At 37.0% G+C, this 57,671-nt stretch carries 46 protein-coding genes; 30 read left to right on the plus strand and 16 right to left on the minus strand.

Annotated elements, in window-relative coordinates:
* Window positions 1-5 precede the first annotated feature (5 nt).
* From GLP24_RS12465 to GLP24_RS12475, 3 genes are all read left to right on the plus strand, one after another.
* A complete protein-coding gene (locus GLP24_RS12465) occupies window positions 6-704 on the plus strand; it encodes a DUF2786 domain-containing protein (protein WP_101768737.1) in 699 nt (232 codons plus the stop codon).
* A 296-nt stretch (window positions 705-1,000) separates the two neighbouring features.
* On the plus strand, window positions 1,001-2,305 hold the full coding sequence (locus tag GLP24_RS12470; RefSeq protein ID WP_101768738.1) for an inosine/guanosine kinase: 1,305 nt from the start codon (window positions 1,001-1,003) through the stop codon (window positions 2,303-2,305).
* Window positions 2,306-2,732: 427 nt separating this feature from the next.
* Window positions 2,733-4,184 carry an amino acid permease gene (locus tag GLP24_RS12475; RefSeq protein WP_101768739.1) on the plus strand — a complete coding sequence of 484 codons (1,452 nt, stop codon included), beginning with the start codon at window positions 2,733-2,735 and terminating at the stop codon, window positions 4,182-4,184.
* An 89-nt stretch (window positions 4,185-4,273) separates the two neighbouring features.
* On the opposite strand, the gene hrpA is transcribed toward GLP24_RS12475, so the two are convergent.
* Together hrpA and GLP24_RS12485 are read right to left on the minus strand one after the other, a co-directional pair.
* Entirely contained in the window at window positions 4,274-8,155 is a 3,882-nt protein-coding gene (gene hrpA / locus GLP24_RS12480) for an ATP-dependent RNA helicase HrpA (RefSeq protein ID WP_407951508.1), read from the minus strand.
* Window positions 8,156-8,412: 257 nt separating this feature from the next.
* Window positions 8,413-9,804, minus strand: coding sequence for an MATE family efflux transporter (locus GLP24_RS12485; protein WP_152652699.1), 1,392 nt, complete (start codon window positions 9,802-9,804; stop codon window positions 8,413-8,415).
* 126 nt (window positions 9,805-9,930) lie between these two features.
* Between GLP24_RS12485 and GLP24_RS12490 the strand changes: the two genes are divergently transcribed.
* From GLP24_RS12490 to GLP24_RS12500, 3 genes are all read left to right on the plus strand, one after another.
* Window positions 9,931-10,791: a helix-turn-helix transcriptional regulator gene (locus GLP24_RS12490; protein WP_232616095.1), complete on the plus strand. Its 861-nt coding sequence runs from the start codon at window positions 9,931-9,933 to the stop codon at window positions 10,789-10,791.
* Window positions 10,792-10,914: 123 nt separating this feature from the next.
* Entirely contained in the window at window positions 10,915-11,889 is a 975-nt protein-coding gene (locus tag GLP24_RS12495) for a zinc transporter ZntB (RefSeq protein WP_232616096.1), read from the plus strand.
* A gap of 104 nt (window positions 11,890-11,993) precedes the next feature.
* The gene (locus GLP24_RS12500; protein WP_101768744.1) at window positions 11,994-12,449 is read left to right on the plus strand and encodes a tellurite resistance TerB family protein; all 456 of its coding nucleotides are present in this window, start codon (window positions 11,994-11,996) and stop codon (window positions 12,447-12,449) included.
* Between the two features lie 113 nt (window positions 12,450-12,562).
* Here GLP24_RS12500 and GLP24_RS12505 read toward each other — a convergent pair whose 3' ends face one another.
* Complete coding sequence (locus GLP24_RS12505) at window positions 12,563-14,962, minus strand: helicase-related protein (RefSeq protein WP_232616097.1); 2,400 nt, start codon at window positions 14,960-14,962, stop codon at window positions 12,563-12,565.
* 198 nt (window positions 14,963-15,160) lie between these two features.
* Here GLP24_RS12505 and GLP24_RS12510 point away from each other — a divergent pair, with 198 nt between their 5' ends.
* The 4 genes from GLP24_RS12510 to GLP24_RS12525 all read left to right on the plus strand — a co-directional run bounded on the left by GLP24_RS12510 (window position 15,161) and on the right by GLP24_RS12525 (window position 20,888).
* Entirely contained in the window at window positions 15,161-16,057 is an 897-nt protein-coding gene (locus tag GLP24_RS12510) for a 1,4-dihydroxy-2-naphthoyl-CoA synthase (RefSeq protein ID WP_152652704.1), read from the plus strand.
* Window positions 16,058-16,346: 289 nt separating this feature from the next.
* Entirely contained in the window at window positions 16,347-18,035 is a 1,689-nt protein-coding gene (locus GLP24_RS12515; RefSeq protein WP_101768747.1) for an NAD-dependent malic enzyme, read from the plus strand.
* A 199-nt stretch (window positions 18,036-18,234) separates the two neighbouring features.
* Window positions 18,235-19,014 carry a SanA/YdcF family protein gene (locus GLP24_RS12520; protein WP_232616098.1) on the plus strand — a complete coding sequence of 260 codons (780 nt, stop codon included), beginning with the start codon at window positions 18,235-18,237 and terminating at the stop codon, window positions 19,012-19,014.
* Window positions 19,015-19,517: 503 nt separating this feature from the next.
* Window positions 19,518-20,888, plus strand: a complete 1,371-nt coding sequence (locus tag GLP24_RS12525; RefSeq protein ID WP_232616099.1) for an SLC13 family permease — start codon at window positions 19,518-19,520, stop codon at window positions 20,886-20,888.
* A gap of 75 nt (window positions 20,889-20,963) precedes the next feature.
* Here the strand turns inward: GLP24_RS12525 and GLP24_RS12530 are convergent, their stop codons facing one another.
* Window positions 20,964-21,362, minus strand: coding sequence for a hypothetical protein (locus tag GLP24_RS12530; protein WP_101768750.1), 399 nt, complete (start codon window positions 21,360-21,362; stop codon window positions 20,964-20,966).
* 889 nt (window positions 21,363-22,251) lie between these two features.
* Between GLP24_RS12530 and GLP24_RS12535 the strand changes: the two genes are divergently transcribed.
* Window positions 22,252-23,205, plus strand: coding sequence for a TerC family protein (locus GLP24_RS12535; RefSeq protein WP_101768751.1), 954 nt, complete (start codon window positions 22,252-22,254; stop codon window positions 23,203-23,205).
* 98 nt (window positions 23,206-23,303) lie between these two features.
* Here the strand turns inward: GLP24_RS12535 and GLP24_RS12540 are convergent, their stop codons facing one another.
* Together GLP24_RS12540 and GLP24_RS12545 are read right to left on the minus strand one after the other, a co-directional pair.
* On the minus strand, window positions 23,304-24,035 hold the full coding sequence (locus GLP24_RS12540; RefSeq protein ID WP_232616100.1) for an HAD family hydrolase: 732 nt from the start codon (window positions 24,033-24,035) through the stop codon (window positions 23,304-23,306).
* Between the two features lie 146 nt (window positions 24,036-24,181).
* Window positions 24,182-25,960: a L,D-transpeptidase family protein gene (locus tag GLP24_RS12545; protein WP_152652707.1), complete on the minus strand. Its 1,779-nt coding sequence runs from the start codon at window positions 25,958-25,960 to the stop codon at window positions 24,182-24,184.
* A gap of 547 nt (window positions 25,961-26,507) precedes the next feature.
* Here GLP24_RS12545 and GLP24_RS12550 point away from each other — a divergent pair.
* On the plus strand, window positions 26,508-28,040 hold the full coding sequence (locus tag GLP24_RS12550) for a YjjI family glycine radical enzyme (RefSeq protein WP_232616101.1): 1,533 nt from the start codon (window positions 26,508-26,510) through the stop codon (window positions 28,038-28,040).
* 16 nt (window positions 28,041-28,056) lie between these two features.
* A complete protein-coding gene (locus GLP24_RS12555; RefSeq protein WP_232601129.1) occupies window positions 28,057-28,929 on the plus strand; it encodes a YjjW family glycine radical enzyme activase in 873 nt (290 codons plus the stop codon).
* Here GLP24_RS12555 and GLP24_RS12560 read toward each other — a convergent pair.
* Window positions 28,920-29,855, minus strand: a complete 936-nt coding sequence (locus GLP24_RS12560; protein WP_101768756.1) for a LysR family transcriptional regulator — start codon at window positions 29,853-29,855, stop codon at window positions 28,920-28,922. The two genes, GLP24_RS12555 and GLP24_RS12560, sit on opposite strands and share 10 nt — an antisense overlap.
* A 90-nt stretch (window positions 29,856-29,945) precedes the next feature.
* Window positions 29,946-30,599, minus strand: a complete 654-nt coding sequence (gene folE / locus GLP24_RS12565) for a GTP cyclohydrolase I FolE (protein WP_045038241.1) — start codon at window positions 30,597-30,599, stop codon at window positions 29,946-29,948.
* Between the two features lie 310 nt (window positions 30,600-30,909).
* On the opposite strand from folE, the gene moeA reads away from it, so the two are divergent.
* The 3 genes from moeA (at window position 30,910) to GLP24_RS12580 (ending at window position 33,288) form a co-directional block, all read left to right on the plus strand.
* On the plus strand, window positions 30,910-32,145 hold the full coding sequence (moeA, locus tag GLP24_RS12570; protein ID WP_232613231.1) for a molybdopterin molybdotransferase MoeA: 1,236 nt from the start codon (window positions 30,910-30,912) through the stop codon (window positions 32,143-32,145).
* 120 nt (window positions 32,146-32,265) lie between these two features.
* Window positions 32,266-33,033 (plus strand): molybdopterin-synthase adenylyltransferase MoeB, encoded by a 768-nt coding sequence (moeB, locus tag GLP24_RS12575; protein WP_232583851.1) that lies wholly within the window; start codon window positions 32,266-32,268, stop codon window positions 33,031-33,033.
* Window positions 33,034-33,054: 21 nt separating this feature from the next.
* On the plus strand, window positions 33,055-33,288 hold the full coding sequence (locus tag GLP24_RS12580; RefSeq protein WP_045038238.1) for a glutaredoxin family protein: 234 nt from the start codon (window positions 33,055-33,057) through the stop codon (window positions 33,286-33,288).
* A gap of 100 nt (window positions 33,289-33,388) precedes the next feature.
* Here the strand turns inward: GLP24_RS12580 and GLP24_RS12585 are convergent, their stop codons facing one another.
* Window positions 33,389-34,231 carry a CvfB family protein gene (locus tag GLP24_RS12585; RefSeq protein WP_101768760.1) on the minus strand — a complete coding sequence of 281 codons (843 nt, stop codon included), beginning with the start codon at window positions 34,229-34,231 and terminating at the stop codon, window positions 33,389-33,391.
* A 326-nt stretch (window positions 34,232-34,557) separates the two neighbouring features.
* Between GLP24_RS12585 and GLP24_RS12590 the strand changes: the two genes are divergently transcribed.
* The gene (locus tag GLP24_RS12590; RefSeq protein ID WP_232598428.1) at window positions 34,558-35,955 is read left to right on the plus strand and encodes a hypothetical protein; all 1,398 of its coding nucleotides are present in this window, start codon (window positions 34,558-34,560) and stop codon (window positions 35,953-35,955) included.
* A gap of 60 nt (window positions 35,956-36,015) precedes the next feature.
* Here GLP24_RS12590 and cfa read toward each other — a convergent pair whose 3' ends face one another.
* On the minus strand, window positions 36,016-37,158 hold the full coding sequence (gene cfa, locus GLP24_RS12595) for a cyclopropane fatty acyl phospholipid synthase (RefSeq protein WP_152652711.1): 1,143 nt from the start codon (window positions 37,156-37,158) through the stop codon (window positions 36,016-36,018).
* Window positions 37,159-37,539: 381 nt separating this feature from the next.
* On the opposite strand from cfa, the gene GLP24_RS12600 reads away from it, so the two are divergent.
* A complete protein-coding gene (locus GLP24_RS12600) occupies window positions 37,540-39,006 on the plus strand; it encodes a protein adenylyltransferase SelO (protein ID WP_232616102.1) in 1,467 nt (488 codons plus the stop codon).
* Window positions 39,007-39,100: 94 nt separating this feature from the next.
* Here the strand turns inward: GLP24_RS12600 and metC are convergent, their stop codons facing one another.
* Window positions 39,101-40,288 carry a cystathionine beta-lyase gene (gene metC, locus GLP24_RS12605; protein ID WP_232616103.1) on the minus strand — a complete coding sequence of 396 codons (1,188 nt, stop codon included), beginning with the start codon at window positions 40,286-40,288 and terminating at the stop codon, window positions 39,101-39,103.
* 165 nt (window positions 40,289-40,453) lie between these two features.
* On the opposite strand from metC, the gene GLP24_RS12610 reads away from it, so the two are divergent.
* The 9 genes from GLP24_RS12610 (at window position 40,454) to GLP24_RS12645 (ending at window position 47,387) form a co-directional block, all read left to right on the plus strand.
* Window positions 40,454-40,939 carry a hypothetical protein gene (locus GLP24_RS12610; RefSeq protein WP_232616104.1) on the plus strand — a complete coding sequence of 162 codons (486 nt, stop codon included), beginning with the start codon at window positions 40,454-40,456 and terminating at the stop codon, window positions 40,937-40,939.
* A gap of 132 nt (window positions 40,940-41,071) precedes the next feature.
* On the plus strand, window positions 41,072-41,320 hold the full coding sequence (locus tag GLP24_RS12615; protein ID WP_101768792.1) for a hypothetical protein: 249 nt from the start codon (window positions 41,072-41,074) through the stop codon (window positions 41,318-41,320).
* A gap of 458 nt (window positions 41,321-41,778) precedes the next feature.
* Window positions 41,779-42,078 (plus strand): helix-turn-helix transcriptional regulator, encoded by a 300-nt coding sequence (locus tag GLP24_RS12620; RefSeq protein WP_101768766.1) that lies wholly within the window; start codon window positions 41,779-41,781, stop codon window positions 42,076-42,078.
* Window positions 42,075-42,251, plus strand: coding sequence for a hypothetical protein (locus tag GLP24_RS12625; RefSeq protein WP_167388546.1), 177 nt, complete (start codon window positions 42,075-42,077; stop codon window positions 42,249-42,251). Before GLP24_RS12620 ends, GLP24_RS12625 begins: the two co-directional genes overlap by 4 nt.
* Before the next feature lie 5 nt (window positions 42,252-42,256).
* Window positions 42,257-42,568 (plus strand): helix-turn-helix transcriptional regulator, encoded by a 312-nt coding sequence (locus GLP24_RS19960; RefSeq protein WP_407951506.1) that lies wholly within the window; start codon window positions 42,257-42,259, stop codon window positions 42,566-42,568.
* A 9-nt stretch (window positions 42,569-42,577) separates the two neighbouring features.
* Window positions 42,578-43,366, plus strand: a complete 789-nt coding sequence (locus tag GLP24_RS12630) for an EAL domain-containing protein (RefSeq protein ID WP_101768768.1) — start codon at window positions 42,578-42,580, stop codon at window positions 43,364-43,366.
* A gap of 264 nt (window positions 43,367-43,630) precedes the next feature.
* Window positions 43,631-45,247: a phosphoethanolamine transferase gene (locus tag GLP24_RS12635; protein ID WP_232613237.1), complete on the plus strand. Its 1,617-nt coding sequence runs from the start codon at window positions 43,631-43,633 to the stop codon at window positions 45,245-45,247.
* A 76-nt stretch (window positions 45,248-45,323) separates the two neighbouring features.
* Entirely contained in the window at window positions 45,324-46,001 is a 678-nt protein-coding gene (locus GLP24_RS12640) for a response regulator transcription factor (protein ID WP_101768769.1), read from the plus strand.
* Window positions 46,002-46,010: 9 nt separating this feature from the next.
* The gene (locus GLP24_RS12645) at window positions 46,011-47,387 is read left to right on the plus strand and encodes a sensor histidine kinase (protein WP_232616105.1); all 1,377 of its coding nucleotides are present in this window, start codon (window positions 46,011-46,013) and stop codon (window positions 47,385-47,387) included.
* 52 nt (window positions 47,388-47,439) lie between these two features.
* Here GLP24_RS12645 and GLP24_RS12650 read toward each other — a convergent pair whose 3' ends face one another.
* The 3 genes from GLP24_RS12650 to GLP24_RS12660 form a co-directional block, all read right to left on the minus strand.
* Window positions 47,440-49,527, minus strand: a complete 2,088-nt coding sequence (locus GLP24_RS12650; RefSeq protein ID WP_232616106.1) for a molybdopterin-containing oxidoreductase family protein — start codon at window positions 49,525-49,527, stop codon at window positions 47,440-47,442.
* A complete protein-coding gene (locus GLP24_RS12655) occupies window positions 49,527-50,927 on the minus strand; it encodes a Na+/H+ antiporter NhaC family protein (protein ID WP_232603364.1) in 1,401 nt (466 codons plus the stop codon). The genes GLP24_RS12650 and GLP24_RS12655 overlap by 1 nt, the downstream gene beginning before the upstream one ends.
* 243 nt (window positions 50,928-51,170) lie before the next feature.
* Window positions 51,171-52,121 carry a LysR family transcriptional regulator gene (locus tag GLP24_RS12660; protein ID WP_227990223.1) on the minus strand — a complete coding sequence of 317 codons (951 nt, stop codon included), beginning with the start codon at window positions 52,119-52,121 and terminating at the stop codon, window positions 51,171-51,173.
* Window positions 52,122-52,219: 98 nt separating this feature from the next.
* Between GLP24_RS12660 and GLP24_RS12665 the strand changes: the two genes are divergently transcribed.
* A complete protein-coding gene (locus GLP24_RS12665) occupies window positions 52,220-53,431 on the plus strand; it encodes an MFS transporter (RefSeq protein ID WP_232575660.1) in 1,212 nt (403 codons plus the stop codon).
* A 317-nt stretch (window positions 53,432-53,748) separates the two neighbouring features.
* The gene (locus tag GLP24_RS12670; protein WP_167388547.1) at window positions 53,749-55,389 is read left to right on the plus strand and encodes a SulP family inorganic anion transporter; all 1,641 of its coding nucleotides are present in this window, start codon (window positions 53,749-53,751) and stop codon (window positions 55,387-55,389) included.
* A gap of 191 nt (window positions 55,390-55,580) precedes the next feature.
* Here GLP24_RS12670 and GLP24_RS12675 read toward each other — a convergent pair whose 3' ends face one another.
* The gene (locus tag GLP24_RS12675) at window positions 55,581-56,024 is read right to left on the minus strand and encodes a hypothetical protein (RefSeq protein WP_101768776.1); all 444 of its coding nucleotides are present in this window, start codon (window positions 56,022-56,024) and stop codon (window positions 55,581-55,583) included.
* Between the two features lie 325 nt (window positions 56,025-56,349).
* Here GLP24_RS12675 and GLP24_RS12680 point away from each other — a divergent pair, with 325 nt between their 5' ends.
* Complete coding sequence (locus GLP24_RS12680) at window positions 56,350-57,294, plus strand: DMT family transporter (RefSeq protein WP_232616107.1); 945 nt, start codon at window positions 56,350-56,352, stop codon at window positions 57,292-57,294.
* Between the two features lie 84 nt (window positions 57,295-57,378).
* Here the strand turns inward: GLP24_RS12680 and GLP24_RS12685 are convergent, their stop codons facing one another.
* A complete protein-coding gene (locus GLP24_RS12685; protein WP_101768778.1) occupies window positions 57,379-57,612 on the minus strand; it encodes a hypothetical protein in 234 nt (77 codons plus the stop codon).
* Between the last annotated feature and the right edge of the window lie 59 nt (window positions 57,613-57,671).

Below are 57,671 nucleotides of genomic sequence, written 5' to 3' on the forward strand. Positions count from 1 at the left end.
GTTTAATGTCAGAACAGAAGCGAAAGGCCCTCAAGAAAATTGCAAAATGTCTTGAGTTGGGTAATTCAGCAAATGTGAACGAAGCAGCCCAAGCCATTCGTATGGCTCACCGCCTCATGCTCAAATATGGTCTAGAAAAAGATGATATTGAATTCATTAAGATGGGCAAAACCAAGTCAAAAACATTATTACCAACGGATATTAGCTCTCAAATTCTAAAAATCATTCGTGGTATTAATCGTCGTTTTGGGGTTGAGTGTGTTCTTACTAATTACAAGGGATTAAAACAAGCTGAGTTTATTGGTGCTGCTGAACGGGCAATTTTTGCTGCCTTTGCCTTTGATATTGTTTACCGTGAAATGAACCAGCAAACAGGTCAATTCCGTAATAGCTTTGCAGGTACAGGCACGAGCACACCAGAAGTGACTCGTCGAGTATCATCATTTCTCGCAGGCTGGCTTGAAGGCGCATTAGAAAAACTACCCGTATTGAATACTGATGATGACCATGACCAGCGCATGGCAAACTACATTGATAAGCAGTTTGAAAATTTAGATCGTGAAACCTTTAAAAAACAACTTCAAGAAGCAATGAAATCACTCACTGATGATTATGAAAAAGGCATGAAAAAAGGCCGTTCTATCTCAGTAAATCGTCCTGTTGGTGGTACAAGTGCTCAACAAGAACTCAAACGCTTAAACTAGATTTATCGTTTCTAAACAAAAAAGTCGCTTTTGCGGCTTTTTTTATAATTATCTCTTTCCGTAACCAGTAATAGCAATAAAGACCGTGTTATTTATTTATAGTTAAACATGCCAATTGAACAATAAAAGCACCATCAAACTTACTTTATTAGCATCTAACCGTAGCTTTTTGAACAAGTCGTTTAAAAAAACGGCAAAATAATCAATTTCAATGTAAGAACATCAAAGAAGTGGGATTTATCTCTCATTTTTATGATAGAATGAATCAAAATCCCTTATTTCTATAGCCTTTAGACATGAAATTTCCTGGTCAACGTAAGTCAAAGCATTACTTCCCTGTCAATGCTCGCGATCCATTGGTTGTTCAAATTCAACAAGAAAACCCATTAGCTAAATCACATCTTGTTGGCGTAGGTCAAACGATTGTTGATATTGAAGCCCGTGTCGATGATGACTTCTTAGCCAGACATGCTCTAAGTAAAGGCCACTCTTTAGTTCTTGATGAAGATAAAGCAGAATTGTTATACCAAGAACTAAAAGAACGTAAACTAATCAGCCATGAATACCCTGGCGATACCATTGGTAATACGTTACATAACTACTCTGTTCTTGCTGATGATAAATCAATCTTATTGGGTGTGATGAGTAAAGATCTTAAAATTGGATCTTACGCTTACCGCTACCTTTGCAATACTTCTAGCCGTATTGATCTTGATTACCTTCAACCTGTCTGTGGCCCTATTGGTCGTTGCTACACATTGATTACCAAAGATGGTGAACGTACGTTTGCTATCAATGAAGGTCAAATGAACCAACTCAGCCCTGATAGCATTCCTGAATGTGCATTTAAGCAAGCTTCTGCATTAGTTCTTTCTTCTTATTTGGTTCGCGGTAAACCAACCGACCCAATGAAAGACGCAGCACTTAAAGCGATTGAGTTTGCGAAAAAGAATGATGTGCCAGTGGTACTGACGCTTGGTACTAAATACGTGATTGAAGATAAACGTGAATGGTGGATTGAATTCATTAAAGAACACGTTACTTGTATCGCAATGAACGAAGAAGAAGCAGAAGCGCTTACAGGCGAAAAAGACCCATTAATGGCTGCTGATAAAGCACTAGAATGGGTTGATATGGTATTGTGTACCGCAGGACCTGTTGGTCTTTACATGGCAGGTTACACTGATGACGAACTAAAACGTGAATCGACATTGCCATTATTACCAGGCCGTATTCCTGAATTTAATAAATATGAATTCAGTCGTCCGATGGCAAAAGCTGATTGTATTAATCCGGTTCGTGTTTACTCTCACATCTCACCTTACCTTGGTGGTCCGATGGAGATAAAAAATACTAATGGCGCGGGTGATGCAGCACTATCTGCCCTGCTACATGATATGTCAGCTAACCGTTTCCATAAAATTAATGTACCCAACTCAGCTAAACATACTGCCAATTTTTTATCGTATTCTTCGTTCTCACAAATTTGCCAATATTCAAACCGTGTAAGTTATGAAGTGCTTACTCAGCATGCTCCTCGCCTTTCTCATGGTTTACCTGAACATGAAGATTGCCTTGAAGAAGCATACTGGGAACGTTAATCACGACTAGATTACTATTTTTCAAAAAAGAGCGATTTATCGCTCTTTTTTATTATCTCCATTTTACCTCGCATAATGCCTCGCCAATTATTCATCACCGCTATTCTAATAACTTGAAATAAAACAATAAATATAAAAAACACACCTAATAATCATCATTTTAGTGCGTTTTCTTGCATGATTTATAATCCAATACAACTATTAACTAAGATCACATTGTCGACACCCAATGGACAACAAACTGTGACCAAGTTAAAGGAAAACGTTTTCATTACTATATTTTAGTAAAAGTTTTACTAAAATCCATTCCCATGTTAACTGACTCAATAGCTTTAGTACTTTGAGTTGGTCATTTATTTCTCACATCTTTTGATAACACGTTTATTTCTAGTTTACGTTATCATCGATCTGATTCATGGAGGATATTATGTCTGAATCTATGCGCGGTACGATTGGAAAGTTTGCTCTATTGTCGATGACATTTGCAGCCGTCTTCAATGTCCGTAATATCGTTAACAACAACATTGAATTAGGGTTAAGCTCAGCACCTATTTTTCTTTTTGCTACATTGGTTTATTTCATTCCTTTTGTTTTCATTATTGCTGAATTTGTCTCTGCGAATAAGAACTCTGAATCAGGTATGTATGATTGGATCAAAAAACCACTGGGTACAAAAGCCGCTTATATGGGCTCGTTCTTATACTGGTTTGTGAATCTATTCTGGTTTATCTCATTATTACCTAACGTTATTGCTTATGCTTCGTATGCGATGCTCGGTTATGAATATGCGTTCTCGCCAATGGTAACGTCAATGATTTCAATTGTATTATTTGCAGCGGCTACGCACATCTCCACCAAAGGGGCGTCGTGGTTAGGTAAAATTTCAGAAATCGTTGCTTATGGTGTTTTCGCTCTCTTTGCTGTTTATGTTATTGGTGCCTTAATGGCATTAAATGGTGACACGCCACCAGCAGAACCGATCACATTAGAAGCAATGACGCCAACCATTAACTGGGCAACTTTAGGTATTATGTGTTGGATTTTCCAAGCTGCTGGTGGCGCAGAAACAGCCGCCGCTTATTTGAACGATGTTAAAGGTGGCCAAAAATCGTTTATTAAAGTAATCATTACCGCAGGTGTGATCATTGGTAGCATGTATGCGATTGGTTCGTTATTGGTCAACGTATTTGTTGCTCGTGGTGATCTCTCTTACTCTGGCGGCATGGTTGAGATCTTTACGGGTATGGCTCACTATTTTAACCTTTCAGCACCGTTAGTCGGACGTTTTGTTGGCGTAATACTGTTTATTGCAATGTTTGGTGCAATGATGATGTGGACAGCGGCACCAGTTAAAATTCACTTCTCTGAAATTCCTAAAGGTGTTTACGGTGAGAAAACAACGCAATTAAATAAATACGGTGTACCTGTACGCGCAGCATGGTGGCAGTTTGGATTTGTATTAATAATGCTGATTGCTAACGGTTTTGGCTCTGAATCTGTACAAGAAATGATGAGTACCGCAATCAACTTAACTGCGGGTACGGCAATGCTACCGCCAATCTTTATCATGGTGGCTTACTTTGTGTTCCGTCTTAAGCATGATGATACCCCGCGTGATTTCCGCATGGGCTCTCGACTGTTTGGTATGGGCATGGTGTCAGTATTAATTGTTATCTTTATGGTCAGCATGACAGCGTCTGCTTTCCCTCCCGGTGTTGATCTTGTTAAGGCATTCTTTATCAATGTATTTATGACCGCCGTATTTGCAGGATTAGCTTACTTGTGGATCTCTCGCTTTGAGAAAAAAACGGCTAAAACATCAACATCAACATCAACATCAACATCAACAAAGAATAAAACAGCAATTCAAACTCACTAATGAGTAATATTCATCTAAACAAAAGGCCGATGCGGTTATCGCATCGGCCTTTTTATTTATACGTTTTGTATTACAACTTACTTAAGTGATTAACACTCATTAATTGCATTACGAACCCGCTTATCAGAAATAGGATAAGGCGTACCTAACTGTTGAGCAAAGAAACTCACACGCAGTTCTTCAAGCATCCAACGTATCTCTTTGACTTTATCAGGTACTGGCTGCCCTTTTGGGATCTTATTCAATAACTCTTTATAATTATTAGTTACTGACTCAACTTTTAGAATATGAACCCGATCTTTATTAGGATCAATCGGCAGTTTTTCCATACGACGTTCAATGGCACGCATATAACGTAAAATATCAGGTAAACGCTTCCAACCACATTCAGTTGCAAAGCCTTTAAATATTAAACTTTCAATTTGTACTTTAATATCCGACATAGCAAACGCCATACGTAAATCAATACGGCCTTTTAAACGCTTAGAAATATTAAATGCCGTTGTTAGAATTTCTTCTACCTGCTTAGCAATCTCAACCACCGTATCGCCAAGTTCTGCACGAACATATTCTTTTAATGCTTCAAAAGATTCAGGCTGCCAAGCTAAACCGCCCTTTTGTTCGATTAGCTTATCAATACCACACGCAATGCAATCATCAATTAAATCAAGCACACGACCGTACGGATTAAAGTACAAACCTAACTTCGATTTATTTGGTAGATTTGAATGCAAGTATTTAATCGGTGACGGTACGTTTAATAAGATCAAACGACGTTGTCCCGCTTGCATGGCATTATGTTGTTCTTCTTCAGTTTCAAACAGTTTGATACCAACAGAATCTTTGTTATCGGTTAATGCAGGGAATGCTTTAACTTCAAACCCGCCACGCTTTTGTTGATAACGTTCAGGCAACGCACCAAAGGTCCATGATTTCAAACCTTCTTGCTCAATATCATCATCAGCCACTTGCGATAAGGTTTCTTGTACCTTTTCTTTCAAGTTTTCTTTTAAGCCATAGATATCTTTACTTTCACGTAACTTACGGTTGCGATGATCAACGGCACGATAGGTAATCTTAAGGTGATCGGGGATCTGCTCTAATTTCCAATCTTCACGCACCAGAGTAACACCACTCATTCGTTTTAGCTCTTTCTCAAGTGCATCGAGTAGTGGCATTTCCATTGGCTTAACACGCGCAAGGAAAGCATCTGCATAGTTAGGTGCTGGCACAAAGTTACGGCGTAACGGTTTCGGTAATGCTTTAATTAACGCAACCACAAGCTCATGTCGTAAACCCGGAATTTGCCAATCAAAACCATCAGGTTTCACTTGGTTTAAAATCGCTAGTGGTACATGCACCGTCACACCATCGTTATCTTCACCCGGCTCGAACTGATAACTTAATTTAAGCTTCAAGTTTCCTTGGTGCCAAAAGTTAGGATAATCAAGATCGGTAACATGGCTTGCATCACCACGGAACAACATTTCACGTTCAAAGTTAAGCAGCTCTGGATTTTCTTTAGAGGCTTTCTTCCACCAGCCATCAAAATGACGACCTGACGTTACGCTTAAATCAATCCGCTGATCATAGAAATTAAACAGTTCGTCATCATCAATCAAGATGTCACGGCAACGTGATTTATGCTCAAGTTCTTCAACTTCACGCAATAACTTACGGTTTTGCTGATAGAACTTATGCTTAGTATCCCAATCACCGTCAACTAATGCTGAACGAATGAATATTTCACGAGATAACGCAGGATCAATATTACCGTAGTTAACTTTGCGTTGACTAACCACTGGAATACCATACAAGGTGATTTTTTCAAACGCATGAACAGCCGCTGATTTTTTCTCCCAGTGAGGTTCACTGTAACTACGCTTAATTAAATGCTCAGCTAAAGGTTCAACCCATTCAGGCTCAATCTTTGCCGCAACGCGTCCCCATAAGCGTGAGGTTTCAACCAGTTCGGCAACCATCACCCATTTAGGCTGTTTCTTGAAAATGCCCGATCCTGGGAAGATATTAAAGCGTGCATTACGCGCACCTTGATATTCATTCTTCTCTTGATCTTTCATACCGATATGCGATAGCAAACCACTTAACAGTGCGATATGAATACCGTCATAACTGGCTTCATTACCATTGATCTTTAAATCAAGCTCTTTAACAACTTGGTTAACTTGGTAATAAATATCTTGCCACTCACGAATACGTAAGTAGTTTAAGTATTCTTTCTTACACAAGCGGCGGAAATGGTTATTGGATAATTCTTTCTGTTGTTCTTGAATGTAATCCCATAGGTTTACAAACGTGACAAAATCAGAGTCTTTATCGTAAAAACGACGGTGTTTTTCATCTGATTGTTGCTTTTTATCGGATGGACGTTCGCGCGGATCTTGAATGGATAGCGCACAAGCAATGATCATCACTTCACGTAATGATCCTGTTTTAGGTGCTTCTAATACCATTCGCGCTAAACGAGGATCAATCGGCAAACGTGCTAACTGACGTCCAAGATTTGATAAACGCTTACGAGGATCGGTTGCCTTAGGATTAATAGCGCCTAATTCTTCCAACAAACGAATACCATCTTGGATATTACGGTTATCAGGAGCTTCTAAAAATGGGAAGGCTTGAATATCACCTAAACCAATCGCCGTCATTTGCAAAATAACTGACGCTAAGTTAGTACGTAGAATTTCTGGATCAGTAAATTCTGGGCGTGATAAGAAATCATCCTCAGAATATAAACGAATACAGATACCTTCTTGTACACGACCACAACGACCCATCCGCTGATTTGCACTGGCTTGTGAAATCGCTTCAATAGGCAGACGTTGTACTTTAGTTCGGTAACTATAACGACTAATACGTGCAGTACCGGGGTCAATAACATATTTGATCCCAGGAACAGTTAACGAGGTTTCAGCAACGTTGGTTGATAAAACAATCCGACGACCAGCATGTGACTGGAATACTCGATTTTGTTCGTTAGCAGATAAACGCGCGTACAACGGCAAGACTTCGGTATGACGTATATTACGTTTTTCTAATGCATCGGCGGTATCACGAATTTCACGCTCACCGTTCATGAAGATCAGAATATCGCCCATGCCTTCATCGCACAGTTCATCAACCGCGTCAAAAATCGCATCAAGTTGGTCACGATCAGTGTCATCGCCATCTTCAATAACAGGACGGTAACGCACTTCTACTGGGAAGGTACGACCTGAAACTTCAATGATCGGAGCATTATTAAAGTGCTTTGAAAAACGCTCAGGGTCGATTGTTGCCGATGTAATAATAACTTTTAAATCTGGGCGCTTAGGCAATAATTCGCGTAAGTAACCCATGATAAAGTCAATATTAAGACTACGTTCGTGCGCTTCATCGATAATGATGGTGTCATATTGACTTAAAAAACGGTCATGCTGAATTTCAGCCAGCAAGATACCGTCAGTCATTAACTTAACGTGGCTACGATCAGAAACCTGATCATTAAATCGGACTTTATAGCCGACATGCGAACCAAGCTCACACTCCATTTCCTCGGCAATACGTGTTGCAACAGTACGAGCAGCAAGACGACGAGGCTGAGTATGACCAATCATACCGTGTGTACCACGGCCCAGTTCTAAACAGATTTTCGGTAACTGAGTCGTTTTACCCGAGCCTGTTTCACCGGCAACAATAACCACTTGATTATGTTTAATGGCTTCTGCAATGTCGTCTTTCTTCTGACTAACAGGTAACTGAGCAGGATAAATGATTTTAGGACGATGATTACGGCGTAATTCCACCATTTGCATCGATTTAGCAATATCTAACGCAATTTCATCAAATACCGCGTGCTTGGCTTTTTCATTTTTAATTCGTGCCGCACCTTGCACACGTTTGTGCAATCGAAAACGATCGCGCATCATGCAATCTTTAATCGCGGCTTTTAACGTTTTTTCATTATTCAAAACGTCTGGTTGAGTTTGGTTAGACTGACTCAATGTTATTCCTGACTTTTCAATGACTAAGTAAAACCCAACCTGCAAGCTTAAGCATGTGTTGAGTATAGAAATACTACAAAATTTTTGTTAATTCTATCACAAAATCAGGCCATTGCAGCGCGCTAAAAAGACAATTACCAACAACGTCCTAATCTGCCATAAAAAAAGCCCATTTATGAGTACACACAAATGGGCTATATCTTGCTTATAAACAGCAATAACAACTAGGCCGATATTAATACTGGGTCGGTATCATTAATCAAATTAGCTAACCACTTCCGTCCGCGAATACGATAAGCCGTTAAACCCACCTTAACCACTTCTTCAGCCAAAATAGCTATTAACACCCAATGCAAAGGCCAACCAAGAAATATCCCAGTGAAGATAGCCAATGGAATTCCTATGCCCCATTGTCCAAACAAATCAATGAAAATACTGAATTTAATATCACCACCACTGCGTAATACACCGCCAATACCCACCATGTTAAACACTTTCAAAAATAGCCCAAGAGCAAGCACCATGGTTACATTTAACGACATGGCTAAGTTTGGTGTATCTGCCCGTTGTAGCCATAGACTTACCGTGTCACTTGCTAGCCAAATCGTAATACCCAACACAAAGGCCATCGACACACTTAGCCCAATAAAGAGCCATGATTGATGCCAAGCTCGTTGGTAATTTTCAGCGCCTAATTCATGCCCTAAAATAGTTGAAGCGGCCACAGAAAAACCAATAAAGGCGGAAATAAGTACCCCTTCAATCGGTGATAACAAACTAATGATTGCAAGCTCTGTCACACCTAACTGGGCAAAAATAAAACTGTAAACTAAAACCCCCATAGCCCAACCTGCATCATGAATGATCATCGGTAATGCGATGGTTAAATAACGTTTACGTGCTTGTGGTGTTTTAGCTGTATCAATATCAATCGCTAGAGGTAAGATTTCACGATGACGATAATACGTTGCTACCAAAAGAATTACCGTTTGAATACCACGAGAGATTGTTGTTCCCAATGCTGCGCCAGCAACGCCCATTTCAGGAAAGCCATATAAGCCAAAAATCAATAATGCATTTAAAGTCGCATTTAATAATACCGCCACCAAACCAACATAGGTGGGCATTTTTGCTTCACCAACAGCACGCAAAGCCGCCTCTAATGGCACAACAATCGCAGTAAAAATGATGCTCCAACCACAAACGTACAAATAGTCTTTGGCATGCATAACAAAATCAGCCTGATCACTAATAACACTTACAATTTGTTGTGGAAATAAACGATAGATAATCGCAAAAGGTAACGTAAAAACAATCGCACACACCCAAGATTGCAATAAGGTGCGACGCACACCGTCCATTCTGCCAGCACCAAAATATTGAGCGGCTAATACTCCAACCGCACCACTGACACCGACCACCAGCAATAAGTTAAAGAAGAAAATACGGTTACCAATACCCACAGCCGCGACTGGTGATTCACCCAGTTTTGACACCATTAGCACATCAACTAAACCCAGTAATGCAAATAGCATTGACTGCATAGAAACAGGTAATGCTAACCGCCATGTTTTTTGCCAAAAATTTCTATCTGCTGATGTGCGCCATGTTGTCATAATTAAATACTCAATTAACGGTTACCTTGTGACAATGATCATACCTAAAATTGTTAATTTACGGTTATTCTAAGCCATCAAAAACGTTTGCCAAACTATCAACTTTAATGAAATAAGGACTTTTTAATGGCATGGTTTGAACATTTAAATATTTCACCACAATGCCAATCAGTCATTATTGACCAAGTGCAATCATTAGCCCTCGAACAAAAGCACATCATTCAATGCGGCATTAATTATGGCAAAGAAGCGTTTACTCTTTACCGCCGTAATCCTGATATGCACATGTTGCTATTTACCCTCAAAGGCCGCGGTATACTTAGCACTCCAGCCAAAAAATGGGATTTACAACCTGACTATGTGATTTATGTACCACCTGGGTATGAGAACGGCTTTGATATCAATCCCAACGAGAATCCTGATCTTATTTGGGATATGGCGTGGGTAATGCTTGAACAACAAAGTTATTGGGATCAACGTTTCCCTCATGAGATAACTTATTATCCAACCCAATCAGGCCCATTATTATTTCAAACTATCGGTTGTCTTCACCAAGCACTCTGTTTGAGCTATCCCCTTGCGGATCAACTATCCAGTAATATCACTGAACAACTGTGCTTATTGGTTACTCATCGCACTTCGCCTCATTCACCATTAGCATTACAACGTTTAGAACGTGTATTTCAACACGCAAAACAACAATTACATCATCCATGGAAAGTAAAGGATCTCGCGGCTTTATATCCATGCTCTGAGCCACATTTACACCGTTTATGTCAGCAATATTATAGTCAAGCACCCATGGCGCGTTTAACACATTTACGTATGGAACATGCCGCAGGTTTATTAACCACCACCTCATGGCCAATTCAACATATCAGTGATTTTTGTGGTTATCCAAACCCAACCAATTTTAGTACCCGTTTTAAAAGCTGGAGTTCTTTTAGCCCGCGTCAGTTCAGATCACGGTTTCAGAGTGAATCTTAAGCGTCAACTGCTCAATTAATAACCATCAAATATTTTATTTTCTATCGGTAGCTTATATCGGTTAAGCTTATAGGTATAAAATAAATAAGACTTAAGTACTTAGTGCTATTAAAGGGATCCACCATGCCAAATTGTTTTGCTTACTGTTATCGACTTAATGGCGATCATTCCAAACCCGCATTGACCCTTGATAAAATTAATAACTGGCAATCCACGGATGGTCTCCTTTGGTTACATCTCAACTATACCCAGCTACAAGCACAGCAATGGATCCAGCAAAGTCAGCTGCCTGACATCGAAAAAGATTCCCTGACCAATGATCGAGAACGACCACGATTAAATCAAACCAAAGATGGCTTTTTCTTGGCATTACGCGGCATCGATATTGATAAAAACACCCAAAACAAACCGTCAGATAGCATGGTTTCTATTCGTGGCTATTTTACTAAAAACCTAATTGTTACCACCTCTAATCAGCCAGTTGTCGCTATCTCGCGTATCGCAGATCATATTAATGGGGGGTTTGGACCCACAACTATTGGTAACTTTATTTTAAGCTTATGTGATCATTTGGTAAGTCATAAAATGACGGTTATTGATACTCTTGATGAGCAATTAACAGAGCTTGAAGAGCAAGTGATGACCGATAGCGATATGAAATTACGCAATAATATCGCTGTATTACGTCGTGAAACGGTAAAGTTACGCCATTCAATGACACCACAACGCGATGCATTAGCCAAATTAATTACTATCGATACTCCACTGCTATCTTTAGCTGAACGTCAAAAAATCCATGAAGTTGATGAAAAAATCAGTCATGCGCTTGATGATCTTAATGCTATTCGCGAACGCGCTAATGTGACCCAAGAAGAGTTAATGAGCCTACAATCAGAAACTTTAAATCAGCGGCTCTATTTTCTTTCTTTGATCACAACAATTTTCTTACCACTTGGCTTTCTTACTGGTTTATTTGGCGTCAATCTTGATGGTATTCCTGGAGCTGAGGATCATTTGTCATTTTCAATCTTCTGTGGATTATTAGCCGGAGTGTTGATACTACAACTGGCACTATTTTATCGTCGCAAGTGGATATAACAGATAAAACTGCAAACGTATTTTTAGTGACTTTTATTTATATCGTATATCGATATAAACTTAGACATTAGTTATACGTAATTATCATCAAAATAAGGGCCACAATGTTTTCAACATTACGAACTTTGTTTAGACAAGTTATGAATGAAAGTGCAAGTGCGGGCGCAGTAGATACGCCAGCACTTAACTTAGCGATGGCTTCATTATTATGTGAAGTGGCAAATGCCGACCATGATCGTGATCCACGAGAAGAACAAGCTAAAGTGCAACTGTTAATTAAACTGCTTGATACCACAGAAGAACAGGCAACAATCTTACTTAGCCAAGCACAAGAGCAAAGCCAGAATTCAGTGTCTTTATATGAGTTCACCAATAAGTTACGTGAGTTATCACAACCACAACGTTATCAATTAATTGAAGCAATGTGGCAAGTAGCCTATGCCGATGGTGTAATTGATCCTCAAGAGGAAGCAGTGATCAGACAAGTGTCTGACTTGATCTATTTAGATCACTCTGAATATATTCGCGCTAAACTCAATGCAGGTAAACTAACGTCATAATCCAATCAATGATTAGCATGAATTACTCTCTAATCTGATCATTAACAAAACAAGACCACGGTAGATATTCGCTATCGTGGTCTTGTTGTTTAAACAGATAAATTAAATAACCATTAATGAATATCGATTGTTCGACTGGCTTTTTTGTATTTAATTCGCCACCCTTGCCAACGCGGTAACTCCCACCGCTTAGGATCTTGTTTACGATTACCTTGAAGATAATGCGCAATCACCGTTTTACGGCTGATCTGATATTCAATTCGCATCTCAAAATCATTTAAATTCACACTGTGTGGATATTGACTATCAAATTCTTCCCGTTCCCATTCAGGAATGCCATCAAACACAAAATCATCAGCACTGAACAAAGCAATATCATCAATCGTTTCAATCCCAAGATCTTCAATTTGTTGTAATAGCCACATTGCCGCATCAACAATTTCAGGCTTTCGCTGACAAATATCCGCTTGATAACGTCCTAATCCAAGGTACAAATTCCATTGTTGAATATCGGTGACAATTCGAGTTGCCAACCCCGTTAATACTTCATTCGCTAAAATCAAATCAACAATCGCAGTACCTGCCGCACCACCGCTAACATCTTGCCATTGTGTATCGATTACTCGCCCTGCATATACTCGTTTAATCGCGGTTTGAAAATGACCCTTACTGGTTTCAAGGGTTTGCCCTTGCTGGTTTTCACCAAGATCAAGCGCAACCATTTGTGACAACGTCACAGGTGCAACACACGTTGCTAACACGAGGTTTTGCTTAATGCCCTTACCGGGTAACGCAAACTGATCAAACACGATCGCAGCTTCTGTTGCTTGATCATGTTCAATACCAAATAAAGTATCACGGCTTAAGGTCACTTCATTAAAACCATTACCCAAAGCTTGTCGTCGCCGCTCTCGACGCACATAAACAAGTTCAGGCACAGCGGTAATAACAGCATCTATCCACGGTTGACGACGAAAAGCACTAGCAGCCTCAAGTTGAGGTAATTGCAGCACCTCTCGCATTTTTGCTGCCAATAGTCGTGCTTCTGCGCGCATATTGTCATCAACGGTTAGCCATTCGGGTACAACATCTGCCCTTACAATTTTAATTAACGCTGTCGCATCGCAATATTGTTGCCCTAACCATAAAAATAACGCCTGTTGATCTTGTTCTGATTTAGGAGGCTGCCACAGTTTTTGCGGAATCGATAATGCAGCAGCTAAGTCAACCATTGCTTCTTGATGACGGCGCTCAGGCATTGCGGTAATCAAATGGGCAAATAAACTGTCAATCGGTAGTTGATATAAACGTCGACCATAATCGGTCACCACTTCATCATCCGTTACCGCTTTCATCGTTTGTAAAGTTTGAAACGCACTCGTTAACGTTTTTTCTGGCAAAGGATCAATAAATGCTAATTGTGAAAATTTAGCTTCGCAGCACAACGCGGCTAAATAGGGTTCAACTAACTCTTCACGTTGTAATTCTGCGGGCGTTAATCGCTCAAGTGGTGCCGCTTTACCGTATAAACGTAAACAAACACCGTCTTTCACACGACCCGCTCGGCCTTTACGTTGCTCAGCACTGGCTTTTGAAATTGCATGTAGTGATAACACCGTACGACCATTACGCTGGTGGGTACGGCGCTCTAACCCTGAATCAACAATGAGCGTAACACCCGGAATCGTCAGTGATGTTTCAGCAACATTGGTCGCTAAAATAATACGTTGCTTATTGCTTGCGGTTAATGCCCGTTGACGTTCATCATCGGTAACAGAAGCATGTAGCGGGATCACATCCATTTCATCGGCGGCAATGGCAGCAGCAAAATAACGACTCAATGCTTGCGTAGCCGCCGTTATTTCTTTTCTACCGGGTAAAAATACTAAGATATCTTGATGATCGGCATAATGCTGACTGATCAATTTAACAATCCGTTGATCTAAATGATCATCACTGGGCATGGTTTGGCTATCATTCGCTTGATGATAAACATCTACCTTAAAATTACGCCCAGTAGCATGCAAATGCGTCGCCGCTAAATATTCCACTAACCGTTCGCTATCCATAGTGGCAGATGTTGCCACCAAACGATGACTTTGCCGCTGCTTTAATAATGCTAACAGTAAATCAGTATCCCAACGCCGTTCATGAAATTCATCAATGATCACAGTATCAAATAAGGCTAACTGATCATCACTTAACCAGCGTAATGCAACTCCCGGTGTCGCAAAAACGACTTGTGTATCAGCATTAAAATGTTGTTCAAAACGAATCGCATAACCCACTGAAATTTGCTGTGGATTCGCGATTTTTGTGGTGAGATAGTCAGCTAATGAAGTACAAGCAACTCGTCGCGGTTCCACGACTAAGACTCGACCTAACTCAGCAGCCCACAACGGTAAGCGGGTTGACTTTCCTGAGCCAGTCTCAGCCTCTACCACAATGTGTTGCTGAGATAATGCGGCTAAAAAATCGGATTTAAGGTTATCGATAGGCAATGAAGCGTACATAATTCAATCTATTACTGATTCTGACGTTGTCATTGTGACAATATTCAACGATGTTGTCATTGGCTAGCCGTCATAGTTGTTGATTCCATAAACAATCAACACTAAATTTCAGTAAATATGTCAGTTTACCGCTACAATAATTGACTTTTTGCTGTAACTCCCTAGCCTTACAGCATCAACTTATGGAGGCTGTGCCGTATGACTAGCAAAACCATTTTTAACCCTGAATTATGGGAAACCGTTCCAGGCTTTAACTTTGAAGATATCACTTACCATCGTGCTAAAGCGCATGGAACAGTACGTATTGCCATTGATCGTCCTGATTGCTTAAATGCCTTTCGCCCTAAAACTGTCGATGAACTTTACACTGCGCTTGATCACGCTCGTCAATGGTCAGATGTAGGCTGTGTATTAATTACAGGTAACGGTCCATCTCATAAAGGACAGTGGTCTTTCTCATCAGGTGGCGATCAACGTGTCCGTGGTAAAGATGGCTATAAATACGAAGGCGCTGATGCTGGTACGGCTGATGTTGCGCGTATGGGTCGATTGCATATCCTTGAAGTACAACGCCTTATTCGTTTTATGCCAAAAGTCGTGATTGCGGTTGTTCCTGGTTGGGCTGTTGGCGGCGGTCATAGCTTACACGTTGTTTGTGACTTAACCCTTGCTTCTAAAGAGCATGCGGTATTTAAACAAACAGACCCTGATGTAGCATCATTTGACTCAGGTTATGGCTCTGCATACCTTGCAAAAATGATCGGTCAAAAACGTGCACGTGAAATATTCTTCTGTGGCTTTAACTACAGCGCTCAAGAAGCCTATGACATGGGTATGGTTAACAAAGCAGTTGATCACTTTGAGCTTGAAGAAGAAGCACTACGTTGGGCGAAAGAAATTAACAGTAAATCGCCAACTGCAATGCGTATGCTTAAATACGGCTTTAACCTGCCAGACGATGGTCTTGTCGGTCAGCAATTATTTGCCGGTGAAGCAACCCGCTTAGCTTACGCGTCGGAAGAAGCGCAAGAAGGTCGTGATGCCTTCCTTGAAAAACGCGATAAAGATTTCAGTAAGTTCCCTTGGCATTATTGATACGTGTAGCAAAAAATAGTCACAAGATGAGCCTGCTGTGTTAGCAATAATGACACTTATCTCATCTTGAAAATAAAAGCTCTTATTCAAGGGCTTTTATTTTAAAAACGATTGGTTATCATAAAACACCGTCATATTTTTACTTATTAACAAAATAAACATCAGAAACATGATCCCTTTCTCGAAATAAATCACTCTACCCTTTGAATTCTTAGCGATGAAGTTCTAGCATTAACAGCAGAGTAATTCTTAGTCCATTTTCTGGCTTAATCGCAACAGAGTTTATCGTATGAATAACAATAAAAGACCTCTATATATTCCTTATGCTGGCCCAATACTTCTTGAAACGCCACTATTAAACAAAGGTAGCGCATTCTCTATTGAAGAGCGTATGTTCTTCAACTTAGAAGGTCTTCTTCCTGAAGCTATTGAATCAATCGAAGAACAAACAGAACGTGCTTATAAGCAATATCAGAAATTTGATAATGATATGGATAAGCACATTTACTTACGTAATATCCAAGACACTAATGAAACACTTTTCCATCGCCTTGTAGAAAATCACATCACAGAAATGATGCCGATCATTTATACACCGACGGTTGGTTCTGCCTGTGAAGATTTTTCAAATATCTATCGTCGCGGTCGTGGATTATTCATTTCATACCCAAACCGTGATCGTATTGAAGACATGCTTAACAATGCCTCACGCCAAAATGTAAAAGTCATTGTGGTTACCGATGGTGAACGTATTCTAGGCCTAGGCGATCAAGGTATCGGCGGCATGGGTATTCCTATTGGTAAACTATCGCTTTACACCGCTTGTGGTGGTATTAGCCCGGCTTACACCTTACCGGTTGTACTTGATGTAGGTACTAATAACCCACAACGACTGTCTGATCCAATGTACATGGGTTGGCGTCATACTCGAATTACGGGCGCTGAATATGACAACTTTGTTGATGATTTCATTCAAGCCGTTAAACATCGTTGGCCTGAAGCATTAATTCAATTTGAAGATTTTGCTCAAAAAAATGCGATGCCATTACTTGAGCGTTATAAAGATAAAGTATGTTGTTTTAATGATGATATTCAAGGCACTGCGGCGGTCACTGTTGGTTCATTATTAGCAGCATGTAAAGCCGCTGGCACTAAGTTCTCTGATCAACGTATTGCTTTCTTAGGTGCAGGTTCTGCTGGCTGTGGTATTGCAGAAGCTATTATCGCGCAAATGACAGCTGATGGTATTACAGATGCTCAAGCACGTAGCCAAGTCTATATGGTGGATCGTTGGGGTTTGTTAGTTGAAAACATGCCAAACCTACTTAACTTCCAGCAAGCACTGATCCAAAAGAACACCAATATTAAAGATTGGGAACTATCGGATAACAACATTTCATTATTAGATGTTATGCGAAATGCAAAACCAACCGTACTGATTGGTGTTTCTGGTGTACCAGGACTATTCAGTGAAGAAGTGATCCGTGAAATGTATGCTCACTGCCCACGTCCTATTATCTTCCCGCTATCAAACCCAACCAGTCGAGTTGAAGCAACACCATTTGACTTAATTCATTGGACAGAAGGTAACGCATTAGTCGCAACAGGTTCACCCTTTGCTCCTGTTGTTTATGAAGGTAAAACCTACCCAATTGTTCAATGTAATAATATTTACATTTTCCCTGGTATTGGTTTAGGCGTGCTAGCCGTTAATGCTCGTCGAGTTACTAATGAAATGTTAATGGAAAGTAGCCGTGCTTTAGCTGAGTACTCACCATTAGCGATTCACGGTGAAGGCCCACTACTTCCCGGACTTGAAGATATTCAAAAAGTATCACGTAAAATTGCTTTTGCTGTGGCTAAAAAAGCCGTCGAGCAGCATAATGCGCCTAAACATTCAGATGAACGTATTCGTGAGAAAATTGACGCTAATTTCTGGAAATCAGGATACCGTCGTTATAAACGTACTTCATTTTAATTAAGTATTCATTCATTTCTAAAATCCGAAGTGTGATATAACACTTCGGATTTTCATTTAAAGCACTTTAATGCATGAAATTGCGCACAAAACCCACAAACTCGCTCTATTCGCTCTTCTGTTTTCGCTTTTTTAAACAAAAACATCATTTATTAAGGTAAGATATTAATAAAGCATTATATTTTTAGTTTGGATAATTATGAAACTGCTCAACATTATTCGCATTACTGCAGTTCTCTTTATCATCTTTATTGCAACGTTATTATTACTTGATCGTTGGGTTTCAGCACAAACTGAAAGTCAAATTTATCATGACCCAGCAAAACTACCCGCGTATAAAGTGGGATTAGTTTTAGGCACCAGTAAGTACATCGCTAAAACCCTCAACCCTTATTACACCTATCGCATGTCTGCTGCGGTCGATCTCTATAACAAGCATAAAGTTGATGTCTTTTTAGTCAGTGGTGATAACGCACATCGCTCATATAATGAACCACGCACAATGAAACGTGATTTATTAAAGGCTGGCGTTGCTAAAAATGAGATTGTATTAGACTATGCTGGCTTTCGTACGCTTGATTCTGTCGTTCGAGCCAAAGAAGTGTTTGATACTAACCGTTTTGTTATTATTACCCAGCAATTTCATTGTGAACGAGCGCTATTTATTGCTGATCACTATAATATAAACGCCACCTGTTTAGCGGTTAAAGAACCTCAACGTGGTATGGCTAGTTTTAAAATTCGAGTACGTGAAGTTTTTGCTCGTGTCAAAGCAATGATTGATCTCTTTATTTTACACGAACAACCTAAATTTTTAGGTCCGAAAGAACCGATTATTGATCCATTATTAAAACCTGAGACTGAACACTCTATTCAATCTACAATTAAAGATGTTTCAGTAACTAAAGAAGATCTAGCACCTAAAAATTCTAAGATAATCACACCATCTTCAGCTATTAATACAATTTCCCGGCCATAATCATGCTCCACTAAAAAAGCCAGCCACATTATAATGCGCCTGGCTTTTAATTGGCTTTATTAAAAATATTAATTAACCCGTTGTTTATTCTTCATTTTATCAAGTACTCGCTTTCGAACACATCGTATATGTTCTTGAGCCTCTTTATGAATTTTTTTAGTTAAGCAGATCTTTTTTTCTTTCATTGTTTATTAGCCACCACAATAAGCACTCCGTTGCATTTGAGATGTTAACATAAACTAAAATATACAGCACTGTTTATCTTTTCACAAAATTATATAATGATAAAAATCGATATTGCCGCAATAAATATTCTCCAAAAAATATTACCCAGAGAAACATAAAATCACATTAAGATCACAACGCTAATAAATAACAAACAATCATACCGCATTAACATACTTCTATCACATTAATACTACCACTACACAACGTATTATCATTTCCGCTTATTAAAGCTAACTATAAAAATAATCTAGCCTCAATATATGGAAGATTCACCTATGACAACCCTCAAACTCACGCTCAAACATTGGTTATTCAATAGAAATAGCTTAATCCTACTTGGCAATAGTTTACTGATGATCATTCTTCTCAATACATTACCTTTTGAACGTAATGTTGTGATTGGCTTAAGCATCTTATTTTTCATTGCTATAATGTGGTTAACAGAAGCCATTCACGTCAGTATTACTGCTCTACTCGTTCCACTTTTAGCCGTGGGATTTGGTGTTTTTGATACGTCAAAAGCCTTAACTAGCTTTTCTAATCCAATAATATTCTTATTCTTAGGAGGATTTGCACTTGCTGCAGCACTACATAAACAACAACTCGATCAAGTCATAGCCGATAAAGTACTCATTGCAGCCAAAGGCCGTATGTCTGTTGCTGTATTTATGTTATTTGGTGTAACTGCAGGATTATCGATGTGGATCAGCAACACCGCCACCACAGCAATGATGTTGCCACTTGTGCTTGGTGTTTTAAGTAAAGTGAATACTAAAAGCGGCCATAAAACCTATGTTTTTGTATTATTAGGTACGGCTTATTGTGCCAGTATTGGTGGTATCGCAACCATTGTTGGCAGTCCACCCAATGCTATTGCAGCGGCTGAAGTGGGTTTAAGTTTTACTGAATGGATGGCCTTTGGCGTACCCGTTACCATTATTCTATTACCGGTTACCGTTGCCCTATTGTATGTAATATTAAAACCAGATCTAAACCACCAATTTGAACTTAATCACAATCCAATTCAATGGAGTAACGGTAAATTAATTACTATGCTTATTTTTATAGTAACCGTGGCCTTATGGATTTTCAGTAAGCCTGTGAATGCTTTTTTAGGTGGATATGCTAAATTTGATACATTAGTCGCGTTAAGCGCCATTATCATGCTTGCAGTATCACGAGTTGTTGAATGGAAAGATATTAAAAATTCAACTGATTGGGGCGTGCTATTATTATTTGGTGGCGGTATTTGCTTAAGTAATATTCTTAAAGCAACAGGAACAAGTGTATTCCTTGCAACCGCGCTAAGTGATATGTTGCACCAAGCAGGGCTATTACTTACTATTCTTGCTGTGGCTATTTTTGTGGTTTTTCTTACGGAGTTTGCAAGTAATACTGCGAGTGCTGCTTTATTAGTTCCTGTTTTTGCAACGGTTGCAGAAGCATTAGGAGTCTCACCTGTTGTATTAGCGGCATTAATTGCTATTAGTGCATCTTGTGCATTTATGTTACCCGTGGCTACACCACCCAATGCGATTGTATTTAGTACTGGTTATATAAAACAAAGTGAAATGATGCGAGTCGGATTTTATTTAAATATTGTTTGTATTATATTCTTAACTATATTCACATGGTTATTCTGGTAAATAAACACACTATCACATAAGAAAAATAATGCACAAAAAGGTGACGATAATCGTCACCTTTTTTAATAAATCACTTTAATTTAAAATAAACAATAAATGTTCACTATTACCTTTGATAAACTCAATAGTACCTTCTATTCTATTATTCAATTCAGTTAATTGCTGTTCATCAAGAGAATATGGCATATAAACAATAAGCTGTGTAATGCCTTCTTGTTTTGCCAAATATAATAATAAAATTAAGTTATTAGTATCACTAGCATGACTTGATAACACTTTTAATGCTTTAGCTTCTAATTGCTCAGCACAAGATAAATGATTATTCTCTGTTGTGTTTATTATCACTTCAAATGATGGGATTAAATATTTTATGGCATCCATAAATGACAAACGTTGCTGGCATGATTTAGATAGAAATTCTGTGTAATCAAAAATCACATCCTTTTCTATAACCTTCTCAACTACTGTTTCCATAGCTATCCTTAGTCAGAAACATCGTATGTGCTCAATACAATTGATACACCGCTAGATAACCTAACGCGAGTAATTACTATACGTCTATACTAATTTTAGTTGTATATATCACAATTAAAATATGTGACGAATATCACGCGCCACCTACAAATTCACACATAAAAAATACCATAAAAACAATTATTTAACATATAAGAAGCAACCAATACCCCCTAAAAAATACATAATCTATAAAATCAATTTCAATTTGTAAAAAATAGCTAATAGTCATAATTTACATCGTGCCTCTATACGACGACAACTCAACCCAATACACCATCTACCGAATACTTTTTTTAGTTTTCTTTCAATGCACTATCTATAAGTGCAATAAAACAAAACAATTAAACGATATTTTATTCATCTAATTTACATCTTATTGCGCTAAATTAGGACAATTTAAGATATTGACCCAAATTAACTATAAAAACGACTGGTAACTTACCGTCTACAAGTCTAAAATTGCCTCGTTTGGGGAGTAGTCACAATTGTTCGCCTGTCGTCATCTCGAAGCCATACGCTTCCGGCAGCCGTAAGTGGATTTGCTCGCAGTAACTTTTGTCTACCATAGACACTACTGCTAGCACCATTTTGACGAGACCAATGCCATTATCGTTTACATAAAAATGTAATCGAACCTATGCAACATAATTGCATGGGTTTTTTTAATGTGCGGAAGGTTTTGTTTAGGCTCGCCTATGGCATACCTTTCGTATTTTATTTTGTGCAATAATACATTGTTATGAGTACTGTTTTATTTGACTCGATTTTCATAAATATCGTTAAATAAACAACAAGACTAATAGTAATAAATTAATGCACTCGATATTTATATAAAAGAGAGAACTCTATGAGTATTTTTAGTTATGAAGGGTTTGCTGTATTAACAGTATTAATGTTTGCATTGGATTTGTACCAAACACGTGGCGGTAAAATATCAATTAAAACAGCGGCACTTTGGAGTGTTTTTTGGGTATGTTTGGCTTTTATTTTTATGGGCTTTATTTATCTATATTGGCCACAAATGGCACCAGAAAGCACATATACAAATAAACAAGCAGCAACATCGTTTATTACTGGTTACTTATTAGAAAAATCTCTAAGTGTTGATAACTTATTTGTCTTTGCCTTAATCTTTAGTCAATTTACGGTGCCAGAACGTTTACGTCCTCGTATCCTAATGTTGGGTATTGTTGGTGCTCTTTTCTTACGAGCAGGTTTGATTGGCGTTGGTGCAAAACTATTAGCTGACTATCACTGGATCCTATATATTTTCGCTGTTTTCTTACTTTACACAGGCTTTAAGCTTTGGCGTGAAGGTGAAGAAGAACAAGAAGATTTCTCAAATTCAGCGCCTGTACGTATTGTAAAACGCTTCTTTAGAGTCGCAGATGATTATCATGATCATAAAATGTTTGTTAAAGATGATAAAGGCTGGTTAGCAACACCATTGTTAGTTGTAGTCGCAGTTATTTCACTAACAGATGTAATGTTTGCACTGGATTCAATTCCTGCAATTTTTGCTGTTACCCAAGAAGCATTCTTAGTCTTTACTGCTAACGTGTTTGCCCTACTAGGTTTACGTTCACTGTATTTTGTATTAGAAGGCATGTTAACCCGCTTCTGTTATTTACGTGTTGCGTTGGCATTTATATTAAGCTTCATTGGTATCAAAATGTTACTTGTTGGTTCACCGTATGCGATTCCAACTTTGATTTCACTTTGCGTAATCATTCTTTCCATTACGATTGCTATCAGTGCATCATTATGGAAAACACGTAATATTGAAACAATTGAACAATAATTACTGCTAATTACTGATTAAATAAAAAATGCCACTGTTAACTAAAATAGATAACCAGTGGCATTTTTATTGTTTACTTTATAATCGTTAACTATTTACTAAGCAAAATGTTGCGTTATCACATTCAAGAGCTGTTGTGGTTGCATCACAATATATGATGGTGTAATTTGCGAAAGCTTGTCATGATCGCTCTCCTTGCCAGTATCAATCCACACACTAGCAATACCCGCCCCATTTGCACCAGCAATATCAGCTGCTAATGAATCTCCCATATATAGAGCTTCACTTGGCTCACAACCCACTAAATCTAATGCTTTTTTAAAAATACTGAATGCAGGTTTCTCTTCCGCTTCTTCCCCACCAATAATAATATGATCTACATGTTGATCCATTGCTGTAGCTGCAAGTTTAGGATACTGAGAAAAAACAGGACCGTTAGTGATCACCACCAGCTTATACTGCTGACGTAGCGTTGCGAGCATCGCTTTAACTTCAGGAAAGAAATCAAATCCAGCCATACGACCATTATCAAATGCTGCTTGAATAGCGACAGCTTGCTCAAAAGAAAGGGTTATCTGTTGCTGAGTAAATAATGTTTGTACTAATGTTTGACGAAACAGTAATTCATTATCTAATAGCGCCACTAATTGCGGAAATTCACTATTTAGCTGTTTATAAATTCCAGCGATATAACGTTGGCAAAAAACATCTGCATTCAATGTCGGAAACTGTGATTGAACATAATGTTTTAACGTCGCCAATGCTTGTTTATCTGCAACTGATGTCGCACATAAGGTTTCATCCATATCTAAAAAAATAGCTTTTAACATTACGTTCCCATTGTGCCGCAGATCACGACACCCTAACTATGTTGTTTAAAATAATAACTAAATTCTACCTTGAGTAAGTAACTTTCGCACATAAAAAAGCCAGCATCTAAGTGCTGGCTTTTACATATTACACAATCAATACTACTTTAGTGTTTAATAAAATCTTTCATCGTAATGAATTTAGCTTTAATTGGCTTAGCTTGTGGTGAGTCATAGCCATAAATATCATTACGCATTTGTAGGTGACCATCTTGATCAACCCATGCTGTTAAGTATACAAAATCAACATCAATACGCTTAGATAAGCTCACTACTTTATGTTGCTTGGTATCTAGCATTGTTTTAAAGGGTGCAATATTACTGCGATTTTGATAATTAATAACATAATTTGCTAAATCATCAGCACGCTCAACACGAACACAACCAGAACTTAAGTCTCGCTTATTACGGCTAAATAGACCATGAGCAGGCGTATCATGTAAGAAAATAGCATAATCATTTGGCATTAAGAATTTCACATTACCCAATGAGTTATGAGGACCAGGACCTTGCTGGAATTCATGAGGGAATGTTTTTGGGTTTACTGTCGCCCAATCAATACTACTTGGTGAAATAACAGTACGATCACGCCAGCTATTTAGAATCTGCATATTATGCGCTTTCAAGTAATTACGAGAAATTTTTACTTTCGGAATTACATCATGCTGTTTAATTGTAATTGGCACGTTCCAATATGGATTAACGACCATGGTTGTGATCGCAGATGAGAATAAGTTTGTTGGACGCGTATCACGACCGACAATAACTTTAGACTCAAAGACTTTTTTACCGTTATCAAATACTTCCAATTTATAGTTTGGAATATTTACCCAGATATGAGCACGCGTATCGTTATGACGATTTAAAGCAGATAAACGTAAGGTATTCAATGCAAGAACACGCGCAATATCGCTATAAGGCATCACTAACTGTTTAACTGTACCAGGTCCAACAATACCATCAACACTTAAACCATGGCGTTTTTGGAACGTCTTAATGCTATTAAACATTACACCTGTATTAGTAATTGTTGGCTGGGCTAGCAAATTATCACGATCTGCCTTTGACATATCACCTAAATGATATAAAACTTGGGCAATTTCATGACCATTTGGTAATACAGCACCTTGGCGATATACACTTTTAAAACTTGCTGCTGTTAAAAGATGCGGTGCTAAATTTTCAAATTTTTGAATAACTTTTATGGTCGGTTCAAAATCAACATATGTAGGACGGTACATTGTTAATTTAGCCATTGTCATTGGATATGCATCATCACCTTTCGCATATTCCAACATGCTATGGGTCATATTAACAGGCTCAGACAAGAATAAAACACTACGATGTTGAGCAATATAATTCTGGAAGGCACGATAAACATAGTAAGTATCTGTCGCTAATAAATCATAGCCACGTAGATTACCGTCTTGTTCAAGTTGCTTCATTTCAGCTAAACGCTGTGCAATACCTGGTAGCATCTTGCTGTCAGCAAGCACTTGTAGTTGCAATGCTAGTTCATTACGTAATGCTACCGTATTCCAAAGAGGATAAAACTTATTTTGTGCATAAGCTTGTTCTATTTGCGATGCGAAACAAACGTTACTTGTCGTATCACCACATAACATCTTTGTGCTTTGTAAATGCTGATTATTCAATGAAGACCAATCAACACTGCCCGTTGTTAACGGTGCTTTTCGCTCATCAACAGCGACTTTAGGCAATATAGTACTAGCGCCTACAATTGGCACATTATTTTGTGCAACAGCAGCGACATTATGTGGCACAGCAGGACTAACCTCAGCCGCAAAAACACTGCCGGGTACCATCAGCGATAACATTAAAAGTTTACTTACACGTTTAGCAACAACACGTTGAGGATTAAACATCGTCAAAGCGATCCTTACCTATAAAATAGAACGAAAAACACCATACCTAGCATTACAGCTTATCTTATTGATATGCAATGACGGCAATCCATAGTTCATAAAAAACTAACTGGGTATATTTAGACAAATTTTGACAAATGATACAATTCAAAAAATGAAAATTTAAAAATTAATTATGCCATATCATGATTTTTTATCTTAAGATCTACCAGAAAATTAAAATAATCCGTTGATTTAACTGAAATAAAACAAAAATATTTCACTTCACAGCTAAAAAAACATTCTTTTATTAAAAATAAATATCAATGTGAAAAAAATAAAAATCTCATTTTTCAGTAGATTATCAGCTCAATAATTAAGCTTTCGAACTTGCCTTACATAATATATTACTAGCAATTTTTAATTACCCCTTTTTTCTTATTCAAAGAATCACATTTCATGGATTTCCATTTAAGAAAAGCAATATTCTTTCTTTTTCACTTCTGGAAACAATAGCTATACGTTAAATTAGCCACATAAAACCTATGGATATAAGAAGAACATAACAATGACATCACAAACTAAAATTAAAAATATCATTACTGATGCAACGTTAAGTACAAAACAAAAAACATTATTTCTGTCATTAGAGGCCGAAGCACTCGTAGATTATATGCCAATATCTACCAATGTTGCAGCGGCAAAAAATGCTGGGATTATTTGTGACATGTTTGAAGGTAATGCTCCTTTCAAGCCTCGATATGTTCTTCCAGATTATGCTAAATTTTTACAGCACGGTTCAGAATATCTAGAACTGGCACCTGCGACAAATTTAGATGAAGCCATCAACTTACTGACTATTATTTATCATAATGTACCGTCAGTCACTAATATACCCGTTTACCTTGGTCAACTCGATCAAATCTTGCTGCCTTTTGTTAGCGACATTAGCGAAGAGGCTCTTTACCGTAAGCTAAAAAACTTCTGGATCATGCTAGATCGCACCCTCCCTGATGCCTTTATGCACGTCAACATTGGTCCAACAGACAACATTGTTTGCCGTCTGATTTTAACTATTGATGCCGAACTTAAACAAGTCGCACCTAATTTAACCTTTATGTATGATCCAAAAATCACGCCAGAGAGCCTACTACAACAAGCCTGTAATAATATCTGTGAGTGCAGTAAGCCGCATATTGCTAATTATCCAATGTTCTCAGATGCTTTTGGCAAACAAGGATTCGGTATTGTAAGTTGCTATAACTCTCTTCCGCTTGCGGGTGGTGCAAACACATTAGTACGTATGAGTTTAAAAGAAGTCGCGCTACGTAGTAATAGCATTGATGACTTTCTAACAGCAACCCTGCCATATTACAGTGCATTGATGTTTGAACTTATTGATGCACGCTCAACTTTCTTACATCAAGAATCAAACTTCTTTAGCGGTTTTTTAACCACCGAAGGTTTAATTTATGAAGATCGATTTGCGCCAATGTTTGGTATTTTCGGTATGGCTGAGGCCGTTAATATACTGATGGAGAAATCAGGTTCAACGGCAAAATATGGCCATAATAAAGATGCGAATGCCATCGGATTAAAAATCAGTGAAACATTAAGTGACATTGTAACAACAACCCCAGTGAAATACGGTTTCAATGGTCGAGCATTATTACACTCGCAAGGGGGTATTAGTTGCGATCACGACGTTACACCAGGCATTCGTATTCCTTACGGCACCGAACCGGATCCAGTGGTTCATATTAAGGCGCTAGCAGCACACCATAAATACTATACATCGGGTATCAGTGAAATTTTAACGATTGAAGAAACTATCAAGAACAATCCACTCGCATTAGTGCAATTATGTAAAGGTGCATTAGCGTTAGGTTTCCGTGAATTTACGGCTAACGTGGCCAGCAATGATCTTGTGCGAGTGACTGGTTACATGGTTAAGTTATCTGATATTGCGAAATTCAAACAACAAGGTTCACGAACAAATACAACCTGGTTAGGAACTGAAGCATCAGAAAACACACATATTCTAGAGCGCCAACCACGTGTTGTTAGCCGTGAAATGTCACCTGTTTACCCATCAAAATAAATGAAGAATACCTACTATGATTTCTGCTACCGTCAGCAAAATATTGAACTACTCATGTGTTGATGGGCCAGGTAATCGTATGGTGCTGTTTTTGCAGGGGTGTAACTACCGCTGCAAAAACTGCCATAATCCACAAACAATTGATATGTGTAATCAATGTGGTGATTGTGTACCAAGCTGCCCAACGCAATCATTGCAACTTATCACACAAAACAATAAACCGTTTGTAGTATGGAATATGACGACCTGTACTGAGTGTGATGCATGCTTAACCACGTGTAATAAACAATCAACACCAAAAACATACACGTTAACAGTCACTGATACCTTGGAATTGATCAGAGATAACTTATTCTTTATTAATGGCATTACGGTAACGGGGGGGGAAGCAACATTACAATTACCGTATATAATTACCCTCTTTAAAGCAATAAAATCCGATCCCAGCTTGCAACATCTCAGTTGTATGATTGACAGTAACGGTAGTTTAAGCATTACAGGATGGCAATCAGTCTCCCCTTATCTTGATGGGGCGATGATTGATTTAAAAGCATGGAACAATACCACTCATCGGTGGCTAACCAGCCGTGATAATGACCGAGTATTGGCGAGTATTTCTTGGTTAAGTCAACACCAAAAATTATATGAAGTACGGTTATTGCAAATCCCTGAGATCACCGATTATGAACAATATATCGATGACGTTGCAGCTTACTTAACAACATTAAATAATGACGTTCGTATAAAGCTTAATGCATTTCAACATCATGGCGTAACAGGTGAATCCTTAAACTGGGTAACCTGTAATCAAGCCGATATTGAAACATTAGCAATGCAGCTAACCGAACGTAATATCACTAATCTAATTCTGCCAATGGTTTATGTATAACGACCGATTTTATGTCCGACCGTTGTAATTTGCTGATACAGCCACCGCAGCGCAGGATCGTTCATGCTTGGTTGATACCACACTAAACTGTACCCTACTTGACCATAATTAAACGGTAGTTCTTTCATGATCAATGATTGTGCTTGCGCTGCCACTTCTGCCCATTTTTTTGAACAAGTAAACAATAACTCAGTTGTTTTACACAGTGTCGCCGCAGCACCAAAATCAGCCACATTCACCATGACTTTCCGCTTACGATGTTGCTGAATAAGCTGTATTTCAAAAAATGGCACACTAAGATCATTATCAACAATACCAATATGATCATACTGTAAATAATCATCAATCGTCAGTGATTGTGTCACTAACGGGTGTTCAGGTGACATTAAACACACCATTTCATCAGTAAATAAGGTTTCCCAAACTAAGTTGTTATCGATATTCGGTGGCTGGCTGAGATCATGAGGCAAAATAATAAAATCCAATACCCCTTTTGCTAAACCACTGACACCAATATTATCTTTAGACCAAATATCTAACCGAATATTCGGTGCAAGTTTTAATATATGTTCACACAAAGGTGCTGCAATTAATTCAAAGGTGCTTTCTCGCATCGACAATGAAAAGCTGCCGGCATAATTAGCAACATCAAACTCTTCCTGAGTCATGATCTGATTCATATCACTGATCATCTGATGCACCATTGGCCCTAAACGACGAGCTAATGGTGTTGAAACTAATCGATTACCATTTCGATAAAATAATTCATCATTCAACGTGTCACGCAATTGACTCAATGTTTTACTGACTGACGATGGGCTGACACAAAGTCGTTGTGCGCACGCAGTCACACTGAGAGTATCTAGCATTACATGTAGAGTAATAAGATGCTTCATGCTAATGCGGGATAGCTTAATTAAGTCCATTTATTATCTCTAGGATAAAAATAAAAAATGCCGATCAATAAACTATCGATAGGCATTTATATAACAATCATTTATAGCGGTAAATAATGCTTAACGAATGCCACTTAGAAACTCGGCACGCGTGGCTGGATTTCGTTTAAAAATCCCACCTAAAGCGGTTGTTGTTGTTACGCTAGTTGCATCCATTACACCACGTGATTTAACACAATAGTGGGTAGCATCAATAGTAACCGCAACATCTTCACTTTCAAGTAGCGTTTGTAATGCGACTAGAATTTGTTGCGTTAGACGCTCTTGCACTTGTGGACGCTGAGAAAAGAAGCGCACAATACGATTAATTTTAGATAAACCAATGATCTTACTACGAGGAATATAAGCCACCGTCGCTTTACCATCAATGGTGATTAAATGATGTTCACAGGTACTGGTTAATGTAATGTCTTTTACGCGTACCATTTCATCACAGTGCATTTTATTTTCAATCACTGTAATTTTAGGGAAATTGGTGTAGTCCAAACCTGAAAAAATCTCATCAACATACATTTTCGCAATACGATGTGGTGTTTCCACCAGGCTGTCATCCGTCAGATCTAACGCTAATAACGATAAGATCTCACGCATATGGTATTCAATTTTTTCTTTCTTTTCTTCTCGACTTACAACATCAGCCGTCATCGGGGTTTCTAGATCACGGGCGGCTAAGGCGTCACGTACTTGTATTGCAGATACACTTAATGCTGTCATTCTTTTCCTCCAGCTGACCTAGGTAGAATAAAAAAGACATACCCTTCTGACCTTGCCAGCGCTAAAATCCTTAGCAGAATACCTCCAAATGAGAATAATTTCACCACCAAATTTCTTATGGTCATGCACTTCAAGTGTATTTTAGTATATTCAATCCCTTACAGCGGTACTCAATAAAGGGTAAACTACACATTAATTAGCAATCTGAACAATACTTAGTAAAAAACTCAGTAAAACAGACATTCTCAAACTGAGAATTTTTCAGACCTGCTCACTTTCATTATCATTAATAAATAAAATGGACACGATTATGGGATGCTGCGACGTACCGGGTTTAATGACTGTTGAAACTGCGTTAGATAATATTATGACTCAAGTTTCACCACTAACGACAATCACCACGGTAGCATTAACTGATGCTATGGGTATGGTGCTTGCTGAAGATATTCTTTCCCCTATTAATGTACCGCCTTTTGCTAACTCAGCAATGGATGGCTATGCTCTTCGCGCTGCTGATCTTGAGCATACCGATACTTTAACCATGATTGGTAAGTCATTTGCAGGCATTCCTTTTACTGGCACGTGTGAAGCAGGTCAATGTGTTCGTATTATGACAGGCGCTGAAATTCCAGCAGGAACTGATGTTGTTATCATGCAAGAAGAAACACATGTTGATGGCAATAGCATTCAGTTTACGATCAAGCCAAAAGCAAACGACAACATTCGTCCAGTTGGTGATGATGTCCATTACGGTGAAACAGTATTAGTAAAAGGTACACGTCTAACGGCACGTGAAATGCCATTACTCGCATCATTAGGTATTGCTTCTTTTGCTGTATATCGTCGTCCTAAAGTGGCTTTTTTCTCAACTGGTGATGAATTACGCCCTGTCGGTGAAGTACTTGCAGCGGGTCAAATTTACGATAGCAACCGTTATGGTATGAAAGCGTTATTAGAGAAGTTCGGTTGTGATGTGTTGGATCTTGGTATTATTCCTGATTGTCCAGAGAAACTACGCCAAGCCTTTATAACTGCATCAACAGACGCTGATGTTGTGGTTACATCGGGTGGTGTTAGTGTTGGCGAAGCAGATTACACCAAAGACATTTTAGACCAAGAAGGCAAAATTGGTTTCTGGAAGATTGCCATGAAACCGGGCAAGCCATTTGCGTTTGGTACGATCAACAATGCATTGTTCTGTGGTCTTCCTGGTAATCCGGTATCTGCAATGCTGACCCTCTATCAATTAGTGCAGCCTATGCTGGCAAAACTAGCGGGCCATAGCCAATATCAACCCCCTGTTCGTTTACAAGCCAAAGCAACCTCAATGTTTAAAAAACGCCCAGGACGTACTGACTTCCAACGTGGTATTTATAACATTAATAACGATGGTCAATTTGAAGTAACAACAACTGGCAATCAAGGTTCGGGAGCATTTAGTTCAATGCACCATGCCAACTGTTTCGTAGTGCTAGAGCTAGATCGTGGTCGTGTTGAAGCGGGTGAATTAGTAACCATTGAAATGTTTAACCACACCATGTACTAATTAATGATTAATGTCTTAGCCGCTCAGTAATATATAAATAAAGGGCTAATACATTAACCGCTGAGTGTGATCTTAAATAACGTGTGCTCGAATAAATAGCTAATAACGGTAATTTCACTTATGACAACACAACAACACGCCAACGCTGAATTATCAGATCAAGAAATGCTGCGTTATAACCGTCAGATTATTCTGCGCCAATTTGATTTTGAAGGCCAAGAAGCATTAAAAGCGTCATCGATGTTAATTTTGGGTGCGGGTGGTTTAGGCTGTGCATCTTCGCAATACCTAGCAGCTGCAGGTGTAGGGAAAATCACCCTGATTGATGATGATAAAGTTGAAGTTTCTAATTTACAGCGCCAAGTTTTGCATACTGATGCGACTGTCGGCATGCTCAAAGTTGAATCGGCCAAACAAGCATTAACGGCAATAAACCCTTATTTAACCGTTGAGACTATCGCTAAACGATTAACCGATGAAGAGTTACTACCACTTATTAAACAGCACAACTTAGTGTTGGATTGCTGTGATAACGTTGATACCCGTAACCAGCTAAATCGCTTATGCTTTGAGACTAAAACACCATTAGTTTCTGGTGCGGCTATTCGAATGGAAGGCCAAATAAGTGTTTATAGTTATCGTGATGGAGAGCCTTGTTACCAATGTCTGAGTGCCCTTTTTGGTCAGCAAACATTAACTTGTGTTGAGGCTGGAATTATGTCACCTGTTGTCGGTATTGTTGGCGCAGTACAAGCCATGGAAGCAATAAAAGTGGCCACCAATGTTGGCACGCCATTAACGGGTAAGATCTTGATGCTCGATGCTATGAGCATGAGTTGGCGCGAGATGAAACTAATGCAACAGCCAAGCTGTCCTGTATGTGGCTAATAGAGTAATGAATTAATTATTATGAAACGTATTACCCTATTTACTCAAAAAAATTGCGCGCATTGTAAAGATGCTCAGCAGTATATGAAAACAAAAGGTTATCCATTTCGTTTAGTCGATGTGGCAAGCCCACAAGGTAGAAAAGAATTAAGTCGAACCGGCGCTCGCTCTGTCCCTGTTATAAAAATTGGGGATAGTGTGCTTATGGGTTGGAATATGACCAAATTCGAAAAACTATTGCACGACAACGATTAATATAACCATAATAAAAATGCATAAAAAAACCGACATTCTTAACTATTTCTAGTTAAATGTCGGTTTTTTTTATTTTCACTAATTGTGATATTAGTAGTGATTAATCGTTGTCGTTAAGACGAATACCGTCTTTTTCAATCACAATTAAACCTTTCTTATACAGGCCACCAATCGTCTTTTTAAACGTTGCTTTACTGGTACGGAATACACGGAAAATATCTTCAGGGCTAGATTTATCACTAACAGGAATAAAGCCACCTTTGATTTCTAACGAGGTTAGAATTTTATCCGCTAAATCGTCAACTTTACCTAGACCTACTTTTTGTAGTGATAGATTAATTTTACCATCTGGACGAATTTCTTGAATATACGCTTTTAGTTGCTTACCAATAAACAGTTTACCGAACGCTTCTGTTTTAAAGAATAAACCCCAATGCTCGCCATCAATAACAGCTTTGTAACCAAGTTCTGTTGTTTCAGCGATAAGGACTTGTACTTCTTGACCTACTTTATAATTAGCAGGCGTAAGATCAAGGAAGCGGTTAAACTTAGTTGAGCCAACGATACGGCCAGATGCGCGATCCGTATAAACACGCACCATCACTTCTTCACCTTCTTCTAAGCGACGACGTTGCTCACTAAATGGAATAAGTAGATCTTTACGTAAACCCCAATCTGCAAATGCACCAATAGGGGTTGCACCAACAATACGTAATTTAGCAAAACCACCCACTTCAACTAATGGTTCGTCAGTGGTTGCAATCACTTCATCTTCAGAGTCAAAGTAAATGAAAACTTTAAGCTTGTCACCGAGCTTAGTACCTGCTGGCATAGTGTTTTTTGGTAACAAAATATTACCGAAATCATCACCACCATTAAGGAACACACCAAAATCTACTAATTTGATAACTTCTAATGTGTTGTATTGTCCAATTTTAATCATGTATCAGGTACTCTCTCTATAGGCAACAACACGCTTATAGCGCAGTTGGTTCAATATCTCTATCAATCAATTTTTTAGCCGTAATAATTAATTCACTATCACTGACTAGGCAATACGTTATAATGAACGGGTTGCGCTTATGATGTTGGTATTATACGTGATGTTGATATCCTTCGCTCAACCTATCTGCAATTATTTGATGTTTTTTCATTCTATTAGTCTCAATAATTGTGATTTATAAATAATGGACAAAAAAATATTCTCATATAATCTCAATGAAAACTCATTTATGCCATTTAGCATTCGCCTGGGAGGGCTAACTAAAAGTGATTACTGTCGATAAAAAAGATGGGCATAAACTCAAAATATCTCATGTGATTCAAGAAACAACTAATCGACAGCTTGATATGTACATATTTATCCCAGGGGAGCTTGGGTTAAATGCCAACATCATCTCTGAAGAAGAGTTTTATCATAATGCCATTCATGGCAAGCGTACTTATTTCAGTGATATAAACCATTTGCCTTTAGTGCATAGTCGCCTTGCTAGTCGAGGTAAGCTATCTATCGAGCAATATCGTTTAAGTTTGAGTCTCTATGCCTATCAATATGCGTTAGCCTTGGAAAAAACAACGCAGCAATTATTAGGTGATAGCAATGAATCTAAACAAGAAGAGATCGAAGAAGCAGCACAGTTAGCCGTTCGTATTCTAAAACGATTGCGTCGTAACATACCTACAGATAAAAAATTACTTAAATATTATGAGAATATTGATAACTATTTATCCTGGTTTACAGAGCAACGACTGCTACAACTCATCGCCCATTTACCACGCGGTGCTGAATACAATGAAATTAAACCGCAATTATTAGAAATATGTCAAAAAGAAGCCCAGCACCGTACCGATAACAACTATAACTCCGTCAAAGCAATGCAAGACCCAACACGCATGTCGAATAAAATGCGATTATTGCGTCGATTAATTGAATATCCTGTCACCATGAGTGAAAAGACAATCGAGTTAGGTAAAAATACCCGTAAAATTGTCACGGGTGCAGCGGCCGGCATTGTCATGATTTTCGTGACCTTAATACTGATAAAAGCCCGCGGTATGTTGGGTGATATTACCGCCTCATTCATTGTTGTACTTTCTTTTATTTATGCGGCACGTGAAGTCTTTAAAGATGACTTAAAAACCATGCTCTGGCGGTGGATGAGAAAAGGCAAAGCACGTTGGCGAAAGCAATTTTTTGATGCCAATACGGGTAATGTTATTGGACAACAGCTTGAATGGTTAGAATTTATTAGTTATGACAGTTTACCCGAAGTTATTCGTAAAACACGTAAACATAATGTTTCTCACCGTGAAGAAACTATTTTGCATTATAAAAGCACCACCAGAATGTCACCCACTAAATTTTTAAGTGGTTATGAACAAACTCGAGAGTCAATTATTCTTGACCTACGTGCAATTGCGACATTAATGGAAAAAGGCTCACAACGACTCTATCAACTCAAAGATGGTCAAGTAACCAAAGAGTCCGTAGAAAAAAGACACTTAATTAACTTGATCACCAAAGAAACAGATGAAGATAAAACCGTACGAATTCAACGGTGGAAAATTATTATGAGTCGTTCAAAAATTGTCGATATCGAAGTAATTATTACCCCAGAACCTAAAAAATCAAAACCTAAACAACCCATCAATATCACTAACGCGTAATCTACAGCAATGCCCTCATCACGAGGGCATTTTCATTAATCACTCTTTCTAGTTATAACCTTAGTTAGAGCGCACGCACAACGGTAATTCAGCGCCTTTTTTCGTTAATCCAAATTGCCACACATTGAGATCACGACAACGAAATGCGCCCGCACATGACAGTAAATAATAACGCCACATACGATAGAATTTTTCACCATAACGTTCTGAAATTTCTGGCCAATTTTTCTCAAACTTATCGTTCCAGGCGACTAATGTTTTATCATAATCAGGACCGATATTTTGAACATCTTCAATATTAAAGTAATCTTCTGCTGCAGAACCAATTTGAGTCATTGAAGGAACAACGCCATTAGGGAATATATATTTATTTATCCATGCGTCTGTTTCTGTTTTTGAATCTGGACTACCAATAGTATGCAGTAAAAATATACCGTCCTCAGCAAGATAACGATAAGCCGCTTGAAAGTAATCAGGATAATTATCAGGGCCTACATGCTCCATCATACCGATAGACACTACGCGATCATAAGGCTGTTCTGGTTTATGTAGACGATAATCTTGTACAATAAATCTAACGGGAAGGTTTAAATCATCTGCACGTTGTTGACCCAATGCGGCTTGTTCTTTTGACAGCGTTAAACCATCACAAATAACCCCATAATGTTCTGCAGCATAATTCATAAAACTGCCCCAACCACAACCAATATCCAGTAAGCGCATGCCTGATTTAAGCCCCATTTTACGGCACACTAAATCAAGTTTAGCCTCTTGAGCACTATCAAGATCGATTGCATCTTTCCAATACCCACAGGTATATGTCATTCGCTTATCAAGCATTGACTCAAATAAGTCATTACCTAAATCATAATGGAAAGGTACATCCTTAGTAACTCGATCAATACTTTGATGATTAAAAAGGTGTTTTACTTTTGATGCGCCAATTTTTAAACCAACAGCCAATTTAGTTGATAAATCTAGTTTTTCATCAATACGTGCATGTAAAATACGGTTAATCATTTCATCAATTGCGTCACAACTCCACCAGCCATCCATATAACTTTCACCAAAGCCTAATGACCCATCAGTTAATACTCGATCATATAACCGTTCATCATGAACGTGAAGATCCCACGGGCGAGACCCATTAATAATGACATCAGCATGGGATAATAGATTTTCGAAAAACTTTTCATTTGTCATCGCGAATATTCCTTACATAACCATTTGTATGACAAATTGCCTTTAAATAAGGTTAGCGACAAGTTTAATTGTTGAAAAATAAGATTTAATAAATTATTACATACATTATTTAAATATAAATCACTAGAAATATCAACGCAGAAATCCTATAAAATAGTTTCCTATATATATAACAGCCTTATTTATAATATATTATCAATGAATATCGCATGAATAATAAATATATTTATACCTATTTATTATTTTATTAAATCAGCGGTTAATTTTATAAAAAAGAAAACTTTTATATAATTTAACTAATACCCCTACTTTTCATCTCTTGTTTATTTATCATAACTCGATAAGCTTAAATAACGCTCTTCTTTAGCTATAGGTCTGCCCATGAAAACATTATCAACACTGACATTTGCTAATAGCTATTGTGATCTTCCTGACACTCTTGGGACACGGGTTACACCACAGCCTTTAGATAACCCTTTTCTGGTGCATTTTAATCCACTTGTAGCAGAAAAAATTGAGCTTACTTCCATTACCGCACTTGACCCAAGCTTTGTTGATGTCTTTAGCGGTAACGCAACATTGGTAGGATTATCACCTTTAGCAATGAAATATTGTGGACATCAATTTGGTCAATATAATCCCGATCTTGGTGATGGTCGTGGGCTACTGCTTGGTGAAGTTATTACCAGTAACAGCATAAAATGGGATTTACATTTAAAAGGTTCGGGCAAAACACCTTATTCTAGAACGGGTGATGGGCGCGCGGTTTTACGATCATCAATTCGTGAATACCTTGCCAGTGTGGCGATGGAAGGCCTTGGCATTGCAACAACACATGCATTAGCGATTATAGGTAGTAAAACACCTGTTGCACGAGAGAAAATAGAAACAGCCGCCACACTTATTCGCGTTGCTGAAAGTCATCTCCGTTTTGGGCATTTTGAATACCTGTTTTATAGTGGCCAACATGCAGAACTGCAACAATTAGCCGATTATGTGATTGAACACCATTTTGCTGAGTTAGCCACAACAGACTCCCCTTACGCTGAGATGTTTAAACAGATCTGTCATCGCACCGCAATAATGATCGCAGCTTGGCAAGCGGTGGGATTTGCACATGGCGTTATGAATACTGATAATATGTCGATACTCGGACTAACATTTGATTATGGTCCATTTGGTTTTCTTGACGATTATGACCCTCATTATATTTGTAATCATTCAGATTATTCTGGCCGTTATGCTTTTGATCAACAACCCTCAATCGCTTTATGGAACTTATCCGCTTTAGGTTACGCTCTTACACCATTGTTAGATAAAACTGAGATAGATCATGGTTTAGAGCATTACCAATACCAGCTACAACAACAATATAGCCATAACATGCGTCAAAAATTAGGATTAACACTAACGAACGATGTCGATAGCGTCTTATTTTCAGATCTGTTTCAATTGTTACAGCAACATCATGTTGACTACAGTTTATTCTTTCGAACATTGTCATATATTACGGTGACAGACTTACCTCACAGCTGTTCTTTATTCAGTGAATTATTCCCATGCACTTCAGATCTTAAAAAATGGTTAGATCGTTATCAGCAACGATTATTACTTGAACCTAACGATAACCAACGTTTAGCCGTGATGCAGCAACATAACCCTAAATATATTCTACGTAATTACCTTGCTCAACAAGCCATTGAAAAAGCACAACAAGGTGACTATAAACTCATAGATCAATTAATGACGGTATTAGCCCGCCCCTTTGATGAGCATAAACACGCAGAGGTATTCGCTCAACTACCGCCACATTGGGGTAAGCATCTTGAGATAAGTTGTTCATCATAAAAGACCAACATTGATCATTTAAGATAATAAATATTTAAAATCAATTGATTAAACGCCTTAATATATTGATGCTAAGGCGTTTAATTTATAAAACTTACGCTATACGCATTAACCCTTGCGCAAGATCATCAAGCAGATCATCACAATCTTCTAATCCAATATGAACCCGTATCAATGTACCCTCAAAATCAACCTTACCCGCAGGACGAATACGATTAAGCTCTTCCGGCTGATTGGCTAAAATAAGAGACTCATAGCCGCCCCATGAATACGCCATACTGAAGTGTTTAAAATTATCCAGAAAATATGCAACTTGCTGACTATCAAGACGTTTTTTTAATACAAAAGAGAATAAACCACAGCTACCATTGAAATCACGTAGGAAAAATTCGTGACCTTTACAACTGGGTAACGCGGGATGGTTAACCCGTTCAACTTGAGGATGTTGTGCTAACCACTCTGCAATTTTAATACTGCTCTCGTGGTGTTGCTTTAAACGTACTCCCATTGTGCGTAAACCGCGAGCCGCAACATAAGCGGTATCAGCATCCACCATTTGACCCATTAAATATGAACGTTCTTGCAATTGATTCCAACAACGGCTATTTGCAACCGCAGTACCTAACATTGCATCAGAATGACCCACTATATATTTGGTGCCAGCTTGAACAGAAATATCCACATCATGATCGAGTGCTTTAAATAACACCCCAGCAGCCCATGTATTATCAACAATGATCACCGCTTCAGGATTAATAGCCCTAACCGCTTTAACAATAGCGGGAATATCTTGCACTTCCATGGTGATTGAACTTGGTGATTCTAAAAACACCACTTTAGTATTAGTCTGCACTTTTTCCGCAATATTAGCGCCAATGAGAGGATCATAATAAGTCGTGTCAACATTAAGTCCTTTTAATACAACATTGCAGAAATCTTGAGTCGGTTCATAAGCCGCGCCGGTCATTAACAGGTGATCACCTGCTTTCACAAACGCTAAAATTGAATTTGCTACCGCTGCCGCACCACAAGGATAAAGATAACATCCAGCACCACCTTCAATTTCAACCATCGCTTGTTGTAATGAGAAATGAGTTAATGTGCCACGACGACCATAAAACAATTCACCATTAGCACGATTGATCGTGGCTTGTTGTTTATCTGCGACAGAATCAAACACTAATGAAGATGCTCGTTGAATAACACTATTTACAGCCCCCAAACCAAATTTCTTTGATCGCCCAGCTGTAATTAATTGAGTATTTATTTTATGACTAGACATGTTACTCCCTCAATGTGTCGTCAGTATGTTATTGAATATTCATTGTATAACATGAATAACCGCATCAAACTAGAAACTAAAAGTTATTAGTTACTACTATTCGTCCATCACAAGCTCACGCTAATAATGTATATTATTTACATTCTAGATTTAGGTAACAGACCAATGAAAAAAATATATCTCGCAATACTGGCCATCGCACTATTTTCTAGTCATGCTTTTGCTGACAGTAATATCTGGTTAAATAGCAACAATAAAAGTATTACGCCAAACACAATAATAAAAAACAATCAAATTTGGTTACCTACCAATCAAACTCAAACACCTAATTTCATTATTTTTCATCAAATGGATCAGAATAAGATCACTCAAGCATTAACGAATAATCAAGGTGTTGTAATCGTTAAAAACAATCAACTATGGATTAATGAAATTAGCACTCAACCCCCATTTGCAATCTTGCGCAGTGGTAATCAAATTTGGCTACACGATAATCATGGCACCGTTGCCAATGCCATCATTAAACAAGATGGTACTTTATGGTTATCCACCAATCACAGTACAATTGCAAATGCCTATATTGAAGGCAATAATCAACGTCAAGATGGTTTTATTATTGCAGCACTACTGTTATCTCAGCAATTACGATGATGTGAGCTAACTAAATAATCAATCATCAACGTGGTTTCTAATAAACATCATCACAATTAGGCTAGTGTAATTGGTCGTTTTTCCTTAAAATACGTTATCGCAACATGTAATCACGTAAAGAGTATAGATATGATTAATAATGAACTAAGTGTTATCGATAACCTTGAAGAACTAGAAGCCTTTTTACTTTCAGTTGAAAACGGTGGCCTTGGCTTACAAAGTGTCGAAGGTATCGGTATGGCAACTAACAACACAGATGGTCGTCACTTTGTTGCTGTTTTTAATAACCAACAACAGCTTATTTACGGACGCTGGGTGAGCGATGCTGTATTTGAAAACGGCAAAGAATTAGTCAGCAAAGGTCCTCGCCGTACACATTAATGAATATGATCATCTCTCACTGATATACAAAAAACGCTTGGTCAATAATGACAGGCGTTTTTTCATACAAATTTTCTACTTATACCAAAAAATCGATAATATCTGATCTGCAATAAATAACAGAAAACATAATAACCTTAATATCATTTAATATAGCGCTTTCATATACTGATGGATAACGATCATTCTTATTATAATATATTAAGAACACATAACTAAAACAGATGGGAAACATACATAAATATTTATTAAAAATGACAATTAATTCAAATAATCATTAAATTATGCAATCTAATACCGCTCCAACATATACTAATAAGGAATTTAAAATCGCTTGAGCTATTATCTTTCCCATGTACTACTTTTAATACAAAAACAAAAAATATCTATTATTTTATTAAAAAAAACATAACCATATTGTAGAATACAAGAATAGTCTTCTAACCAATAATCTTAAAATGAATATAATCATACTAAGGCTTAGATATTCATTAAAACTATCACAAAATGATATGGCTTTGATTTTAGGAATTTCAAGAAGTACTTTAATTAGAATTGAACGCGGAGATATATCGCCTAAAGCAGATATCATTACAAAACTATCTATTTTATCAGGGGAAAAAATTAGTTATTTTTATTATTCTGAAGATAAACATATAAAAAAGATACAAAATATCATTGCTAAAAATAACATCAACGATGACACTTTATCGTTATTAATCAATCAAATAGAAAAAAATATTAGTGATACTTTATGATAGAAAAACATTATGAAAAAAATTTAATTGCTGTAAAAATAATGAGGCATTTTATACAACAAAAAATATTAAATGGTGACTTATCAGATGTAGAACACTTTATAGAGTTATACCATTTAAAAATTAAAGAATTATCAATGCTTATTACCTTAAAAAACGGAAGTGACTTTTAATTTTCATGCATCATAAAATAAAGATAGCCAGAATAGAATCAAAGATATCACAAATAGAAATATCTGATTTATTAAACATATCAAGACAATCTTATATTGATATTGAAAATGGATCTCGAACACCTCGTTCTGATTTATTATTTAATATCTCATTGATAACTAACAAAAATATTGCTTTTTTCTATAATGAATCCCACTCAATAATATTAGACAGATTTATTTTATTATTTCAAGGAAAAACAGAAAAAGAAAAGGATCAATACATTACATTATTAGAATCACTCATAGAAAAAAACAAACATAATCATTTATCTTAATGGTCAAATATGAACAGCATTGTAATTAAAAAAACACAAATAGCCAATGCGATTTCAATGGATGAGATCCAACCTTTTATACAACCAATAGTTAATAGAAACAAAAACTTAATTGGATTTGAGGTTCTTGCTCGATGGATTGTATCTGAATATGAAACCCGATTACCATTACAATTTATACCAATAATAAAAGATGACAAACAGCTATCTGAAAGTTTAACTATTAGCTTATTGCAACAATTAATTACACATTTCTCATCACATAAAAACAACAATATATTTATATCTATAAATATATATAGTCATAGTTTAACGACTTTGGTTATTAATTTGTTAATTAAACTAAATAAGTACATAAATGTTGTTATTGAAATATTGGAAGATGACGATATAAATAACCGTAATGAATTTAAAATAATATTACATTATCTAAAAAGTAAAGGTATAAAAATAGCTCTCGATGATTTTGGTTGTGGTAACAATATCAATGACCGATTATTTGATTATCCTTTTGATTACGTTAAAATTGATAAATTATTTATTAGTGATATTGACATACATAGTGACAAACTGAAATCACTAAAAGCAATGATGAAAATAATACATTATTTTAACTTACCCATTATTGCTGAAGGTGTAGAGAATGAGCACGTTTTTAATGTCTTAACAATGTTAAACATCGAAATGTATCAGGGATATCTATTTTCTAAACCTATACCTCTAAGTGATCAACAATACCAATCAATTTCACTAATAAAGGACAACAAGGCATCACAAATCTTAAAAAGAATAATTTAAAATAAAATATACCTTTATAGTAATTTTAATCCTTTTGAGTGCAGCACGTTAAGGCAGTTCACTATCATTACATAATATTAATAATGCATAATGTATAAATAAAACTTTTACCTATGATAATAAAAAATGAGAAGTGATGTTAATGGCATATATCTAGATAACAATACAATGACTACTATTTTATGCTACCAATAGAGATTCTTAAGTAAGTCTTAAGTTACGTGTAGATAATAGTGATATTCGTTAGTAGTTAAAGAGTAAACAATGCGTAAGATTTTCCACTTAAAGATGACCAGCTTCATTGTATGGCTATCTCTTTATTTTTCCCTTTGCTTTAATTTCCCAACATTAGCGAAAATATTTTCGCTTAGTCATGACGTCTCTAATCCAATTTTTCCCTATACTGCCCCCATTGTTTTAATCGCTGCTTTTATTATTATTTTTAGCTGTTTATGCTGGCCTTATATCTTCAAAACCATCATGATTTTCTTAACGATAACATCATCAATGGCTTTGTTTGCTGAAGTGAATTACCACACTTTATTTGATAATGCCATTATTGAAAGTATCTTCCAAACACGCTCAGATGAAGCATGGTCGTATGTTAATTTACACTCTATAACCTATATCGTCGTATTTGGTTTACTACCCAGTATTTGGATCGCTTGTGTAAAAATAACCAAGCGTAAAACCTTTTTAAAAGAAATCATTGCTCGAATTATTCTTATTGGCATAGCAATGACAGTATTACTTATTATCGCACTCACTAACTATAAAAGTTATGCCGCAGTAGGTCGTAATAACCATTATTTAAATAGAATGATCATTCCAGGCCATGTTTACGCTGGTGGAAAATACTTATACAAAGAGTTTATTTACAAGCCTCTACCCTACAAAAAGCAAGGCTTAGATGCAAAACTACTGCCAACTAAAAATCATAAACCAACGTTATTTGTTATGGTGTTAGGTGAAACTGCTCGTACTTATGACTACGCTTACAACGGCTATAAGCGAGATACTAACCCTTACACTAAAAACGAAGGCATTATTTCATTTAAAAATGTTGAATCTTGCGGCACTTATACAGCACTATCTGTTCCTTGCATGTTCTCTAATTTGACACGCGCTCACTACAATCAAGATCGCGCTTACAGCCAAGATAATGCCGTTGATATTATCCATCGTGCTGGCGCTGAAGTATTATGGATTGATAATGATGGTGGTTCAAAAGGCGTTGCCGCTAGAGTACCGTATGTAACAACTGACACGTCACAACACAATCAATACTGTGATGGAACAAGTTGTTACGATGGCGTAATGCTAAAGAAAGCTGCTGATTTTATTAATAAAGATGATAAGAACAAATTATTAGTATTACACTTAATTGGTAGCCATGGTCCAACGTATTTCCAACGTTATCCAAAACAGTTTGATCGATTTAAACCGTCTTGTAATCGTAGCGATATTGAAAACTGTACTGACCAAGAAATTAAAAACGTTTATGACAACACGATTCTCTATACCGACTATGTCGATGAACAAGTTATTAAGCTCTTGAAGAAAAATGAAGGGAAATACAATGTAGCAATGCTATATATGTCAGACCATGGTGAATCTCTTGGTGAAAATGGTTTTTATCTACATGGTGCACCTTACCCAATCGCACCGAAAGAACAAAAACATGTGCCATGGTTACTGTGGATCCCAACCCAATATGCTCAACAAAAAGGCATTAACCTTAGTTGCCTAAGAAGCAAAGAAGACATTGGCCACTTATCACACGATAATTTGTTCCATAGTTTATTAGGGCTTTATGGCGTTCAGTCTAAGGTGATCAATCCTACACTTGATATTAGCGCAAGCTGTCGAGTTCCATCTTAAACGACTAAGATAACAGTATAATTTAATGTATACTTATACATCTCGTATAGGTATACATTTTAAATTTGAGTATATAATGAAGCTCTTGATCATCGAAGATTCATCCGCATTGCGTCGTAGTTTAGTTGTAGGATTCAATAACTTAGGTATAACAACGGATGAAGCAAGTAATGGTACTGATGGGCTCAGCTTAGCACTCAATAATCCCTACGATATTATTATTCTAGATCTCATGCTGCCAGGTATTGACGGGATGGATATCCTAAAACAACTCAGAAAATCAGCAATACAAACGCGGATAATTATTCTTTCCGCTAAGAACCAACGCCAAGATCGCATTGATGGTCTAATCCAAGGTGCTGATGATTATCTTACCAAACCCTTTTCTTTTGATGAGTTACACGCCAGAATCCTTGCTATCTCCCGCCGTGGTTTAATTAATAACTTCACAAACACCATTACTATTAATGGTTTTATATTAGATTCAAATAAAATGACACTGCGTTATGAAACAACCGATATCGAATTAACACCAAATGAATTTAAAATAGTTGAATATATTTTCAATCATAAAGATCAAATTATGAGCACATCAATGATCAGCGATAATATTGCTAATAATTTTGATTATATATCTAAAAATACTATTGAAGCGCATATATCTACAATACGAAAAAAAATAAAATTGAAAATGATCACTGCAACCTTTCCAATTAAAAATAAACGTGGTTTTGGCTATTATAGTGAAGGGTAAATAATAATAATGAAAACGCGCTCAATAAAAAGAAACCTCATTAATTCTATTTCAGCTATTTTTGGCTTATTTATTATCATTGTGTTTACCTTTGTTGATGTCAGTGTTGATGATTGGGCTCAGCAACAGTTCAAATTTGAACTACAAGAAAAAACGAATCAAATTAAAACATCAACTCATGAGAATACGGCATCGACCAGTGATAACTCAAATAACCATTATGTTTATCAAATATGGAAAAATAATCAAACAATTAAACGTTCAGCATCTCTTCACCCCTATCCTGAACTAGATTTACTGCATACTAAAATCCCCATTAATTCTTATAAACTCGTTAATGTAACAATGCAGAATAATGAGCCTGGACAAGCGCTGCTATCTTCATATATTCATAGAAATAAAGATGGATCAAGTGACTATATGTATATTACGGTCTCAACATCGACCAAAAGTCTTGATCGTATGACAGGACTATTAGATATATTACTTATCGGCAGTTTTTTATTCTCAATGATCATCATGCGTATTGTAGCTAAAAAAATTGTTCAGAAAGGTTTATATCCTTTAGAATCCTTAAATAGACAAATTAAAAAATTCAACAACAATAACACTTATTCAAATAACGATTTTGCATTTTATGAACATAAATCTTATTCAGAAATAGATTTAATCATCAAAGAATTAAATAACTTTCTTACGAACAACAGAAATAATATTGAAAATGAAAAGCGGATCACATCTGATATTGCACATGAAATAAAAACCCCGATTGCAGAGCTGATTACGTTAACTGAAGTCCACCAGCGCTTTCCTAATGATGCCAGATTAGCAGAAACATTTACTGATGATATTTTACAGATATCCAATAGAATGCGAGTTATTGTTGAAAATTTATTATTACTTCAGCGAACATCATCAACGATTGAACTCTACAAAGAACCGATTGATATCACCTTATTACTAAATAGCATTCAGCATGAACTTACGTTTAAATATCAAGATATTGCAAATAGAATACAGCTTAAAGCACACTTAGATACAGTGATTATTGCCGATAACTTTAGCCTAAAAACAATCTTAACTAACCTTATTGATAATGCTTTATTTTACAGCCCACCCGCCTCTACCATTCAAATAAATGTGCTTAATAATACGCACAATATCATTATCGAAGTGATAAATATTGCGACGATCAACTACTCAGAAACTGAAATTAAAAAGTTAATTCAACCTTTATATCAATATGATAGTTCAAGATCAGATGATAACCACTACGGTTTAGGACTATCGATTATTAATAATATTTGTAAGATTAATCAATACCCATTGTCGATCACACAAACAATAACGGGTGATTTTACGGTTACAGTATCTATTGCTCAATAAAGAGAATAAAACCACACCTTATCAATTAAAAATAAGATGTGGTTTTCTCTATTTAGATCGTCGACAATTCGATATTAGTCGCTTTATATATACGACAAGGCAAGCCATTAATATAAAAACTACCTATATCTGAATGAGTACCGGTATCTGTACTCGTTAATACATTATAATTTGATATAAAAGCACCTGATAATTGCTTACTTTTCATTTCAGGAAACCACCAACTCAAATCCGCAATAATGGTATCAATATTTAAATTATCATCAAATTTAACTCGTTGATAAATAATCTTGTCTGGCGCAGTTTCTATTGCCGCAATATCACCCTCTTTTAAGTGCTCCTTTTCCCCTAACGATGAATGAATTTTCACAATAGGCAAAGGATGCCTCGCTCTTAATGATGATATTTGACGTCCATGAGAAAACATATAATGTCGAGATTTAGCCGTAGTGACTCTTAATGGATAGCGATCTGTTACGGATAAATTAGGTCTATATACGGGAATAGGATCCAAGGTTAATTCATGCAATTTTTGGCTATATAATTCAACTTTCCCTGAGGGCGTATCAAAACCTACCGATAAATAAGATAATGTCTGTTGGTTCTCAACAGCTGCAAGAATGCTTGTTTGTGCTTTTAATTGCATTAAATCAATATTAACGGGTGATAACGCTGATTTCCAAAAATCATTGTCATTATAAACAGGCATGATCCCCATTGCATGACCAATTTCAGCAATAATTTGATGATCAGGCTTTGCATCACCAACCTGTTGTAATGACGCCTGATAATGAATCGATCCGTCTTGTCCTTGAGTCACACCGGCATACTCAAAAAAACTGGCAGCGGGCAATACGATATCCGCCATCATGGCTGTTGGCGTCATAAATAATTCAGATACCACTAAAAAATCAAGTTGCTCAAAAGCCTGCTTAACTTTATTACTGTCAGGCCAACTGGTCATTGGATTAGTACCAACAATCAACCCTGCTTTTATCGAATAAGGCTGACCTGTTAACATCGCATCCATTAAGCCCTGACTGGTGGCTCTGAAATACTCAGGGATCGGTGGAGATCCAACACTGCGCTGTCTGATCGTTGGCGATATTTGATCAACATCTTGTGGATCATAAGGCCACCTACCATTAACTAATGATTTGCCTTGGGGTTTTGATTGTCCGCCTTGAATTTCAATATTACCGGATAATGCCATTAATATTGCAATAGCCCGATTAACTTGAAAACTATCCGGATTATGGTCAAGCGCATTACCTGTTATTATTACCGCAGATTTAGCGTTGATATATTGCTGTGTAATATCAGTGATCATCTCAATGGATAATTGACACTCATTAGCAAGATAAGATAAATCTAATTGATCAATATGGCTTTGTAATGCTGAAAATCCATAACAAAAATCAGCAACAAATGCGGTGTCATACCACGCTTTATCGATAATAATTTTAATCATTGCCATCGCTAACGCAAGATCAGATCCTGGCACCAGCGGTAACCAATAATTTGCATTTTTAGCATGGTGTGTTTGTTGAGGATCAATACAAATCGTTGTAGCACCATGCTCTATTGCATGGTTAATAGCCCGCATTTCAGTAAAACGGGTATTATGCTTATTAACACCCCAAAATATAATACAATCAGTATGTTGATTAATATCAGCTCCCGGATTATAGCCTAGCGTATATTCTTTACCGTATTTTGATGGTGCCCAACAGACTGTTTCAGGACCATGAATATTAACGCTATTAGCAGCATTGGCTAATTTCAATAACTGAGTATTAATAAAATCTTTTGAGTAGCCGTAACTAAAAAATAAGCTATTGTCACCAAACGTATTTTGAGTGTGATTAAACTTTAAAGCAATTTCATCAAGCGCTTGCTGCCAACTGATCGTTATCCATTGATCTTCACCACGCTTACCTGTGCGCTTTAATGGTTGAGTTAAGCGTTCAGGATGAAGCATAATATCAATAGCATGAAGCCCTTTTTTACATAATGCGCCATGCGTAACGGGATCGCGTTTATCGCCTTTTATTGAGTATTGATTATGCTCATTATAATGAACATTAATACGGCAACCAGTACTGCATAATCCACATGTTGTAGTTATAACATTGTTCATTATACATTCTCTGATAAGGTTGGAATTAATACTGTTTTACCAATAGCAACAGACATCAAAGTAATTAAAGGAACAAGCCACACATATACCGCATAAGGCGCATATACAAAGGGACTAACACCTAATGTTGCCGTCATAAATGCCCCTGCCGTTGTCCATGGAATCAACATACCAGAGGTCATTGCGCCTTCATTAAGTAATCGGCTTAACATATGTGGGGATAAACCGCGATCAGCATACACTTCTTTATAAAGTGAACCATTTAAAATCATTGAGATATAAACTTCACTGGTTGCCATATTACCAAGTACACAGGTAAAAAGCGTGGTTGCAACCAAACTAAAAGTAGAACGAATATGCGGTAAAATACGTTTTAATAATACGCGAAGAAAACCAACATGCTGTAATAACCCACCCATACCTAATGCAATAAAAGCTAAAGAGAAAGTCCACATCATACTTTGGATCCCACCACGAATAAGTAACTTATCGAGAAGAGGATCGCCAGATGGAATTTGATACCCCATATTTAAGGATGAGAATATTTGATTTAATGGTTGGCTCTGAATAATTACCGCAATGATCGCACCACAAAAAATACCACAAAATAAGGCTATCTGTGAGGGTACTTTAAATAAAGTCATTCCCAATGTGATTATTATTGGTAATAGAACAATAGGAGTAATCTGAAAAATATGGCTAATTGTATTTTGTAATTCGACAATATGATTTACGCTCGTTGTCCCCATTCCAATATAGTAATTACCCATAAAGTAATAGATAACTGTCGCGATAATCACTGTCGGTAAGCCAACAATAGAAAGTGATTTAAGATGGTCTTGTACTTGGCTACCAACAGTGGCTGATGCCAATATAGTGACGTCTGAAACAGGTGATAAATTCACCCCAAAAACCCCACCAGAAATGATCATACCGGCGATAACAGGCAAAGGAAAACCTAAGCTTAACCCCATACCAATTAACGCGACGCCAATCGTAGAGGCTGCGCCCCAATTCGTGCCTGTCGCATAAGTGATTGCACAACAAACTAAAAATCCTGCGGGTAAGAAATAAGCAGCGGAAACAAAATTAAGACCATAATAAATTAAGGCAGGAATAGTGCCGGATAAAATCCAAACACCAATGATCATACCAATAAGAATAAAAGCAAACATTGCGCCTGTTGCTTCTTTTAAACTATCACCAATAAGATCTATTTGTTTAGTGAGACCATAACCACAACGATAACTAAATAGCATCGTAAGAACAACGGTACAAATTAATAAGATATGCACATCAAGGCCTGCATATAATATTCCAGCCATTAATATAAGAGTAATCATACTTAATAAAAAAGATGATTCTGTGACAGTTGGTAATCGGGGTGTATCTGACAGCATGGTTTAATTCCCATGGTACATGAAAGTGAGCGAATAATTATACAGATTAAATGTACTCTGTATTGAAATATAACATTCATAAACATGCAATATATTTAGATAATCAATCATTTATAACATCAGAACTACTGTCGATTACATTTAGTGCATTTTCATCTTACTTGGCGACTTAACACAAATTGTTCTATGAGCAATGTAAACATTATTATCATTGCTCATTAATGTTAGGATCTTATAAATAATCTACATTTTTATATGATCATCATTTTGATCTATTCCGATCATTTGTTGGATCCCTTTCGTCATTATTTCCATAAATAACCGCAATCTTTTCGAATAATAATTTGAATATGGATAAACAAAATAAACAGGTAATGGATCTGCTTGCCAATTTTCTGCAATATGGACTAGTTGGCTAGTCAATAAATAAGGTTTAACTAACCATGACGATATTGCACCGATACCAAGTCCACCTTTAATGCATTCCAATGCTGAATAAAGATTATCGGTTGATAGAATCGGATCAAGCCCTAATACCGATAACTCATTTGATAGCGTATTTTTTAGTGCTAACTCATGATTATAAAATGTACTAACCGCGATCCAAGGCCATTGTTGTAACTCAGAAATATTCTTAATATCACCGTATTTTTTTATGACTTCCGGTGCTGCGACAATAATACGTGGCACATAGCCAATCAGTTTCGCCACAACATTTGGATTTGTAATCGCCCCGACATGAATAGCACAATCAATATTATCGGCAAGAAAATCAGGTGAAGTATCATTCAAAAGCCAATCAATACGCATTTCAGGATAAATTGTTAAATATTCCATTAACGGTTTGATTAATTGTTGCTGTCCAAAAGCATGTGGGGCTCTTACTCTTAATCGGCCTTTAATTATCGCAGTATCACTTCCTACCGTATCTTCTAATATCGACCACTGCTCTAACAATTGCTTGGCATATTGATAGCAGGTATCCCCTTCATCAGTTAATTTTAATTGATGCGTAGTACGTAACATTAACTTGCATTTAAATATTTGTTCTAACGATTGTAAACGTCGACTAACCGTGGGCTGAGTCGTCTTTAGCTGTTTTGCCGCAGCACTTAAACTGCCAGCTTCAACTATTCTCACCCACGTTGTTAGTAACAAAATTCGATCAAGATTTTTAGGATTATGTATATTCATACGTTGAGTGTATAACAATTTTACGATGGTGCCCTCTATAAAAGAGATATCGCTTCTGTCATATTCCTATTAGACATTTTTTGCACACGGATACAACAATGACACTTAAGGCTAATACGCTGAAAAATAATGAAACATTACCACTTAAACAATTATTTGGTTTATCCGTTGGTGCCGGATTTAGTGTTGCTTCAATTTATTATAGCCAACCTATTATCAGTTTATTATCACATGCCTTTCATTTAAAAATCAGTGAAGTCGGACTCGTACCCACGCTAACGCAAATAGGCTATGCATTGGGCATTTTATTTCTTGTCCCTTTAGGTGATATGGTAAATCGTAAAAAATTGATCATCTCTAAATTAATATTCCTTTGTGCTGCATTGTGGTTATGTAGCCTTACATCTACCTTTCCAAATTTATTAATAATGAGCTTATTAATTGGTATTTTAGCCACCTCAGCACAAGATATCGTTCTCGCGAGTACGGCAATTACACCACCAAGTCAACGAGGGAAATCAGTCGGTATTGTAATGACAGGATTGTTATCAGGCATACTCTTATCGCGCGTATTTAGCGGTATTATTGGTCAATTTTGGGGATGGGCTGTTATATTCCAACTTGCAGCAGCGTCGATTATGGTCTTGATTATCTATTTTTATTTTTCATTACCAACAATGCCCGCTCAAAACACATTAACGTATAAACAAATAATGGGATCCTTAAAACCACTATGGCATCAATATCCACAATTAAGACAATCAGTCATCGCTCAAGGATTACTATCAGTTGCATTTAGTGCATTTTGGACAACACTAGCGGTATTTCTTTCTCATCATTATGGCTTAGGCAGCGCAACGGCAGGGGCTTTTGGATTAGCTGGGGCAGCAGGCGCTATCGCAGCACCTCTAGCTGGCGGATTATCTGATCGCTTAGGCGCAAATAAAATACTATTAGTCAGTATAAGCGTCGTTATATTCTCATTTATCGCGATGTTATTTATTCCATTATTGACCGTACATATCCAAATAGCGTTTTTAGTTATCTGTGTCATCTTGTTTGATTTTGGTATTAACTCATCGTTAGTATCACATCAAACGATTGTTTACAGCCTAAAACCTGAAGCTAGAGGACGCCTTAATTCGATCTTATTTACATTTGTATTTATTGGAATGGCAATAGGATCAGCTGTCGGCGGCTACCTTTACCAGCATGTAGGATGGAATGGCGTTTTAGTGCTTGCTATCGTAACGCCATTAATCGCATTAATCATCAGAATGAAACCCATCGCACACACACAATTAGCTTAATTTTTCTATATGGATAAGGTGGTTAAATAAAACTAATCACTTTATTCATAACACATTGTATATTTTAAATCTTTGCCACAAATAAACATACTCATGATGTTTTTTATCACACATACGCCTTAACTATCTGAAATATAAAATAAGAACACCGACAACATAAGATAACTATTCTTTTCTTTATCTACAGCTATCCTATATTTATATTCACTTATTCAAAGTGTTATAACGATATCTTCTGCATTATCTGTTTTGATATTCTAAAAAATAATGAGATTATGCACGTTGATTATATATTGTCATATGAAAGCGAACTATCAATGCAGAACAAAGTACATAATATAATGGCGTGGCGTCAGGATCTTTTCGCAGGATTATCCGTCGCAGCTATTGCATTACCAGCCCAAATGGCAACAGCACATTTAGCTGGTTTCCCAGTTATTTATGGTTTATATGTTTTTGTTGTATCCAGTCTTGGCTTTTTCCTTTTTGGCTGCAATCGTTATTTATCTTGTGGTGCTGATTCAACCATCGCACCTATTTTTGCCGTGAGTCTTGCAAGTTACGCAACATTATTCAGCGTACAATACATGGCATTGGCTTCGTTATTAGCATTACTTGTCGGAGGAATTTTACTGTGTGTCTATGCCTTTAAATTAGGCTGGGTTGCCAATTTACTGTCTTACCCAGTAACGTTGGGCTTTTTAGCGGGAGTCTCAATACATATCATTGTTAGCCAACTACCCTCAATTTTAGGCTTACCACATAATTCATCATCACCCTTTCAAGCGCTTTATCATTTAGCATTACACATAGAGCAGCTAAATATTATTACAACCTTTATTGGCGGTGGCGTATTTGCTTTTATTTTTTGGTTTAGTCGCCAATATAAACGCTTTCCTGCCGCACTGATTGCTTTGGCGATCAGTATTACAATTGAAATGGCTTTAAATGCACACAGCATTAATATTCCAACATTATCAAATCCAGCAGGGTTTGAACTTCATTGGGCTTTTATTGGCCTACCTTGGCATCAAGCATTAACAATTTTTCCGTTAGCATTATTGATCGCCATGATTTGTATTGTCCAAACATCAGCGGTGTCTAGCACCATTAAAGATCGCAACACTACGCCCAATTTTAACCGCGACTTTGCAGGTATTGGCTTAGGTTCGGTTTTATCAGGTTTAATCGGAGGCTTCCCTGGTAATGCTAGCCCACCACGTAGCATGTTAATTCAACAAGGTGGCGCACACTCAAAATGGGCAGCATTATTTTCAGCTGCTGTTATTTGCCTTGTGTTGCTCTATGCTCAGAACATTTTCCATTTAATTCCCAAAGCAACCTTAGCTGGAATTTTAATGTATGTAGGTTTGAGTATTTTCAAATGGAATGAAATTAAGCGGATTTACCATCAAAATCGTCAAGAATTCTATTTATGTTTAGCAACAATGTTAATGATCGTTACTTTCAGAATTGATATTGGGGTAATGTTTGGCGTTTTATTATCATTACTACACAGTGTATTTATTATCACTCGACCAAATTGTGAAGAGTTATTTCGAGAGCCTGACTGCGATCATTGGGGTCACCGTTCACGTTTAAATCCAGAACAGAATTTATCAGCCGAAGAAGATATTGCCGTACTTCATTTTTCAGCACCATTATATTTTACAACCTTCTCATATTTTGAAGAACGTATTTTAAATTTAGCTAATACTCGCACTTTACTGCGTTTAGTGATTATTGATGCAAGCAGTATTAGTGATATGGATTTAACAGCAGTTGATAAAATTGAAGTATTAAATCAAAAACTAACCCACCGAAACGTTACATTACTGTTTGTTAATATTGAGCATCCTAGGTTTAGACGCTTAGTTGAAACAACCCATTTATTAAAAATATTAGATCAAAAAACAGAATATACGAGCATTAAAGAAGCAATTATGGCTTATCGTTAAGCCTAAAAAGACAAAAAAAGATGGGACAGCCATACATTACGCTTTATAAAAGTGTAATCGATTTGAATAAATAACAATGAGTTATCACAAAATAGCGATCTTATGGGTGTCCTGTCTTTTCTTTTTATCAATAATTGCAGCTTGAACTAAGTGCCTACTTTTCAGCACACACCTAGCCTTTGGAATTAATATTAACTATTTGCTTGTTGTTGCAATACTTTCTCAGCTTTCACTAACTCAGCATAAGTCCAACCAGCAGCTTCTGTTTTAGTCATTAATTCACAGATATCAGAGATTTGAAATACATCTTCTGAATTATCAGTATAAGTCACCACTAATTGTTGATCTTTCATATCCCAAGCTTCAGGATCTTTTTCACCAATAAGCCCGTCTAAATAATCACCTAGGCAACAATGCACCACAAAAAAGTGCTGCATTTGTACTTCTGAAACACCCAGAATGATAGCGGCTTCAACATAGTCATACATATATGTTGCTGATTCAGTATCTACAAAAAACTTAGAACCTTCAGCATCCCAATACTCAAAGTCTGTAATTTTAGAAGCGACGTAAGACTCAATTGCGTTTACAACAACACAATAATCACCGACCATTGACTCATATTTGTTAGACATAACTACCTCTTAAATGATGCTTACACATGTAAATACCTTAATGATTAAGTAATTATACCCAATACCGAGTCTGATGAAAGCAGGCAACAACAACTTTAACTATAAGAAAATCCTAACCTTATCAGCATTAACTATTTTAATTCTCAATTTTCAAACAAAAAATAGCATCAAAAAACACAAATGACGAGATTTATAAATATATAAATCAATTAAATAAATATAGATATACGCTCAATCATTCCCCTCTTGATATTTGTCATACAATACTATTGGTACTTCATTTATATTACTTGAGATTTATATCATTACATAAAGAACAATCATTATGACAAATAATAAGCTTGGCCTACTTTACAGTAGTATTACACTTTTATTCTGGGGGATATTGCCTATTGCACTAAAACTTTCTGAAAAATTTATTGATGCAACATCATTGAGTTGGTTCCGTTTCTTTATTGCTTTTATTATCCTTTTTATTCTTCAATTAACCTCTAATAATTTGCAGCAATTTCGAAAAATAACCATAAAGGAAATCATTAAACTTTTATTTGCAGGTATTTTTTTAACACTTAACTATGTTACTTTTGTATTAGCCTTAAAATATTTATCGCCAGGAGAAGCACAGCTCAATTTTCAAGTTGCTCCTTTTTTTCTTGCCTTTGGCAGTCTATTGTTTTTTAAAGAACGCTTAACGGCGATTCAACTATCTTGTTTATTTACACTCGCTGTTGGTATCATTCTTTTCTTCCATCCCCATATTAGCGGACATATAAATACAGATAGTAAAGTATTAATTGGTGTAGGTATTATTGAGTTTTCAGCATTATCTTGGGCGTGTTATACCCTTTTACAAAAATCACTAATGGCTAAAATATCAACCTCTAATGTTTTACTGTGTGTTTTTGGTATAGGTATGGTCCTATTAACACCATTAACGGATTTGACTCAATTTACCGTACTAACAACGTTTGATTGGAGTATTGCTTTATTTTGTGCATTCAATACGTTAATTGCTTATAGTGCATTAGCTAAAGCGTTAGTTTTCTGGCCGGCAGCTCAAGTCAGTGCTGTTGTTGCTGTTGCCCCAGTGATCAGTTTTATATCAACAGCATTTGTTGTCACAATGGGATGGTGGCCAAATATTATAAAAGCGGCTCATCTCACTTCATTATCAATAATAGGTATTATCGTCATTGTTGGCTCTGTCGCAACCATGCAATTATTACCGCATTTATTGAAAAAAAAGAAGCCGATTGAACAGCTTAATTAATTGTTCGTCATCTTATAATTAACAACAAAAAGGGTGGCTCATTAGGCCACCCATCAAACATGCCATTAAAAAGTGTGAAAACGACTACATCGCTCTTTCTACATTAGATACATAATCTGGCAAATTTGTTACATAAGGCGCAAACCATGCCCCTTTAATACCATGTGATTCACAGTCTACAATACAAATATCATCATTCTGGCTTTCGACAACACCGAGAATAAGACCATCGGCTTCACCCGTAATATTGATAGATACATCAAACCAGTATGTAGAACTTTCTTTATTACAATCTTTACCAGAAAAAACAGCCTTCATTTGTCTCTCCAAATCATAAATTCATTAACATTACTATCAAGATGGAAAATAAGAACAAC

It is taken from the genome of Photobacterium carnosum (assembly GCF_021236965.1).
Classification (GTDB): Bacteria; Pseudomonadota; Gammaproteobacteria; order Enterobacterales; family Vibrionaceae; genus Photobacterium; species Photobacterium carnosum.

What these genes read in the sequence shown, in the direction of transcription:
- GLP24_RS12510 (WP_152652704.1), top strand. Translation starts at nt 15,161, where the DNA reads ATGACTAGCAAAACCATTTTTAACCCTGAATTATGGGAAACCGTTCCA.
- GLP24_RS12535 (WP_101768751.1), top strand. Translation starts at nt 22,252, where the DNA reads ATGAGTATTTTTAGTTATGAAGGGTTTGCTGTATTAACAGTATTAATG.
- GLP24_RS12685 (WP_101768778.1), bottom strand. Translation starts at nt 57,612, where the DNA reads ATGAAGGCTGTTTTTTCTGGTAAAGATTGTAATAAAGAAAGTTCTACA.
- GLP24_RS12505 (WP_232616097.1), bottom strand. Translation starts at nt 14,962, where the DNA reads ATGTACGCTTCATTGCCTATCGATAACCTTAAATCCGATTTTTTAGCC.
- GLP24_RS12610 (WP_232616104.1), top strand. Translation starts at nt 40,454, where the DNA reads ATGAAAAAAATATATCTCGCAATACTGGCCATCGCACTATTTTCTAGT.
- moeA (WP_232613231.1), top strand. Translation starts at nt 30,910, where the DNA reads ATGGGATGCTGCGACGTACCGGGTTTAATGACTGTTGAAACTGCGTTA.
- GLP24_RS12585 (WP_101768760.1), bottom strand. Translation starts at nt 34,231, where the DNA reads ATGATTAAAATTGGACAATACAACACATTAGAAGTTATCAAATTAGTA.
- GLP24_RS12660 (WP_227990223.1), bottom strand. Translation starts at nt 52,121, where the DNA reads ATGAATATACATAATCCTAAAAATCTTGATCGAATTTTGTTACTAACA.
- GLP24_RS12530 (WP_101768750.1), bottom strand. Translation starts at nt 21,362, where the DNA reads ATGGAAACAGTAGTTGAGAAGGTTATAGAAAAGGATGTGATTTTTGAT.
- GLP24_RS12470 (WP_101768738.1), top strand. Translation starts at nt 1,001, where the DNA reads ATGAAATTTCCTGGTCAACGTAAGTCAAAGCATTACTTCCCTGTCAAT.
- GLP24_RS12635 (WP_232613237.1), top strand. Translation starts at nt 43,631, where the DNA reads ATGCGTAAGATTTTCCACTTAAAGATGACCAGCTTCATTGTATGGCTA.
- GLP24_RS12550 (WP_232616101.1), top strand. Translation starts at nt 26,508, where the DNA reads ATGACATCACAAACTAAAATTAAAAATATCATTACTGATGCAACGTTA.
- GLP24_RS12490 (WP_232616095.1), top strand. Translation starts at nt 9,931, where the DNA reads ATGGCATGGTTTGAACATTTAAATATTTCACCACAATGCCAATCAGTC.
- GLP24_RS12540 (WP_232616100.1), bottom strand. Translation starts at nt 24,035, where the DNA reads ATGTTAAAAGCTATTTTTTTAGATATGGATGAAACCTTATGTGCGACA.
- GLP24_RS12625 (WP_167388546.1), top strand. Translation starts at nt 42,075, where the DNA reads ATGATAGAAAAACATTATGAAAAAAATTTAATTGCTGTAAAAATAATG.
- GLP24_RS12650 (WP_232616106.1), bottom strand. Translation starts at nt 49,527, where the DNA reads ATGAACAATGTTATAACTACAACATGTGGATTATGCAGTACTGGTTGC.
- GLP24_RS12475 (WP_101768739.1), top strand. Translation starts at nt 2,733, where the DNA reads ATGTCTGAATCTATGCGCGGTACGATTGGAAAGTTTGCTCTATTGTCG.
- GLP24_RS12545 (WP_152652707.1), bottom strand. Translation starts at nt 25,960, where the DNA reads ATGTTTAATCCTCAACGTGTTGTTGCTAAACGTGTAAGTAAACTTTTA.
- GLP24_RS12465 (WP_101768737.1), top strand. Translation starts at nt 6, where the DNA reads ATGTCAGAACAGAAGCGAAAGGCCCTCAAGAAAATTGCAAAATGTCTT.
- GLP24_RS12555 (WP_232601129.1), top strand. Translation starts at nt 28,057, where the DNA reads ATGATTTCTGCTACCGTCAGCAAAATATTGAACTACTCATGTGTTGAT.
- GLP24_RS12620 (WP_101768766.1), top strand. Translation starts at nt 41,779, where the DNA reads ATGAATATAATCATACTAAGGCTTAGATATTCATTAAAACTATCACAA.
- GLP24_RS12630 (WP_101768768.1), top strand. Translation starts at nt 42,578, where the DNA reads ATGAACAGCATTGTAATTAAAAAAACACAAATAGCCAATGCGATTTCA.
- GLP24_RS12675 (WP_101768776.1), bottom strand. Translation starts at nt 56,024, where the DNA reads ATGTCTAACAAATATGAGTCAATGGTCGGTGATTATTGTGTTGTTGTA.
- GLP24_RS12645 (WP_232616105.1), top strand. Translation starts at nt 46,011, where the DNA reads ATGAAAACGCGCTCAATAAAAAGAAACCTCATTAATTCTATTTCAGCT.
- GLP24_RS12670 (WP_167388547.1), top strand. Translation starts at nt 53,749, where the DNA reads ATGCAGAACAAAGTACATAATATAATGGCGTGGCGTCAGGATCTTTTC.
- GLP24_RS12665 (WP_232575660.1), top strand. Translation starts at nt 52,220, where the DNA reads ATGACACTTAAGGCTAATACGCTGAAAAATAATGAAACATTACCACTT.
- GLP24_RS12485 (WP_152652699.1), bottom strand. Translation starts at nt 9,804, where the DNA reads ATGACAACATGGCGCACATCAGCAGATAGAAATTTTTGGCAAAAAACA.
- folE (WP_045038241.1), bottom strand. Translation starts at nt 30,599, where the DNA reads ATGACAGCATTAAGTGTATCTGCAATACAAGTACGTGACGCCTTAGCC.
- GLP24_RS12560 (WP_101768756.1), bottom strand. Translation starts at nt 29,855, where the DNA reads ATGGACTTAATTAAGCTATCCCGCATTAGCATGAAGCATCTTATTACT.
- GLP24_RS12580 (WP_045038238.1), top strand. Translation starts at nt 33,055, where the DNA reads ATGAAACGTATTACCCTATTTACTCAAAAAAATTGCGCGCATTGTAAA.
- GLP24_RS12520 (WP_232616098.1), top strand. Translation starts at nt 18,235, where the DNA reads ATGAAACTGCTCAACATTATTCGCATTACTGCAGTTCTCTTTATCATC.
- GLP24_RS12500 (WP_101768744.1), top strand. Translation starts at nt 11,994, where the DNA reads ATGTTTTCAACATTACGAACTTTGTTTAGACAAGTTATGAATGAAAGT.
- GLP24_RS12640 (WP_101768769.1), top strand. Translation starts at nt 45,324, where the DNA reads ATGAAGCTCTTGATCATCGAAGATTCATCCGCATTGCGTCGTAGTTTA.
- GLP24_RS19960 (WP_407951506.1), top strand. Translation starts at nt 42,257, where the DNA reads ATGCATCATAAAATAAAGATAGCCAGAATAGAATCAAAGATATCACAA.
- GLP24_RS12655 (WP_232603364.1), bottom strand. Translation starts at nt 50,927, where the DNA reads ATGCTGTCAGATACACCCCGATTACCAACTGTCACAGAATCATCTTTT.
- GLP24_RS12680 (WP_232616107.1), top strand. Translation starts at nt 56,350, where the DNA reads ATGACAAATAATAAGCTTGGCCTACTTTACAGTAGTATTACACTTTTA.
- metC (WP_232616103.1), bottom strand. Translation starts at nt 40,288, where the DNA reads ATGTCTAGTCATAAAATAAATACTCAATTAATTACAGCTGGGCGATCA.
- GLP24_RS12515 (WP_101768747.1), top strand. Translation starts at nt 16,347, where the DNA reads ATGAATAACAATAAAAGACCTCTATATATTCCTTATGCTGGCCCAATA.
- cfa (WP_152652711.1), bottom strand. Translation starts at nt 37,158, where the DNA reads ATGACAAATGAAAAGTTTTTCGAAAATCTATTATCCCATGCTGATGTC.
- moeB (WP_232583851.1), top strand. Translation starts at nt 32,266, where the DNA reads ATGACAACACAACAACACGCCAACGCTGAATTATCAGATCAAGAAATG.
- GLP24_RS12525 (WP_232616099.1), top strand. Translation starts at nt 19,518, where the DNA reads ATGACAACCCTCAAACTCACGCTCAAACATTGGTTATTCAATAGAAAT.
- GLP24_RS12600 (WP_232616102.1), top strand. Translation starts at nt 37,540, where the DNA reads ATGAAAACATTATCAACACTGACATTTGCTAATAGCTATTGTGATCTT.
- GLP24_RS12495 (WP_232616096.1), top strand. Translation starts at nt 10,915, where the DNA reads ATGCCAAATTGTTTTGCTTACTGTTATCGACTTAATGGCGATCATTCC.